The organism is Rhizobium sp. CFBP 13726 (assembly GCF_014841925.1).
In the GTDB taxonomy this organism is placed as follows: Bacteria; Pseudomonadota; Alphaproteobacteria; order Rhizobiales; family Rhizobiaceae; genus Neorhizobium; species Neorhizobium soli.
Map to the genome: position 1 here is coordinate 113,434 of NZ_JACYUU010000002.1, position 57,671 is coordinate 171,104.

Consider the following 57,671-nt stretch of genomic DNA (forward strand, 5'->3'; position numbering starts at 1 on the left):
GCTCGATCTCGACGCACCGCATGGGCGGGGGTAGGAAAGCGGGTAACTCTCACCAGTACTCCCCCTTCTCGATCTTTCCCGAAAGCTCCTGCAATCGGCGCGCTGTTGCCTGGGTGACCTCAGGCGGTAGCGCGTCGAGCGCAAAGAAGCCGCTTTCCGCAATTTCGTAATCCGCGGTGCGCGGCGCCTTCTGGTTGACGTTGACCTTGTAGAACAGCACGTGGTCGCGCTTCGATGCGTTGCGGTTCAGGTAGACGTGGAAAAGCTCCGGCACTCCCAGGACTTCCAGATTGCCCTCTTCCCGCAGTTCCTTGTGCAGCGCCTGAAGCGCGGTTTCGCCGCGTTCCATGCCGCCGCCGGGCATATACCATCCGGGAACATAGGTGTGGCGCACCAGGAAAATCCGGCCTTCGTCATCGAAACAGGCGGCCCGGACACCCATCGTCATGCCGCGGGTGACGATGAACGCCTTGTGCATCAGCCAGACGAGAATGCGGGCGCGGCCGCCGGTAACTTCGGGAATGCCCTGCTCAACCATTCAGGCGTTCCACTTCATAACTTCGGGAGCGGCGATAAATTCGGTACCAATTGCTCTCTCATGCGTTATGTCTTCGCCATGTTCAAGTTCGCGCATATTTCCGATATCCACCTGGGGCCCCTTCCGCGGCTGACGATGCGCGAGCTTCTGTCAAAACGCATCACCGGTTTCGTCAACTGGCACCGCACCCGCCGTAAGCATCTTCTCGTCAACACGCTGGATCTGCTGTTGAGCGACATGAAGGACCGGGAGCCGGACCAGTTGCTCATCACAGGCGATCTGGTCAATTTGGCGACCAAGATCGAAACCCGGCTGGCCCGCGAATGGCTCGATACGATCGGCGAACCCGCCGATACGACCGTCGTGCCGGGCAATCACGACGCCTATGTGCCGGGCGCTCACGACAAGTCGGTTGCCGCCTGGTATCCCTTCGTGAAAAGCGACGACGATCCGGGCGAATGGCCGAAGGATGACCACATCTTCCCGACCTACCGGGAGCGTGGCCCGATCGCCATCATCGGCTGCTCAACCTCCAATGCGACGCCGCCGTTTTCCGCATCCGGCTATTTCAGCCCGCGCCAGGCGCGCGAAACCGTGAACCTGCTGAAGAAAGCCGGCGAACGTGGCCTGTTCCGCGTTGTGATGATTCACCACCCGCCGATCCACGGCGCGGCGTCATCGCACAAGCGTATGATCGGCATCCGTCGATTTGCTGCGGCCATCTCGACCGGCGGCGCCGAACTGGTGTTGCACGGCCATACGCATCTCAACACCGTCTACGAACTCAAGACCCATAACCGGCCCGTGCCGGTCGTCGGTATCGCGTCCGCCTCGCAGGGTCCGGGCGGCCACAAGCCACCTGCTTCCTACAACCTGTTTTCGCTGTCGGGCGAACCCGGCAACTGGAACCTGGTTTGCGAACGCTACGGGCTGACGCAGGCAGGTGACGGCATTGCGCTGGACAGCAGCCACGTCTTTTATGGCGATCAACCATTGCCTATGCCGGAGATCCAGCCCGAGACCGTCGAAATCTTGTAGATTAATTGCGTCGCCTGTTGCAAATGCATCACATTCGATTCATAGCTTAACGAGATGGCCGTAATCATAACGCATAGCCCCGTTAAGCTTGTTTCCGCATGAACAATCCGACCCAGACCATGGACATTCGCCGTGACCTCGTAGCCTTGCTGCCGAGGCTTCGTCGTTTCGCGTTGACGCTTGCAGGCACCGCCGAGGATGCCGACAGGCTGGTGCGCGAAGTCTGTTCGCGTGCGATCCAGAAAAGCCATCACTGGAAGGGCGAAGGCCGCATCGAAAGCTGGCTGTTCAGCCTGATGCGCACCGCCTGGTCCGACGAGATCAAGAAGCGCCGCAAGACCCAGCCGTCCTCCACCCCGAAGGCACAGGGCGTCGTATCGGCTACCGAAATTTCCACGATGGCCACATCGGATCAGATCCTGCTGTCCCTGCCCTCAGGCCTCGCCAGTGTCTTCCTTCTCGTCGATGTCGAATCGTTTGCCTATGGCGAAGCGGCGGCGATCCTCGGCATTCCGGAACAGGCCTTCGCCGAACGCCTGTGTTCTGCACGGCTCAGACTGTCGGAAATCGCGCCGGAAGCATCGGAGCGCCGCGCATGAACGCCAGTGCTTCCTCGCCCGCGCTCGAACGGCGCATTTCCGCCTTCCTGGATGGCGAAGCCAACGAACACGAACGGCAGGAGATCGAAGCGCTTCTGGTCAACGAGCCTCAGGCGCGGGCCCTGCATGACAGTCTGAAGCGCGGCACGGATTTCGGTCGGCGCGTCTTCGACGATGCCATGAAGGAACCATTGCCGCTCGAACTCGTCCGCACCATCAAGAACGCACCACTGCCGCGCCGCGCGATCAGGCTGCCTGATGACAAAAAGCGTCAGGCACTCTCGTTCAAGCCAAGCAGAACGCAGGCCCTTGTCGCATGTCTTCTCAGTCTCTGCCTCGGCGGCGGCATCGGCTATGCGCTAGGCACCCAGCCGGGATCGACCCGTCTCGGCGGCTCGGAAGTGCAGCTCGACTCGCGGGACTGGCTTGACGACGTCGTCGCCCATTACCGGCTCTATACCCGCTTGCCCGATCGTCTGGTGGAAATCGGTGCCGACAGGCCCGGCGATATTCTCGCATGGCTGACCACAGGCACCGGCATCGCCTTTCGCATTCCGGACCTGTCGCAAAGCGGGCTGACCTTCGCCGGCGCGCGGCTTTTCACCGCCGACAACCGCCCCTCCGGCCTCCTCCTCTACCGCCGCGGCGATGAAGGAGAGATCATCGCGATCACCTTCTCCAAGACCCGTCCGGACACCAACAAACCGGTCGAGGACATCCGCGCCGATACAGGCCTTGTGTCCTGGAGCACGCCGCTCGCGACCTACGTCGTCGTCGGCCCCTCCTCCGCCGCCGATCTCGACGAGATCGCTGCCAAGGCCGCGGGACTGATCTGAGCCTCCGGCCTGCATCGAAGCCTATCCGCCCGATCTGATCCCAACAAAAAACCGCATCGGCTGGCGATGCGGCTTGTGTCTTCTGATACCCTACGGGACCCTATTACCGGCCGCGTTCTTCCAGCACCCGGTTAGCCGCCGACACGATCGCGTCGAGCGAGGCCGTCACGATGTTGTTGTTGATGCCGGCGCCAAACAGCTTGCCACCCGGATGCTCAACCTCGACATAGGCGATCGCCGAGGCGTTCGAGCCATGCTGCAGCGAGTGTTCCGAATACTCGTTCACCGACAACTCGATCCCGAGATAGGCCGACAGCGCATTGATGAACCCGTCGATCGGGCCCGTGCCGCGGCCTTCGATCGTCTTCGTCTCGCCACCATCGGTGATCTCGGCGGAAACGACGCGGATGCCCTTGTGCTCCATCCCGGCCGGGAAGGTCTGGTGATCGACGAATTTCAGTCGTGCTGAAGGCTGGTCCACATAGCGCTCGATAAAGCGCTCATGGATGCGCTTGGAAGCGACTTCCTTGCCTTCCTCGTCGGTAATCCGCTGGATGTCCTCGCGGAACTCCACCTGCAGATTGCGCGGCAGGTTGATGCCGTAATCCTGCTGCAGGATATAGGCGATGCCGCCCTTGCCCGATTGCGAGTTGATGCGGATGATAGCCTCGTAGGACCGGCCGACGTCGCGCGGGTCGATCGGCAGGTAAGGCACTTCCCACACCGGATGGTTGGCCGTCTTGATCGCCTTCATGCCCTTGTTGATCGCATCCTGGTGCGAGCCGGAAAACGCCGTATAGACCAGTTCGCCGACGTAAGGATGGCGCTCGGGAATGACCATTTCGTTCGAATATTCGTAGACGTCCTTGATGCGCTCGATATCGGTGCAGTCCAGCCCCGGATCGACCCCTTGCGTGTACATGTTGAGCGCCAGCGTCACCACGTCGACATTGCCGGTGCGCTCGCCATTGCCAAACAGCGTGCCTTCGACGCGGTCGGCGCCGGCCATCAGCGCCAGCTCCGTCGCCGCAATCCCGGTGCCACGGTCGTTGTGTGGATGCAGCGAGATGATAACGTTTTCTCTAGAGTCGATATTGCGGCACATCCATTCGATCTGGTCGGCATAGATGTTCGGTGTCGCCATCTCGACGGTCGAGGGCAGGTTGAGGATCAGCTTGTTGTCAGCAGTCGGCTTTACGACCTCGATGACTGCGTTGCAGATCTCCAACGCCACTTCCAGCTCGGTGCCGGTGAAGCTTTCCGGCGAATATTCGAACCGGTAATCGCCGCCGGCCTTGGCAGCCATGTCGGTGATCATCTTCGCCGCATCGACAGCGATCTGCTTGATACCGCGGACATCCTTGCCGAACACCACGCGGCGCTGCAGTTCCGATGTCGAGTTGTAGAAGTGGATGATCGGATGCTTGGCGCCTTCCAGCGATTCGAACGTGCGGGTGATCAGTTCCGGCCGGCACTGAACCAGCACCTGCATCGACACATCGTCGGGAACGCCACCCTCTTCGATGCACCAACGGGCAAAGTCGAAATCGGTCTGCGAAGCCGACGGGAAACCGATCTCGATTTCCTTGAAACCCATATCCAGGAGCAGCTTGAACATGCGGGCCTTGCGATCGTGGCCCATCGGGTTGACCAGCGACTGGTTGCCGTCACGCAGGTCCACCGAGCACCAGATCGGCGCCTTGTCGATCACCTTCGACGGCCAGGTCCGGTCGGGAATGTTGATGGCGGGATAGGCACGGTATTTCACCGCCGCGTCGGCCATACCCTTAGCCTTGTTGGCAGTAGTCACGTTGGAATTCTTGGCGTCCATGGTCTTCAAGTCCTCGTCCTATCCATCCGCCGCGCGCCGCACTTTTGGGGCCTGCTTGGTGAGGATGGCGACCTCTCAGGGTCTGTCTCAGCTATATCGGTAAATCTTGCGAGGAGCTCTTACGCCGGCGGGCTTTCGGCCGCCGGGCGCTCCTCAACGGACCCGGCAACCGAGTGTAAGGTCGAGGCTAAGAAGCGAGAGAGGCGCGAAAACCGTCGCCCCGGCAGCGAAGCTGCGGGTCGGCAAACGGTCGGACATGATCGCACCTGTCATGGTCATGGGAGAATCTATAGCGGGCGGGCAGAGAACGTGCAAGTGCACTTTCGAACGGCTTTTGATGTTGCAACGACGGCCGCGGTTCCCTCTCAAGGCAATCTTTCGCGTCTGAGAGCCTTCTGCAAACCCATCATCACGCCACCGGCCAGCAGACCCCAGAACGCCCCCGAGATCCCGGCGAAGGCGATTCCGGAAGCGGTGACCATAAAGGTGATGGCCGCAGCCTCGCGGGTAGCGGGATTGTGGTAGGCGGCGTATGCCGCGTTCGAGAACGCGCCGATCAGCCCGAGCCCGGCGACGGCCTGCAACAGGATCGGCGGCGCGAGCGATACGAAGGCGATAATGCCGCCGGCCACCAGCCCCAGCGCCGCATAGCTGAAGCCGCCGATGATCGCCGCTACGTAACGCCGGGCGGGATCCGGATGAGCGTCGGTACTGGCGCACATCGCCGCCGTGATCGCCGCCATGTTGACCGGCACGCCGCCAAAAACGCCGACAAGCGAGGACAGGGCGCCGGTTGCCACGAACATCGGTCCGGGATGCGGCTCGTATCCGTGCGCCTTGAGGATCGCGATGCCGGGAATGTTCTGCGACGCCATGGTGACGATAAACAGTGGCACCGCCACGGAAACCGCGCCGTGCCAGGTAAACACCGGCTCGACGAACACGAATTGCGGATGGATCGCAGCGCCGATCTGGCTCAGCGTATCTGCCGGCAGGTCGACGCCGAAGATCAGCACCAGCATCATCGCCGCAAGCGAGGCCGGCACGGCCAGAAGCCGCCAGCGCGACACGACGACCGCCCAGGTCAGCACGATCGGCAGTCCCAGCATCGGGTCGAACGCCACCGCCTTCACGGGAGCAAGACACAGGCCGAGCAGGATACCGGCCAGCATCGCATTGGCAAGCGGCCCCGGGATCATCCGGATCGCGCGCCCGAGCGGCTGGAACAGGCCCGACAGCATGATCAGCCCGCCACAGATGACGAAGGCGCCGACGGCTGCGGGAAATCCGCCCTCGATCATCCCGATCCCCGAGAGAAGAGCGGCACCAGGCGTCGACCATGCAATGCTGATCGGCATCTTGAGAGCGGCCGAGAAACTCACGGCAAGGATGCCGAGCGCCAGGGAAAGCGCCAGGAGCGCGGAGGCGACCTGATCGCTATTGGCGCCCATTGCCTGCAAACCCTGAATGATCACGGCAAAGGAACTGACGAAACCGACAAACGCGGTCAGCATCCCCATCGTCAGGGCGGAAAAAGAGAAGTCTTTGAACATGATGAGAACCCGACGCGGTGAAGGGTGCATGGAGCACGACCGGCCGCCGCGAGACAAGCCCAAGAGATGACCAGGCCGACTGATTTTTTCCGATTTTCAGTCATGTATAAAGGGCCGGATTTCTCAAAAATATTGGAGTGGAGACCAGTATTTCGGCTCGACTACCCGTCGGGCGCCGTTCCATCTCAGACTAAATTAAGCCTTGTCTGAAATGTTGGCGGGAGACCTGTTGGAACATTGCATGCTCTTCTCTTCCTCCATGATAAAGCCCGGCCGAAGCCGGGAACGGCGATTCTACCGGTTCGGCTGGTATCTGCCCGCCTTCATTATGGTCGCCGCGGTCATTTTCGGAATTGTCCGGGCCGATCTGGAAGAGCGCGCCCAATACATGGCGCAGCAGCGGCTCGTCGCGTCGGAACAACTGGCGCGCGTGTCCTCAAGCCTCGAAACCAATATTCGCGGCAACGTCAATCTGGTCCAGGGTCTCGTTGCCGCGATCGCTGCAAACCCATCCATCACGCAAACGCAGTTTGCGGCGCTCTCCGAGCGAGTTTTCGCTGTTCCCTCGCAGCTGAAGAACGTCGCCGTGGCACCCGATCTTGTGATCCGGTACGTCTACCCTTACGACCAGAACAAGCAGCTTGTCGGACGAGATTACACGGCCGACCCCAAACGGTCAGTGTCCGTCATGGAGGCGATCAAGCGCCGGTCCACCACGATCGCCGGACCTGTCGAACTCGCTCAGGGCGGACTGGGACTGCTGGCCCGCTACCCGGTTTTCTCGCAAGCCAACGGACATTTCTGGGGCATCGTCTCGAGCGTGATCGACGTGGAGCGCCTGTTCCGCGACATCGACCTCGATACCGCACGGCAACCCCTCAGCATCGCGATCTCCAGGCGGCCGGCACCGGTTGCGAAGGACGTCTTTACCGGTGACCCGGCGATCTTCTCCGCCGATGCGGTTCGTGCCCGCATCGAGCTCGGATACGACACCTGGTATCTCGCAGCGGTCCCGAAAGCCGGCTGGCAGACGACCCCGCCGGATATCGGTTGGCTTTATGCCTACGCGACGCTGATCGCACTCTGTATCGTCGCCCCGATGATCTGGGTGGGGATCTTGATGAGGCAGCGCAATCGCCACATCGTCGATCTGCAACACCGGGAGGAGCAGTTCGAGACCATTCACCACCGGTTGACGCTGGCACTCGAAGCGTCGCAGATCGGCGTCTGGGAATACGAGGGCGCCACAGACCGCCTTTTCTGGGACGAGCGGCTCAAGGACCTGTATTCTGCGCCTCCGGGCAAGGACATCTTCACCTACGAGGACTGGCGTTCGACCGTCCATCCCGACGATATCGAGACGGCTGAAAATCGGCTGAACGAGGTCATCGGTGCCACCGAGCCCTATATTACCCAGTTCCGGATTGTCCGACCTTCGGGCGAGATCCGTCACATCCGCGCGCACGGGAAGGCCTACAAAACATCGGGAGGCGTCGAACGCGTCGTTGGCGCCAATTGGGATGTCACTGATGACGTCAATCTGCAGATCGAACTGCGGGAAGAGCGCGCCCGCGCGGAAGAACAGAACGAGCGGTTGCGCGCAACACGCCGCACGTTGCAGCACCAGTCTTTGCACGACGCCCTGACCGGCCTTCCCAACCGGCGCTTTCTCGACCAGTTCATGGAAGCCTCGAACGCGACGACGCACAGTCACCGCCTGGCTTTTATCCATTTCGATCTCGACCGCTTCAAGGAAGTCAACGACACGCTCGGCCACGCGGCCGGCGACGAGGTCCTGCGCCAGACGACGGCCCGGCTCCTGGAACTGATCGGCCATGACGAATTCGTCTCGCGGATCGGCGGCGACGAATTCGTGGTCGTCACCAGCGGCCCAGCCCCGGAAGAGCGCGCAAAACATCTCGGCCGCTCGATCGTCAAGGCGATCGCCAAATCGATGACGATCGACGGCCAGGAATGCCATGTCGGCTGCAGCGCCGGCATCGCCATGCAGACGCTTGCGTGCGAAGAACCGCGCCAGTTGCTGATCAATGCCGACGTCGCACTGTACGAGGCCAAGAAGCGCGGCCGTAACCGCGCCGAGGTGTTTTCCGAGTCCCTGCTTCTGACGGCGATCCAGGTAAAACGCACGTCCGACGAGCTTCTCGCGGCAATCGAGAACGACCAGATCGTTCCCTTCTTCCAGCCGCAGTTCGATGCCGTCACCCTCGATATCGTCGGTGTCGAGGCGCTGGCCCGCTGGGTCCACCCGACCCGCGGCCTGCTCGCGCCCGAAGCGTTTCTCGATATCGCCGAAGGTCTTCATCGCTCCGGTGAAATCGACGCGCTCATCCTCGAAAAAGCGCTGTTCCAGGCCACCCGCTGGCGTGCCCGCGGGCTTGCCGTCCCAAGGGTCTCTGTCAATGTCTCAGCCCAGCGCCTGAAGGACGAAAACCTCTTGGAGCAGCTGTCGCACCTGTCGTTTGCGCCGGGCAGCATTGCATTCGAACTTCTGGAATCGATCTCGTTTGAAGGAAACGACCGCGGCCTGCGCAAGATCATCGGCACGCTGAAGGATTTGGGTATCGATATCGAGCTGGATGATTTCGGCTCCGGACACGCTTCTATCGTCAGTCTGCTGGAACTCGGCCCCAAGCGGCTGAAGATCGACCGGCAGCTGATTTCGCCGCTTCAGGCGTCGGGTCCCCAGCACCGGCTTGTGGCTTCGATCATCGAGATCGGCCGTTCGCAAGGGATCGAAATCGTCGCCGAGGGCGTCGAAACGGAAGCCCATATGGATATCCTGCGTGGCCTCGGTTGCCAGGTGCTGCAGGGTTATGCCTTCGCGGAGCCGATGTCGCCCGATGCGTTCATGGATTTTGCCGCCCACTGGCAGCAGGGCCGCGTCCCGGCAACCGCCGTACCCACCCGCAAGCTCGCCTGATATCGCGCGGTGGTCGAAAGGGTTCCGGTCATCCGGACCTGTCGGCCCCTACCCGCGCCTGAAACGATTGCCCTCAAACGCAAAAATCCCCCGCCGGCCTGAAGCCGACGAGGGATTTTGATTTGTCAGAACGACGTCTGGATCAGATTTCGCTCTGCGACGTCACGATCTTGGATGCGAGACCATAGGCGACGGCTTCCTGTGCCGACAGCCAGTAGTCTCGGTCCGTATCGGCTGCGATCTTTTCGATCGGCTGGCCGGTTGCTTCTGCCATGATCTTGTTCAGGCGTTCGTTCATCTTGATGATTTCACGGGCCTGGATCTCGATGTCGGAGACCATGCCGCGCGTACCGCCAGATGGTTGATGAAGCAGGAAGCGGGTGTTCGGCAGCGCGATGCGGCGTTCCTTCGGAACCGACACATAGATCAGGGCGCCTGCAGAAGCGACCCAGCCAGTGCCGATCATCCAGACCTTCGGCTTGATGAACTTGACCATGTCATGAATCGAATCACCCGACTCGACATGGCCGCCCGGGGAATTCACGTAGATGCGGATGTCTTCGTCGCTGGCTGCGGCAAGTGCCACGAGCTGCGTGTTGACCTTCTGCGCCAGTTCCTGGGTGATCGCTCCGTAGATGAAGATCGAACGCGACTTGAAAAGATTCGCCTCCGTTTCCTTACCGAGCGGCAGTTCCTTCGTCTTGTCTTCTGTGTCGTCTTCGTCGTTCAGCACGGTCAAAGTCTCCTGCATGAAATTCATATACGGGACATAATGTGTTCGCGGTCACAAAACAATGCACCCCGGCCTGAACATGGCAAGCTTCCAACGACTAAGGTGAATGACGTAGTCCGCATCGCCGGATCGTTACAATTGGCAATGGACGCGGTGACTGCTCTTGCCTATCGTTTTACGCTTCACGCATCATGTATTTCATCGGGGATCAAAATGTTGACCAGACCTTTCCAAACCGCGCTGAAGCATATTTCGCTCGCAACGGGCGCAGTCGTCGTTGCTGCGGCTCCCGCCTTTGCCCATCTCGATCCTGAAGCGCATGGCTCGTTCATGGCCGGCATTTCGCATCCGATCTTCGGCCTCGACCACGTGCTTGCCATGCTCGCCGTCGGCCTCTGGGCAGCACAGATCGGCGGCAAGGCCATCTGGTCCGTGCCTGCCGCATTCGTCGGCACCATGGCGCTCGGCTTCGTGCTCGCGGTCTCCGGTCTCGATCTGCCTTTCGTTGAACCGGCGATCCTCGCCTCGGTCATCGCACTCGGTCTTCTGGTCGCCACCGCCGTCAAGCTTCCGACAGCCGCCTGTGCTGCAATCGTCGGCGTTTTTGCGCTGTTCCACGGCCATGCCCATGGCGGCGAACTCGGCAGCGCCGGTGCGCTTCAGTTCGGCCTCGGCTTTGTCATCGCGACAGCTCTTCTTCACGCAGCCGGCATCGCGCTCGGCCTCGGTATCGCGCGCTTTGCGCCAGCTGTAACCCGCATCCTCGGCGCAGCAACCGCCGTGCTCGGCCTGACGCTCGCATTCGGCTGAGATTACAACAAGATAAGCTGCGCTGCCTGAATCATAGTGTCAGGCGGCGCATGTTCTACATGAACAAGATTTAACCCGTCAGCGGGTTTGAAATCCCGAAAATGCCGACTAACTCCTTGTCAGATGACGGCCGCTTGGGACGTCCACAAGGAGTGAGACCATGTCACCGGAAGAACGTCAGCTTCTGACCGCATTGTTCGATCGCGTAAAAACAGCCTCGACCACCCCGCGCGACCGTGACGCGGAGGCATTGATCGATGACGCGACCCGCCAGCAGCCGTATGCCGCCTATTACCTCGCCCAGGCGGTGATTGTTCAGGAGAAGGGCCTTGAGGCTGCCTCCGCCCGCATCCGCGAGCTCGAAGAACAGGTCAAGCAGCTTCAGGCCGGCGAAAGCGACATCAGGCGCGACGAACAGGGCGGCGGTTTCCTGAGCTCTATTTTCGGCTCCGGCCAGGCGCCCCGCCCTCCGGCACCGCAAATGCCGTCCCAACAGGCCGGCCAGCAGCCATCCGGCCCCTGGGGTGCGCGACCGGGATATCAGCAGCCATACCGCGGCAACGACGACGGTTATCGCGCTGCACCGGCCCCATCAGGTCCCTGGTCATCACAGATGCAGGGGGCACAAGGCTATCAGCAGGGCCAGGCACCATCTGCTGGCGGCGGTTTTCTGCGCGGCGCACTTGGCACGGCCGCCGGCGTGGCGGGCGGCATGCTGCTTGCCAACTCGCTTTCGGGCCTGTTCGGCAACCACATGTCAGGCCTCGGCTTGGGCAATCCCGCAGCCGAAGCCAATCCGTTCACAGGCGGCCCGACCGAGGAAACCGTCATCAACAACACCTATATCGGCGACGACGCAATCCGTGAGGCCTCCAATACGGACGCAGATAACGGCAACGACGCAACACCCGATCCCGGTGGCAATGACGGCGGCTGGCAACAGGCCGATTTCGGCAACGACGATCAGTCCGACTTCGGCGGCGGCGATTTCGGCGGCGACGACAACATGAATGTCTGAGGCAGAATGGCCATCTCCCCGAACGGGTTGAGTGTCGCAATTAGCCCGGTGCGTGCCGGGCTAATTGCCAATAAATCTTACCCACGTCCCCGATAGGTCGCCACGCCCTGATCCGGCAACCACACGCCCTTCGGCGCTTCTCCGGTCTGCCAGAACACGTCGATCGGAATGCCGCCGCGCGGATACCAGTAAGCGCCGATCCGCAACCATTTCGGATTGAGCAGGTCGACGATCCGCTTGCCGATATAGACCGAGCAGTCCTCGTGAAAGGCGCCGTGGTTGCGGAACGCATGCAGGAACAGCTTCAGCGACTTTGATTCGACCAGAAACCCGTCGGGAATATAGTCGATCACGATATGGGCAAAATCCGGCTGGCCGGTCATCGGGCAAAGTGAGGTGAATTCGGGTGCGGTAAAGCGCACCACGTAGTCGGTGCCCTGGTTGCCGTTCGGCACCTTCTCCAGAACCGCCGTCTCGGGGCTCGTTGGGGCCTCGACCTGATTGCCGAGCTGCGACAGTCCGCTGACATCCGTCATCGTCATTTCATATTCCCTTCAGATTCGCATGGCTTTCAATGGCGACACGCTTGCCATGCGCGTGTTCGCTTTCCGGCTCCACATGGATGGCCAGGGTGGCACCGGGAATAGCCTCCTTGATCGCATCTTCCAAGCGGTCGCAGATTTCGTGAGCTTCGCCGACCGACATTCGCGATGGCACCACCAGGTGGAAATCGATAAACGCAGCCGATCCCGCCCGTCGCGTCTTCAGATCGTGCACATCGAGAACCCCGTCGCAATGGGCGGTGATCGCCGCACGCACGGCCGCTTCCTCCTCCGGCTGCAGCGCCTTGTCCATCAGCCCGCCCAGCGAGTGGGTGATGACCTTGTAACCCTGCCAGAGAATGTTGAAGGCGACGAAGATCGCAAGCAGCGGATCGAGGATGAGGTAACCCGTCAGAACCGCGAGCACCAGACCGACGAACACGCCGGCCGACGTCACCACATCCGACATGATGTGCTGGCCGTCTGCCAGAAGCGCCGGAGACCGGTGCGACCGTCCGACCCTGATCAGCACGGTCGCCCAGACCGCATTGATTCCGCCTGCCGTAGCGTTGATGGCAAGCCCGAGCCATGGCGTTTCCGGCATGCTCGGGGCGCCCAGAGCGCCCCAGGCTTCCTGAATGATCAGGATCGCCGCCAGCACGATCAACGCGCCTTCCGCCACGGCGGATATGTATTCCGCCTTGTGATGGCCGAAGTGGTGGTCATCGTCTGCCGGCCGCTGAGCATAGCGGATGACGAAATAGGCAATGAATGCCGCCGCCACGTTGACCAGTGATTCCAGACCGTCCGACAGCAGCGCCACCGAGCCGGTTACCCACCACGCAGCAAGTTTGAGGAACAGCACGCCGATCGAGATCGGGATGCCCCACATCGCCAGTCTCTCGACCTTTTTGTCGTCCTTTGCCACTCTGTCCATATCGCCCATACCCGTCTTCACTAATCATCCTCCTGCATCTGCAAGCGATTTGCAGGAAGCTATGCCCAAAACGACGAAACCGCCGCGGCGAGAGCGTCTCGCAGCGGCGGTTTCGAATAATGGCCGGCTGTATGGCGCAAGCCTCGCGGTTTGTCAAAGCCGGTCTTGCGCGTCCAGTCGCCGGGTATGCTCGTCGTCAGACGTTATCAACAACGGGGCATCGTCGCAGGCGGGCATCGGGCGTCAGAGACCAGGCGTCAGGTAAAGATCAGCGCCATCCGCACGCTGTCCAGGTAGCATCCGTCGATCTTCAACGCATCGCGCGCCACGCCCTCCACCTGAAATCCCATCTTCCGGTAAAGCGCGATCGCCCGGTGATTGTCCGCATGCACGTCGAGTTCGACGCGATGAATGCCGGACCGGTTGGCGGCCTCGACCGCGTTAACGATCAGCCGACGGCCCAGGCCTCTATCGCGAAACCCGGGAATGATGCCCATGCCGAGCAGGCCGCGATGAGCATGCACATCGCGCTCCAGCCTTCGGATATCGCACCAGCCGACGACCTCACCGTCAGCGACCGCGACGATGTGCGGATTGCCAGCAGCCACGCTCTCGCGCACGAAATCCCGCATCTCGTCGATCGGCGGGGCACGCAGAAACACCATGTAGCGCCGCTCCCGGCAGACGATATCGAGCGCCTTGTGAAAGCCCTCGATATGCTCGTCCCGGAGCGGTTCGATGGTGACGCCGTCAGCGCCACCCACCGTGTCGGCATCGTCCATCAGGCCGCCTTTGTCGCGCGCTTTCTCGAAAGGTTTGCCACCACGTTCTCGATCATCCGCATGCCGGCATCGCCGCCCAGCGTCATGATCGATTCCGGGTGGAACTGCACCGCCGCGACCGGTTCCTTGGCGTGTTCGATGCCCATGATCGTGCCATCCTCGCTTTCGGCGGTGATGATGAAATCGGAGGGCAGCGTCGACGGATCGGCAAAGATCGAGTGATAACGCCCGACGGTGACATCCTTGGAAAGTCCCGAGAACACGATGCCCGGCTCCAGAACCCGGATGCGCGACGGCTTGCCGTGCATCGGCAGCGCCAGCTGCCGCAACTCGCCGCCATAGGCTTCGGCCAGCGCCTGCAGGCCAAGGCACACGCCGAAGATCGGCAGGTCCTTCGCCCGCGCTGCCTTGATCGTCGCCTTGCAGTCGAAATCCTTCGGATTGCCCGGCCCCGGCGACAGGACGACAAGATCCGGATCGATCCGGTTGAACACCTCTTCCGGCACCGGCGAGCGAACGGTCGAGACCGTCGCTCCCGTCTGGCGGAAGTAGTTGGCAAGCGTGTGGACGAAACTGTCCTCGTGGTCGACCAGCAGGATCTTCACCCCCTGGCCCACCTTGGCGACGTCGCGCGAAGCCTTGGCCGTGTTGCCGGCCCGCGCATCGCGGATCGCCGAAATCATCGCCGATGCCTTCAGCTCGGTCTCTGCCTCTTCCTCATGCGGATCCGAATCGTTGAGCAGCGTCGCACCGGCACGCACTTCGGCAATGCCGTCCTTGACGCGGATGGTGCGCAGCGTCAGCCCCGTATTCATGTCGCCGTTGAAGCCGACCATGCCGATCGCGCCGCCATACCAGGCGCGCGGGCTCTTTTCGTTGGCCTCGACAAACCGCATCGCCCACAGCTTTGGCGCACCGGTCACTGTCACCGCCCAGGCATGGCTCAGGAACCCGTCGAACGCATCCATATCCGGACGCAGCCGGCCCTCGATATGGTCGACTGTGTGGATAAGACGCGAATACATCTCGATCTGACGGCGGCCGATCACCTTGACCGAACCCGGCTCGCAGACGCGCGACTTGTCGTTACGGTCGACGTCGGAGCACATGGTGAGCTCCGACTCGTCCTTCTTGGAGTTGAGCAGCTTGAGGATCTGTTCCGAGTCCGAGATCGCATCCTCGCCGCGCTTGATCGTGCCCGAGATCGGGCAGGTCTCGATGCGACGGCCAGACACCCGCACGAACATTTCCGGCGATGCGCCGATCAGGTATTCCTGGTTGCCGAGGTTGATGAAGAACGAATAGGGCGACGGGTTGATCGCCTTCAGCCGGTTGGAAATCTGCGACGGATTGCTGTCGCAGCGCTCCATGAACTTCTGGCCCGGAACCACTTCGAACAGATCGCCGCGGCGAAAGCTTTCCTTGGCGCGGGTAACCAGGCTCGCATATTCGCCGGGCTTGTGGTCGCCCTTCGGCGGCGTCACCGTGGTGCGCAGGAACGGCTCGGGCGCGATATCCTGCGCCTTGCCTTCCGTCGTCACGCCGTCCTTGGCAAAGTCGTAGCGATCGACCCAGGCCTTTGCCGCATGGTGATCGACGACGAGGATCTCGTCGGGCAGATAGAGAACCATGTCGCGCTGGTCTTCAGGCCGCTGCATCGAGAGCTTGATCGCATCGAACTGGAACGCCAGATCGTAGCCGAACGCGCCGAACAGACCGATGGCCGAATCCGCATCCGAGTGGAAGAGATCGACGATGGCCCGGAGCGCGGTAAACACCGTCGGCATCTTCGAGCGCTCTTCCTCGGTAAATACGCGGGACGGCTCGTTGACCGTCAGATCCAGACGGCGGTCGGTGCGCTCGCCGAGCGTCAGGTCGGAAATCGTCGCAAGCTTGTCGGCGATAAACGACAGAAGCACTTCGCCGCGACCGTTATAGGCCTCGATCCACATCGCCCGGCCGTTGCAGGTAATGCCGAGTGGCGGATCGGCAATCGCCGTATCCCAGCGGGTATAGCGCCCCGGATATTCGTAGTTCGAGGAAAACACCGCGCCGCGGCGCTCGTCCAGCCGGTCGACATAAGACGAGATCGCGGTTGCATATTCGGCCGGCCTGCGGGCTCGGCTGACGCTTACTCCGCCCCTGGTTTCGTAGGTCTCGGACCCGTCGTCGTGAATGATCGTCGCCATGTCTGCCTCTAAAATCCCTGTTGATCTGCCCGGGTTTTGAGAAGCGGCCAACAAAAAAGCCGCCTCGGTAATCGGGCGGCTTGTTCATAGTCTTGTCGATGGACATGACTGGTCAAGGCCGCGTCAGCGTGCCCACCACCAGTTACCGTTGTTGCTCATCGAAATCATCATGGAGCGAATTGTTAGCGCGGCTCCGGCAAACGCGCAAGTGGATTTATTTGGCCACAATGCGACCAAAACAGGGTCATCCGCGTTGCGTCTCCGAAACATGGGAAAGGACGACCGAAGGATGAAGCATACTCTATGCCTTCTCGCTTTAAGCACTTCGCTGGCAATGAGCGCACCGCTGACACTGGGTGCAGCGCCTCTGCCCGCCCGCCCAGCGCCGCAAGGCTCGACGCCGAACTTTGTCGAAATCAACATCATCGACCAGTTCATGCGCGATGCCGGACGCACCCGCAAACAGTCGACGCGCAAATCCTCGTCCGGCAAAAACCAGTCGACCCGCCCCGCACAGGGTGCCCAGAACCAGAGCCGAGCCGCGATCCCCGCCGCCCCCGCCCTCGCTATCGTTCCGCTTCCCATGGCAAAGCCGGGTGGTGAACCCGTGCCCGAGGCAACGGCGGCAACGGCCGCAGCCGCTGCTACACCTGAGGTCGCCGCAAAGCCCGTCGAAGCAAAGCCCGAGAACCCGCCCGAAACCCCTGCGGAGAAGCCGGCAGAGCGCCCCGCAGAGCCACCTGTCCCGGCCCCCGAACAGACCCAGAGCCCGGAACAGACCGGTAAAGCTCCTGAAGAAACCATCCCGACCCCCACTCCCAAGCCGGAAGAACCCGCAGAACAGAAGCCCGCTGCAGCGAGCGACGACGGCAAGACTGAACCTGCCAAACCGGACGCCGCCAAGCCAGACGACAAGGCACCGCAGGACAAGGCCGCTGATGACAAAACTCCGGCCGACAAGCCTGCGGACGAAAAGCAGGAACAGGCCGAGACCCCGCCTCCTCCGCCTCTCGTCGAGGAAGACGCCGCAGAACTCAAGGCCTGCCTTGCAGACCTCGGTGCCATCGGCGCCAAGTTCGAATCCGTCAAACCGATCGACGACGGCAATGGCTGCGGCATCAAGCAGCCGATCGAGGTGGCGCAGGTTCTGCCCGGCGTCGATCTCGGCGGCGCCACCATGCGCTGCAAGACGGCACTGACCATGGCCCACTGGCTGAAGGATACGGTCCAGCCCGCGCTCAACATCGCCATGCCGGGCCGCAAGATTACCGGTCTTGTCCCGGGCTCCACCTACCAGTGCCGCCTCAGAAACAGCGCCTCGACCGGCAAGATTTCCGAGCATGGCCGCGGCAACGCCTTCGATGTCGCCGCCTTCAAGCTCGACAACGGCGAGAAGGTCGTAATGAAGCGTCGAGACGACGATCACACGCTGGAGGGTGCCTTCCAGAAGACGGCCGCCGCAGGTGCCTGCCTGCATTTCACCACGGTCCTCGCACCCGGCAGCGATGCCGCCCACGAGGATCACCTTCATCTCGACATCATCGACAGGGATGGCGGCTACCGCATCTGCGAGTAGCCGTTGAGGGCCAGGGTCAGGCCGGCGAGGAGCCGGTCAGCCGGCTTTCCTGGGTGCCGATCGTCATGGCATTGCCGCGCCATTCGAACGAGCCGGAAAGCCAGCTCCTGATCCAGATCGCCGGCAGCATCACGTCGCGCACCATCATTGCCGGCAGCGACAGGATCGACAGCCGCCAGCCCTTGGCCCGCGCAAGGGCGAGTTCCGGCAGGTAGGTTGCGGCAAACACGGTCGCGGCCACCAGACCGACATTGAGATCCAGCATGACGGCGCCGATCAACCCTAGCGCCAGAGGCGGCAGCGCTCCGAGCAGGATCTCCGGCGTGAAGAACAGCGGAAACGTCACCCGCCGCAGCCGGGCCCAGCGCGTCTGGCGCGACCAGATTTCCTCCAGCCCGCGGCGCCCGAGCGGCTGCTCGAACGGTGCCGACACAAGGTGCACTTTCTTGCCATGCCGGTTGACGAGCTTGGTCGACGCCGCGTCCTCGGCAATCTCGGCCGCCAGCGCCTGGATGCCGCCGGCAGCATCCAGAAACGGCTTGTGCCACAGCATGCTCTTGCCCTGCGCAAAGCCGAGCCCCAGCGCCTCGCCCACATATTGCCAGCGCGCCTGCAGCGTATTCAGGAAAGCGCATTCCACTTCCGCCCAGAACCCGTCCGGACGCGATCCGATCGGCGTCGAGCATACGAGCCCGGTATCGGCCCGCCAACCGGAGACGAGGTTCTGGATATAGTCCTTGGGCATCAGCACATTGGAATCGGCAAGCACCACCCATTCATGGCGCGCCGCGTGCCAGCCCTTGGCGCAGTTGTTGAGCTTGGGATTGGCGCTGATCCGGTCGTCGCCGATCAGCAGCCGCGCGGGCACTGCCGGATGCGCGGCGATCGCCGAGCGGATCTCGGCGATGATCGGATCACCCTCGTCCTGCACACAGAAGATCAGCTCGTACTCCGGCCACTTGAGCTTGAATGCATGCGCGAGCGTCAGGCTGGAATAGGCCTCGATGCCGCGCACCGGAATGACGATCGAGACACCGTCCGGCTTGATCACCGCCGGCTTGTCGCTCGCTTTGTCACGATGCGAAAGCCGCAGGCCGGCGATACCGATGCTGAAGAGATTGATCGCCAGAAGGGCAATGGCGAGTGTCGCAAGAACAAGATCCATCCTGATGTTCCCGATGGCCGGCCCCGAATCGTCGGGTCACCGCCAGTGCCTGAAGAGTAAGGACGAACAGACCATTTCGGTGTGACAGACGCATGACGTTGCCCCTCACCCGCGAAGGCGAGAGGCAAGGACGATCAGGAGAAAACCCGCTGAGAACTATAAGGCCTAGAACAACCCTTCGATCAGCCCATCGGCGTTCAGATGGATCCGCTCGGCCGAAGGCGCGCTTGGAAGGCCCGGCATGGTCATGATCTCGCCGGTGATCGCCACGATAAAGCCGGCGCCGGCAGACAGCCGCACTTCGCGCACATGCACCACATGACCTTCCGGAGCACCGCGCAGGTTGGGGTCGGTGGAGAACGAATACTGCGTCTTGGCGATGCAGACCGGCAGATGGCCGTAGCCTGCCACTTCCCAGGCCTTCAGCTGATCGCGCACCGGCTTTTCCGCCGTCACCTCGCCGGCATGATAGATCTTGGTGGCAACAGCCTCGATCTTGTCCATCAGCGGCATGTCGTCAGGATAGATCGGCTTGAAATCGGCGGCACCGCTTGTCGCCAGTTCCACCACCTTGTAGGACAGCTCCTCGATTCCGGCGGAACCTTCCGCCCAGTGACGGCAGAGGATCGCCTCGGCGCCGTGATGCGAGACGTATTCCTTGATCGCCGCCACTTCCGCATCGGTATCCGAGATGAAGTGATTGATCGCGACCACGACCGGCACACCGAACTTGCGCACGTTTGCGATGTGACGCCCAAGGTTCGAACAGCCGCGCGTCAGCGCCTCGACATTTTCGGCTCCGAGATCGTCCTTCTTCACGCCGCCATTCATCTTCAGCGCCCGGATGGTCGCGACGATCACGGCCGCATCGGGCTTCAGCCCCGCCTTGCGGCACTTGATATCGAAGAACTTTTCGGCACCCAGATCCGCTCCGAAACCCGCTTCGGTCACCACATAGTCGCCAAGCTTCAGCGCCGTCTTCGTCGCGATCACGGAGTTGCAGCCATGGGCGATGTTGGCGAACGGCCCGCCATGCACCAGCGCCGGATTGTTTTCCAGCGTCTGCACCAGGTTCGGCTGCATCGCGTCCTTCAGAAGCACCGCCATCGCCTTGTCGGCCTTGATGTCTCTGGCATAGACCGGCGAGCGGTCGAACCGGTAGCCGATGACGATATCGCCGAGCCGCTTTTCGAGGTCGGCCAGATCCTGCGCCAGACACAGGATCGCCATCACTTCGGATGCGACGGTAATGTCGAAGCCGCTTTCCCGGGCAAAGCCGTTCGAGACGCCGCCGAGCGAGGTCACGGTCTGGCGCAGCGCCCGGTCGTTCATGTCCATCACCCGCCGCCAGGTGATGCGGCGCGTGTCGATGTCGAGCGCGTTGCCCCAGTAGACATGGTTGTCGATCATCGCCGACAGGAGATTGTGCGCAGAGGTAATGGCGTGGAAGTCGCCGGTGAAGTGCAGGTTGATGTCTTCCATCGGCACGACCTGCGCATAACCGCCGCCGGCAGCCCCGCCCTTGACACCGAAACAGGGCCCGAGCGACGGCTCGCGCACGCAGATCACCGCCTTCTTGCCGATCCGGTTCAGCCCGTCGCCGAGACCGACCGTGGTCGTCGTCTTGCCCTCGCCCGCCGGCGTCGGATTGATCGCCGTCACGAGGATCAGCTTGCCATCGGGGCGGCCCTGGAGCGAGCCGATGAAATCGGCCCCGATCTTCGCCTTGTCATGGCCGTAGGGCACCAACGCCTCGGGAGAGATGCCAAGCGCCGCGCCAATGTCCGCGATCGGTTTCTTTTTTGCCGCGCGGGCGATCTCGATGTCGGATGGAACGGGGGCCATGCTTGTCTCTCGCTTGTTGGTTTGCGTGAACCATGGCCACAGCCGCTTCCCCACCACAAGCCCGGAACGGGAGCAGCGCCCTGATTATGCACACTACAACGCGCTCATCCACACACCAAAGTTGCAATTTAATTCGATACAATCTTATATATCTCTGATCCATGGGGGATCGAGGGGGAACGACCAATGAACCTTATTCTCTGCTGCGACGGCACCTGGAACACGCCCGACGATATGGATGGCGGCCAGCCTAGCCCGACCAATGTTCGCAAGATTTACAATGCAGTCGCCGACAAGGATGCCACTGGCATCAAACAGGATGCCTACTATCACCCCGGTGTCGGCACAGACGGAACCTGGTGGCGACGTGCGGTGGAAGGCGGTACCGGCAAGGGTCTCGCTGACAACATCAAGGGCGCTTACAAATGGCTTGCCAGCACCTACAAATCCGGAGATCAAATCTATCTGTTCGGCTTCAGCCGTGGCGCCTACACGGTCCGCAGCCTCGGCGGCATGATCTCCAAATGCGGCCTTCTGGATATCAAAGCCTCTAAGCTCGACGAAGAGGGAACCTGGAAGGCGATCGAGGCGATTTTCACGGAGTACCGCGCCAAGAGCGAAGCCGGCACCAAGCGCAAACAGTCCGGCAAGATCCACTTCCACAACGTCGCCCCAGGCGGCACCCGCAATGCCTCAACGCTCATCCAGTTCATCGGCGTCTGGGATACGGTCGGCGCGCTCGGCATTCCCGATGACATGGGGTTTCTCAACCTTCTCGACAATCCGGAGAACCATGAGTTTCACGATACGACACTCGGTTCCGCCGTCCTCAACGCCCGCCATGCGGTGGCGCTCGACGAGTTCCGCCAAAGTTTCATGCCGACGCTCTGGGTCAAGCCGGATGGCTGGACCGGAACGCTGAAACAGGTCTGGTTCCCAGGCGTGCATGGTGATGTCGGCGGTGGCTATGCCGCAACGGGCCTTTCGGACGGCGCTCTCCTGTGGATGATGAACGAGGCAAAAAGCTGCGGCCTCGTATTCCGCGAAGGGGCTGAAAACCAGCTGAGGCCGGATCCGCGCGGCGTGCTGCATGATTCCGCCAGTGGCATCTTCGCCAAGCTGAAAACGAGACCGCGCGCCGTACCGCACGTGACCGCAACGCCTTCAGAAGATTTGCACAGCTCCGCCTCCGAGCGGCACCGCACCCCGCCCTTGTCGCAGGGGCGCTACCGGCACGCCAACGCAGACCTGCCCGCAGAGGTCGACGTCTTCGCACGCGACCACTGGAACGACACCGGCATCTTTCTGCAAAAGGGCATTACCTACACGTTCGTCGCGAAAGGCGAGTGGACCGATGGCACGGTCCTGTGCAACGCCGATGGCCCGAAAGATGGAGGAAACTTCCAGGCCGGTGAGATTGCCCATATTGCCTCTAGCGGCCTTGGCCAGCTCGAGAAGGCGTGGAAATGGTCGACCGGAAACCAGCAGGTGGATTTCTGGTGGACCCGTCGCGAGGAGGAGCTTCCCTGGTTCAGCCTGATCGGCGTGATCGCCAACGACGTGCCGCCGCCCGCTCAGCAGCAGACGCCCAAGAACGGCATTCTCAAACTGCCCCACGAGGTGTTTCTCATCCGCAGCAAGGCGAAATTCACACCGAAGGGCGACGGCTATCTTTACTGCTTCGCCAACGATGCCTGGGGCGCCTACGGCAACAACCGCGGCAGCGTCAGGCTGACAGTCGCCTCTTCTCCGACTTCCGCAAACCCACCACCGAGCCACTGACCAACCACGCCGTGACGACGACCAACACTCGTCACGGCGTGCTCTCACCACACGCCGCGCAAAAACATGAGTATTACACTCAGATTCAAACTTGACTCATTTAGTTTAGATTTCTAAGGCTTTTTGCGGGGCTTCTGCTTCGGCGGAAATCAAACAATCCGAACGTTACCCGGACGCAGGCTATCGCCGCGCCCGATGTCTCTGCATGTCTTTTTGAGGGGAACCACCATGCCTACCCGTTCGTCGCGGCATCGCCATCTCTACGCCGGAACTGCCGCACTTCTGCTGATCACGGCCGCGCCGCCGGCATGGGCGCAAGAGACTGCCCAGACCGCCGCTGGAACGACCGCCGCTGGAACGACCGCCGCGACCCAGGTTGCCGATGGCCAGGATACGACCGCCCTGAAGCCGATCGTGTTGCGCGACGGGACTTCCGTCGGCAAGTCCGACTCGCCGCTGACCGAAACGACAGATCGTCAGGTCATCCAGGACCGGATGGTCACCGATTTCAAGGATTTCTCCCGTCGCGTCGATGCCGGCGTCACCTTCAACCGGCAGAGCCAGAGCATCAACATTCGCGGTCTGCAAAACGAGCGCGTCCTGACGACAATCGACGGGATCCGCCAGCCCTGGCTGACCGACCCGCGCGATAGCGCCCGTGGCGGCAACAACGCCTTCGATTTCGACACGCTTTCGACGATCGATATCACCAAGGGTGCCGATTCGAGCCGCGTCGGTTCCGGCGCTCTTGGCGGCGCAGTCCAGCTCTACACGATCAATCCGGAAGACCTGATCGAGGACGGCCGTAATTTCGGCGCCCTGACCAAGAGCACCTATGACAGCGCCGACCGCAGCCTCGGCAACAATGCCGCCATCGCCGCACGACACAATGACAGCTGGTTCATGCTCCAGGGCGGCTACAAGCGCGGCAACGAGACCGATAACGAGGGCGACATCGGTGGTTACGGCACCACCCGCACGGAGGCCAATCCAAGCGATTACTGGCAACGCAACCTGCTCGCCAAGTTCCACCAGTATATCGAGGGCGGCCATCGTTTCGGCCTGACCGGCGAACTCTTCAACAAGGAGATCGACAGCGACAACATGCGCGGCACGACAACGAGCTACCAGCAGGGCACGCTGAAGAGCGGCGAAGAGGTCGATCGCAAGCGGCTGTCGGCATCCTACGACTTTACCTCCCCCAGCGGCGGCGACATCGTCGATCAGGCGAGCATCATCACCTACTGGCAAAAGCAGCGACTGAACAACACGACGGACGGGTTCCGCCTCACCGACCCACGCGGCTCAATCATTCCCGGCGACCCCTTCTACTACGGCTCCCCAAGCGGTATCTACAGCCGAGACAACCAGCTGACACAGGACAGCTACGGCATCTCCGGCAGCGCCTCGAAGGAACTGACCATCGGCGGCGTCAGCCACGAATTCCGGTTCGGCGGCGAGCTCTCCTGGCAGAAGACCTATCAATACTCCTCCGGCGTCGACAATTGCCCTGATGTCGACTGGACGACCATCCCGCAACCCTTCGGTCCCCAGTCCTGCCGCATGCTCCATTCCAATTCGTCCGATATGCCTGACGTCGACGGGATGATCCTCGGCATCTATGCCGAAGACGACATCAAGTTCTTCGAGGACCGCCTGACGGTGACGCCCGGTGTGCGCTTCGACTGGTACGATTACGATCCGAAATCGACCGCAAGCTTCGAGGACAGCCCGAACTACGATCCGGCCTATCTCGAAAGCAACAACGACTTCGGCATCTCCCCGAAACTCCGTTTCGGCTGGAAGGCGACCCAGGAACTGGAACTGTTTGCCCAGTATGCCCGCGGCTTCCGCGCGCCGACCGCGACCGAGCTTTACCAGAATTACGGGGCTCCGGGCTCCTATGCCCGCATCGGTAATCCCGATCTCGAAACCGAAACCAGCAACGGCTTTGAAATCGGCGCCAAATACGACGCGGCCGACTATTCGTTCAAGGCGACCGCCTTCAACAACTACTACAAGAACTTCATCGACACGGTCACCATCGCGCCTCCAGGCGGTGAGTACCCGGTCGGCGGCATCACCGGCTACGAAAACCTCAACCACGTCCGCATCTACGGCATCGAGCTGGGCGGCGAATGGCGCTTCGATCCAAGCTGGCGCACTTGGGGCTCGTTTGCCTATTCGCACGGCAAGGATACCGATACCGGCGACTACCTGAACTCGGTCGCGCCGCTGCGCGCCATCATCGGCCTCGGCTATTCATCCGAGACCTGGGGCTCGGACGTCTCGCTGACGCTTGCGTCCTCCCGCAACAAGGTCAGCGGCACCGGCTTCGAAGCACCCGGTTACGGTCTCGTCGATACGACCGTGTGGTGGGCACCCGAAAAGGTTGGTACCGTCGATCTCTCGGGCCTCAAGGTTCAGGCCGGCGTCTTCAACGTGTTCGACAAGAAGTACTTTGACGCGGTCAGCGTCCCGGACGGCGTTTCGGCTTCGGCGCAGGACTTCTACAGCGAGCCCGGCCGCAGCTTCAAACTGTCGGTGACCAAGAAGTTCTGATCCCTCCCCGACGATCGCCCTTTGATCCTGGACGCCGCATTCCCCGTAGGGGGTGCGGCGTTTTCGTCAGGACAGGCATCTTGCACCGGTTTTCGGCCCGGCTTATGGGAATCTCCAGCGCCTGCAACGGAGAACGGCCCCCATGAAATCGCTGGAACTGCTTGTCGAGAAGATCATCCTCTCCAGTCGCTGGCTCCTCGTCGTCTTCTATCTGGGCCTGGTTGCCGCACTCGCCGTCTACGCGCTGTCTTTCATGTTCAAGTTCTGGAAAGTCGCCAAGGAAGTCTTCACGCTGAGTGAAGCCGAAATGATCCTCGCCATGCTGGGTCTCATTGATGCGGCACTCGTTGCGAGCCTGATCGTGATGGTGATGATCTCTGGTTACGAGAACTTCGTTAGTCGCTTCGACGAAACGGAAGCCGACGTTTCGTTCCTCGGCAAACTGGATGCCGGAAGCCTCAAGATCAAGGTCGCCTCCTCCATCGTTGCCATCTCGTCGATCCATCTCCTGCAGATCTTCCTCAACGCCAACCAGTACTCGGATACCACGCTGATGTGGTACACGATCATCCACCTCACCTTTGTGGTCTCGGCCGTCATGCTCGGCTGGCTGGAGAAGATCATGGCGACGACAAAGGCCCACAAACACGAAACCAAGCTTTGACCGACTCAGCGTCTAAATCACCCCGGATCAGGCCGGACCGGTGATTGACGAACCGCAAAAGTGCTTGCGAATGAGCCCATCTCGGCGATACATGAGACAAATATAACAGTATCTCGGAAAATTACTCCGCACGGGGGCTTTTGCTCACTTTTCCGCTGGATTTACAAAGCGATTAGTATATTTGTTGCGCTTAACATAATAACCATTCACTTTTTTCGAAGCTAATATGATCACGCTGGAGCGGCAATCGATCCTCAACGGCGAAATTTCTGCAGCCTACTCCCGTGCGGAGATTTCGACGGTCTTTGAACGGGCCACACGCGAATTCGGCTTGCGCCATTTCGCTCTGGTCAAGCTTCCGCCTGCAAGCGAGACGCTTCTGTCCCGCATCATCGTCGAGACCAATCTTCCCAAGGACTATATCCGCGAATTCGATCGACTGCGGCTGCTGCCACGCACCCGGATGGCGGATGCCACGAGCGGCTGGTCGCTCCCGGACTGTTGCTGTCTCGATGATCGCAACTCGCCTGGCCAGCTCCCGCCGGACCTGATCGCCCTGCGCCGTCAGTACGGCATGATCACCAGCGTGGCCATGGCGCTTCATTCGGTCGATGGTACCGGCTTCCGCATCCGCATGTCGGGAGATCGTCCGCGCCTGACCCAGGCGGAACTGAACGAAATCGGCATGGTTATTTTGCACGCCTTCGCGGTGTTCGATCGCATCCGCCGATCGGAGCAGGCATCGACCTTCGGGCCGCTGACCACGCGGGAACTTGAAGTCGTACGCTGGACGGCACAGGGCAAGACCTCGTCCGAAATCGGCAAGATCCTGTCCCTCTCCGATCACACGGTCAACGCCTACATGACCAATGCCATCAAGAAGCTCGATTGCGTCAACCGCACCCAGCTTGTGGCAAAAGCGCTGAGACTGCGGCTGATCAGCTAGCGCTGCCGCAGCCGCACCGTCTTACCGATCCAGTACGCCGCGCACTTCAACGAGGTTGGAGCGCACCATCAGCGTATGGAAGCCCATCACCGACAGATGGCTCGGCATGATCATCCCATCTTCCGCCCCATTGGACACGATCGACGGCTGGATGCGAAGTGCTGCGCGGAAACGCGACAGCGTCTCGTTCCAAAGCTGCGTCAGGTTGCGCTCGCGAATGACCTGCGAGAAGTCGGCACCAGCTGCGGAAAGCACGGCGTAATAGCCGTAGAGCTGGCCATAGGCGAACCAGAAACGGTCGTCGGCACGGGTATCGAACCAGCCGGCCGCATGGTTTTCCGACCGGTCGCGCAGGATCGCAGCCGTCGCACCAAGATCATTGGCGATCCGGTCGACGAACTGCACGAGATTGTCGGAGCGGCTGTCGAAGGTCGCGTTGCAGGCGGTGAGATCGGCGTTGAAGGCCCGCAGCTTTTCGATCGCGGTGCGATAGTAGCTCGGCGTCGGCGTTTTGAAGCCGAACGGATCGACACCGAAATACCAGGAATACTCATCAAACTGCAGGTTGCCACGGGCATCCTGTAGGTTGGTGTTGACACCCGACGTGCCACGCACGCGGCCGAGCGTATCGACAAGTTCGCTGGACGTGCGCCGTACCGCCTGGTTCACGCCGCGCTGGAACGAAGCCTTGTTGTCGAGAAACGGCGTGTTGTCCCAGCTGATGCCGAAGAAGCCGAGCCGGTAGAGCAGCATGGACGAGATCCACGCATTCTGGTTCACGTTGGCGTCGGTCAGATCCGCCGCCGCATCGACGATCGCCGACGACTGGCACTGGCGGGCAGCCACAACAGGCGCGGCGGGCATCGGAGAAGACGCGGCCGTCCCGTTCAATGTTTCGGCAGCAGCCGCCGCCACGGGCGCCGTCGCAGGAAGGTCCTGGCCGGCCGGCACGGTGCGCTCATTCCAGCGATAGGCATCGACAAAGCTCGGGTTGAACCCGGTCCAGATCTGGGTCTGCACGAAGAAATAGCCGTAAAGACCAAACAGAATAAGGAGGAATGCCAGGATCGGCGCCTTCACCATCAGGTGCCGCTCGCCATACCAGCCGTGAGCGGCGCGAAACGGCCAGACGATCCCGGCGACGAGCAGTCCGATGCCCCTTGCGATCGCCTTGCCCAGGGTCTGAAGTGAGGCCTTGAGCCGATCGAGCATCCTGTTCTCCTGTCTGTGGGGCCGATAGGTCCGCCCGGTTGTTCCAACAGATATGGTTCCGCAAGCAGGCAAACAACCGCGCTGCACAAAAATCGGCAGCGGAGCACGGGTTTACGATCGCAGATAGCCGCCAAACGGCCAGTGCGGCATCCTCCAACGCCCGTCACTGGCGCTCGTCACAGCCGTCACCTCTCCAGGCTCGCTCCCATCGGTCACGGACACCGGATCGGTCTCCGCCTTCGGCAGGAACCGGTCGGCAAAGGCCTGTTGCGCCGCCCGCTTTGCTTGCCCGGCACCGGAGGCCCGCCAGGCACTTTCGGCAAATACCCCTGCTACCGGAACACTGTAGGGGAGAAGACCCTGCAGCGGTGGATCGCGCTGCCAGAGCGCTTGATGAACCGCCAGCAGGTCGCCGGTGTCGAAAAGCACCTTGTGGCGCAAGATATTGAGCGTCATCACGCTGGCATTCATCCGGTCGGTTATACCGTTCATCAGCCGGAAAAGGCCTTCCGTCCGGCCCACCGCGTCGGGTTTGGACAGATCCTCGCCCATCAACCCGCGCACCAGCTCCCTGCGGTGGTCGGCAAGGTCGAGAAGCCCCCTCTCGAACCGGTAGCGTCCCATCATCAGCGCGACACGTTCCTTGTCGAGCAGCGTGTAGAACGCATTTCCGACATCGAGGAGCTGCTTCACGGGCTCGATGCCCGTCCTGTTTTGCCCCGAACGTTGACCGGACCATTTCGTGGTCCAGCCGAGTATGCGCTTCAAACTGGTGGGCTCGACAGGATCGTCGAAGGTCTGCCGCAGCCTCGTCACCGCATCGCCGAACGCGCCGACCGCTTTGGCGAGATCTGCCTCCAGGCCGTCGCCCATCATCGTCACCCGTGCCTGCCGCTCGGCCTCGGCTTCGAGGTCTGCGACATCTGGAACGTGTCTGTCCTTCACCCCTCGCGAAAGCATCGCTTCGGATGTGGCGAGCTCGTCCCACATTGCCTGAAACGCCGTCGCGATCCGGGATATTTCCTCGTGAAATCGCCTGTAATCTCCCATGCCCTGCCCTCCCCAAAGCACTCCCGGGGCCATGCCACCGTCCGGGAGAATTTCAAGGTATCACAGGCTGGAAAAATCGCTACGGCGTTTCAACGCAAACGGGAACAGTGACAGTCTTCGCGTCGCCGCTTACCAGCAGCGCATCTTTTCTTCCCAGTGCCGACGGCAAAGCGAGACGTAGCGGTCGTTACCGCCCACTTCAACCTGTGCGCCTTCGCGAAGCGCCTCGCCATCGGCATCCACACGCACGACCATCGTTGCCTTGCGCCCGCAATGGCAGATCGTGCGGACTTCACGCAGTTCGTCGGCAATCGCCAGCAACTCCTGCGACCCCGGAAACAGCTTTCCGCGGAAATCGGTCCGCAGACCATAGGCCATGACCGGAATGCCGACGCGGTCGGTGATGCGGGCAAGCTGCCACACCTGCTCGGAGGTCAGGAACTGCGCCTCGTCGATAAAGACGCAGGTCAGCGGCTCCTGCGCATGCAAGGTTGAGATTTCGGCATAGAGATCGTCCGCCGGGCTGAACGGGATTGCCTCGGACGACAACCCGATCCGCGATGCAACGCGCCCCTGGCCGCCCCGGTGGTCGAAGTCGGCGATGAAGATTGCCGTGCGCATGCCGCGTTCGCGGTAGTTGTAAGATGCCTGCAGCAGCATGGTCGATTTGCCGGCATTCATCGTCGCGTAATGGAAGTAAAGCTTGGCCATGCGGCTTTGTGATGCCGATCGGCATCGAAGAAAAGCGCCGCAACGCAAAACCCACAAAAAATACGCGAACGACCCATCAATCGGCGCCTTGTCGCAAATGGTGGCTTCAGACGCCGTGATGCACAAGCTTGCCTGTTTCGGAGAGATATTGATAAGGTTGGGCATGATTTTAATGGGGAGCGTAAATATGACCATGACCGTTTCGACCAAGACCATTCTGGCCGCCGCCGTCTCCATGATGGCGCTGAGCGGAGCTGCTTCGGCCGCCGAGCCGGCAAGCTGCGGCACCGTCCGTTTCTCCGATGTCGGCTGGACCGACATCACCGCCACGACCGCCACCGCCTCCGTCCTTTTGAAGGCGCTGGGCTATGAGACGGATGTGAAGGTGCTTTCGGTGCCGGTCACCTATTCGTCGCTGAAGAACAAGGATATCGACGTCTTCCTCGGCAACTGGATGCCGACCCAGGAAGCCGACGTCCGGCCCTTCCTCACCGACAAGTCGGTCGAATCCATCGGCCCCAATCTCGTCGGCGCCAAGTACACGCTGGCAACCAATGCCAAGGGCGCCGAACTCGGCATCAAGGACTTCAAGGATATCGCAGCCAAGTCCGATGCTTTGGGCGGCAAGATCTATGGCATCGAACCCGGCAATGACGGCAACCGCCTGATCCTCGGCATGATCGAGAAGGACACATTCGGCCTCAAGAAGCTGGAAGTGGTGGAATCTTCTGAACAGGGCATGCTGGCCCAGGTCGCCCGCGCAGACAAGGCCGGCGAACCCGTCGTCTTCCTCGGCTGGGAACCGCATCCGATGAACGCCAACTTCAAGCTGACCTACCTTACCGGCGGCGATGACGTGTTCGGCGCGAATTTCGGCGGCGCCGAAGTCTATACCAACGTCCGCGCCGGCTACACGCAGGAATGCCCCAATGTCGGCACCTTCATCAAGAACCTGAAGTTCTCGCTGCCGATGGAAAACCAGATCATGGGCGGCATCCTCAACGACGGTGAAGAGCCGGAAGCAGCGGCGACCACGTGGCTGAAGGCCAATGGCGCTGCGATCACCCCGTGGCTTGCCGGCGTCACCACCAAGGACGGCAAGCCCGCCGAGGCAGCGGTCAAGGCCGAACTCGGCCTGTAAGACGCGTCGCAAACCGGCGAATGCCGGCGATAAGGCGTGATCCTCGGGCCCGTCCCGAGGATCCGCTGACGTTGGTAGACCCTTGGGGGCGCCCTCAAGGGTAACGCTTTCGCTCCTTGTATCACCCTTCCAGACGAGGCAGGCACGCGACGTGAACTGGCTAACCAACTCGCTCCCGAACTGGCTTGTGGATTCCACCGGCAAGATCCGCCTTGGAAACTGGGCGAAAGATGCGGTCGACTGGCTGACCACCAATGCCGACTGGTTCTTCAACTGGCTCGCCACCGTGCTGTCGGCGGTCATCGATGCGATCCTGTACGTGCTGCAGGGGCCGAACCCCTTCGTGCTGATCGCCATCGTAACGGCGCTCGCCTTCTGGCTGAGACGATCCGTCTCGATATCAGCCTTCACCGCAATCGGTCTGTTGCTGATCTATAACCAGGGCTACTGGAAGGAGACGACGGAGACGCTGGCGCTGGTGCTTGCAGCCACCGCCGTCTGCATGGCGGTCGGCATTCCGATCGGAATCGCTGCCGCCCGTCGCCCCTGGCTCTACGAGATCCTGCGGCCGATCCTCGACCTGATGCAGACCATTCCCACCTTCGTCTATCTCATCCCGGCGCTCATTCTGTTCGGCCTCGGCATGGTGCCGGGCCTCATCGCAACCGTCATCTTCGCTATCCCCGCCCCGGTCCGCCTCACCCGCCTCGGCATCATCTCGACGCCCGGATCTCTGACCGAAGCAGCCGTCGCCTTCGGCGCGACGCCGTCGCAGGTCCTGCGCAAGATCGAGCTCCCTTACGCAATGCCGCAGATCATGGCAGGCCTTACCCAGACAATCATGCTGTCTTTGTCGATGGTGGTAATCGCAGCGCTTGTCGGTGCCCCCGGTCTCGGCGTACCGGTCGTGCGCGCGCTCAACACCGTCAACATCGCCCGCGGCTTTGATGCCGGCTTCTGCATCGTCATCCTGGCGATCATTCTCGACCGCATGTTCAGAACGGCAGAACCGGGAGGCAAGTCATGACCGACGCGATGAACCGGACAGCGCCTGCCGCCGTCACCTTCTCGAAGGTCGATATCATCTTCGGCAACAACCCGGAACGGGCTGTCAAACTGCTCGACCAGGGCATGACGCGCGACCAGATCTCGGAAGAAACCGGGATCGTGCTCGGTGTCGCCGATGCCACGCTGTCGGTGCGCGAAGGCGAAATCCTCGTGCTGATGGGCCTGTCCGGCTCGGGCAAGTCGACGCTCCTGCGCGCCGTCAACGGTCTGGCGCCGGTCGTGCGCGGCGCGGTCAGCGTCGCCACCCCGTCCGGCCCGGTCGATCCCTACAAGGCCGGCACCCGCACCTTGCGCGATCTTCGGATGCACACGGTTTCGATGGTCTTCCAGCAGTTCGCGCTGCTGCCGTGGCGTACCGTCGCCGACAATGTCGGCTTCGGGCTTGAACTTGCCGGCGTCGCCGAACCGGAGCGGCGCAAGCGCGTCGACGAGCAGCTGGAACTCGTCAACCTCAGCCAGTGGGCGGATCGCAAGGTGGGTGAACTCTCCGGCGGCATGCAGCAGCGTGTCGGCCTTGCCCGCGCCTTTGCCACCGGCGCGCCGATCCTGCTGATGGACGAACCGTTTTCGGCGCTCGATCCGTTGATCCGCACCCGCCTTCAGGACGAGCTGCTGGAATTCCAGCGCCGCCTGAAAAAGACCATCCTGTTCGTCAGCCACGACCTCGACGAGGCTTTCCGCATCGGCAACCGCATCGCCATCATGGAAGGCGGCCGTATCGTCCAGTGCGGCACCCCGCAGCAGATCGTCCAGGCACCCGCAAACCAGTATGTCGCCGATTTCGTCCAGCACATGAACCCGATCAGCCTGCTCACCGCGGGCGACGTGATGCGGCAAGGCGTAACCGCCGATGCCGGGGCGCCGCCGGTGTCGGCAACAGCGAGGAGCACCACGCCACTGGTCGACATCATGGATGCGCTGGCCCGACAGAGGGGATCGATCGCGGTCGTCGATAACGGCGCCGTCGTCGGCGCGATTACGGCTGACGACGTGATTGCAGGTCTGACACGCCACCGACGCCGGACTTGATGCAAATCAAGGCGGACTGACACTCGTTTGTTAATGATCTGCTGTTATAGAGATTTGAAATTTAGAACTGGTGAATATTTTGGCCGACGAGCTGCAGGGCGCAATGACGGTGAGACAGGCTCTTCCACCGACCTCTGCGCAGGAACCTTCGAAAGATCAAAGCGTGTTGCGCGACACGGATGAGGAGGCACGCCACCTTGCGCGGATGCTGGTGCGCGGCGCCCGTCACATGGCGCTTGCGGTGCTTGATCCCACAAGCGGTTTTCCCTCCGCAAGCCGCGTGCTGACCGGAACCGATCTTGATGGCGTGCCGGTGATTCTCGTATCGGCGCTGTCGGGTCATACGAAGGGATTGGCAGGCGATCCCCGCTGTTCTGTCCTCGCCGGCGAGACCGGCAAGGGCGATCCGCTCGCCCACCCGCGAATCACCGTTCAGTGCATTGCGGAAAAAGTGGAAAGAGATAGTCCCGTCCATCTGCGCATCCGCCAGCGGTTTCTGGACCGTCATCCGAAAGCAAAACTCTATATCGATTTTCCGGATTTCTACTTTTTTCGCCTTGTTCCGCAGTCGGCCTCGCTCAACGGCGGCTTTGGCAGGGCCTATGTCTTGGATGGCAGCGACCTTGTCATCGCGAACCCTGGAAGCGGCGAGGAATGGAGTAATTTCTCGCGCGATATCAGAGAGTTGACGGACGAAGCGAACAGCCTTGCCGCACGGCTCGGCGCAAAGAATGCTGGTCAATGGCGGTTCGTCGGTGCAGATAGCGCCGGGCTAGATCTGATCGCCGGAGACACATTGCTGAGACATGAGTTCAGGACGTTGCAATCGTCCCCCGAGCACGCGTCCCAGTATATTTTCAATATGTCTAAAACAGTGTAGTCGACTACCCAAAATCTAGGGATATACAACTTTGATGTCTGCTGGTTTAGTCAGTTCCAGGGACTACGGCATTACCGGAGCACGGCATGCTCAGGAAGAGGGGATAGAGATATGATGGAAACGATGCCACTTTCAGACCACTCGAATGCAGCAGCGAATTTGCTGTCTGCGATGGCAAATCCAAAGCGGCTGATGATTTTGTGCTGCCTGGTCAAGGGCGAAGTAGCTGTGGGGGCACTGGCTACTCAAGTTGGCCTGAGCCAGTCTGCACTGTCACAGCACTTGTCCAAGCTGCGCGCGCAGAAATTGGTGAAGACGCGCCGCGATGCGCAGACGATCTATTATTCGAGTTCCGCGGACTCGGTTCTCAAGGTCCTGTCGACGCTTGAAAACATCTACTGCATCCCGGCTGAGACGAAATCTGCAGCCGCCTGAAATCTTGTCCGCTGCATGACGCGGCGGGTCAGAACGCATCCACACAGCGTTGCCGGCATGGCTGGTAGCATTTTTTCTTTTTGAAATTTGCTTTGTAAGATTTTTTGAAACCGATGAAATCTCTGGAAATGGCTCGTCTCGCGACGAGCCATTTCTGTTTTGACTATGCCTTGAAGAAGGCCAGGAGATCCGCGTTGATGACGTCGGCATGCGTCGTCGCCATGCCATGCGGCAGACCTTCGTAGACCTTGAGCGTGCCGTTCTTCAAAAGCTTGGATGACAGCATCGCCGAATCGGCGATCGGCACGATCTGGTCGTCGTCGCCATGCATGACGAGAACCGGCAGGTCGATCGCCTTGAGGTCTTCCGTGAAGTCGGTTTCGGAAAACGCCTTGATGCAATCGTAATGCGACTTTGTGCCGCCCATCATGCCCTGACGCCACCAGTTGCGGATGACGCCCTCGGAAACCTCAGCACCGTCGCGGTTGTAGCCGTAGAACGGTCCGGTCGGGATATCGAGGAAGAACTGCGCCCGGTTGGCCGCCTGTGCGGTGCGAAATCCGTCGAACACAGACAGCGGCAGGCCGCCCGGATTGCTGTCGCTCTGCACCATGACAGGCGGCACCGCACCGATCAGCACGGCCTTGGCAACGCGACCCTGCGGCTGGCCGAATTTCGCGACATAGCGCGTGACCTCGCCGCCACCCGTCGAGTGACCTACATGGATGGCTTCCTTGAGGTCCAGATGCGCCGCCAGTTCGGCAACGTCTGCCGCATAGGTATCCATCTCGTTGCCGGTATCGGTCTGGCTGGAGCGGCCGTGCCCGCGACGGTCATGCGCGATCACGCGGTAACCCTGGTCGAGGAAGAACAGCATCTGGGCGTCCCAATCGTCGGACGAAAGCGGCCATCCGTGATGGAAGACAATCGGCTGGGCGTCCTTGCTGCCCCAATCCTTGTAATAGATCTGCGTGCCGTCGCTGGTGGTGATGTAGCTGCTGCTCATGGCTGACCTCGGTTGATGACAAGTGAGAGAGAACGTCTGCAAATGGCTGCCCCTGCATCCGCTCCGCGCCTGCAGAATATGATTCCGCCTCGCTTTTGCAACTCCTGATAAAAGCCAAATCTCGACATTCAACAAAACGGTTGACAATGCCTGCAGGACGCATATGTTAAACCATATGGTTGAATTTAGCGAACATCAGATCGACACGGTTTTCCAGGCCCTCAGCGACGCCACGCGCCGGCAGATGCTGATGACGCTGGCTGCCAGCGAGCAGACAGTCGGGCAACTGGCAGCGCCCTACGCCATGTCGCTCGCCGCCGCTTCGAAACACATCAAGGTTCTGGAAACCGCTGGCCTCGTCCGCCGCGAAATCCAGGGCCGTACGCATCTCTGCCGCCTATCGCCAGGCCCGCTCGCCGCCGCCCACGAATGGCTGGCCTTCTACGAACGCTTCTGGACCGCCCGCCTCGACACGCTCGACCGGCTGTTGCGCGAGGACGATGCGATCAAGACCACCGGCCCGCAAGGCGAGGCCACCACCAAAGCCGAAGGAAAACCGCACAGCAAACCGGGAGACGATCAATGACCGACATGACATCGTTGAGCAGGCACGCCTTCATGACAGAACCCCTCGCCCTGACGATCCAGCGCAAGCTACCAGGGCCGATCGAACGCATCTGGGACTATGTCACCGACAGCGATCTGCGCCGCCAGTGGCTTGCGTCCGGCACGATGCCGAGCCAGCCGGGCGGCACGTTCGAGCTCGTCTGGCGCAATGATGAACTCAGCGATGATTCCGCCGGCCGCCCGGAAGGCTTTCCCGAAGAACAGCGCATGCAGAGCGAGATGATCGCCTTCGAAGCACCCCACCGGGTGGTTTTCTCCTGGCCACCTTCAGGCGAGGTCTCGATCGAACTGCAGGCCGTCGGCAAGGATGTTCTTCTGACCCTCACCCACCGCCGCATTTCCGACCGTCGAAACATGGTCATGGTCGGCGCCGGCTGGCATGCCCACCTCGACATCCTCGAGGTCAAGGCAGCGGGCAAAAATCCTGCCGCCTTCTGGCCCGCATGGCTTCGCCTGCGCGAGGAATACGAAGCCATCGTTCCCGCCTGAGATCCTCTAGCGACCACACCCCGCCCCGGCGCGAGCCTCAGGCACCGGCAACCAGAAATGGAGCAGCGTCCATGCATGAACCCTTTACCGGCGGCTGCACCTGCGGCGCCGTCCGTTACACCGTCACCGGCGAACCCGTCGCCATGGTCGATTGTCAATGCCGTCAGTGCCAGCGCGAAAGCGGCACCGGCCACACTTCCAATCTCGTCTTCGTCGGAGCGACGGTGACGATCGAGGGCCAGCCGAGTCACTGGGAAGCAACAGGCGATGGCGGCACCGTGAAAAGACGCGCCTTTTGCCCAACCTGCGGCGCGCCCGTCTCCATGACCTTTCCGGCCATGCCGGACATGTTTGTCATCCGCGCAGCAAGCCTCGACGCACCGGACCAATATCGGCCGCAGATCATCACGTGGACCGACGCGGCCCAGCCATGGGACCACCTCGACCCGGCCCTCGCGCGCTTTGCGAAGATGCCGCCTGCAGCCTGACGCGAGGCAAACGGGACCGTCTCTGTCTCTGTCAAAAGGGCCGCCAAACCGCGACCCTTTCGACATTCTTGCCCCTCGGGTCTTGAAGATGACAGCCGCCTGAGGCAATAGGCGCCATACGCTTTCCCAGGACCGTCACGAGGCCGACCGCACGATATGCTCCAGACACCCTACTACCTCATCGACAAGTCGAAACTTCTCCGCAACATGGAGAGGATCGCTGCTGTCCGCGAGACGTCGGGCGCCAAGGCATTGCTGGCGCTGAAATGCTTTGCCACATGGTCGGTATTCGATTTCATGCGCGACTATATGGACGGCACCACGTCCTCGTCGCTCAACGAAGTCCGCCTTGGCCACGAGCGCTTCGGCAAGGAAACCCACGCCTATTCAGTGGCCTATGCGGATTACGAGATCGACGAGGTCGTTTCGCATGCCGACAAGATCATCTTCAACTCGATCGGCCAGTTGCAGCGTTTCGAGAGCCAGTCGTCGGGCATTACCCGCGGCCTGCGCCTCAACCCCGGCGTCTCCTCGTCCACCTTCGATCTCGCCGATCCCGCCCGCCCTTTCTCGCGGCTGGGCGAATGGGACCAGAAACAGGTCGAGCCGGTCATGGACCTGATCTCCGGCTTCATGATCCACAACAACTGCGAAAACGGCGACTTCTCGCTGTTTGATCGCATGCTCGGCGAAATCGAGCAGAAGTTCGGCCCCCTGCTGAAGAAGGCCGAATGGGTCAGCCTCGGCGGCGGCATCCATTTCACCGGCGACGATTACCCGGTCGACCTGTTTGCCGAGCGCCTCAAGCGCTTCTCCGGCGAATACGGCGTCCAGGTCTATCTCGAACCCGGCGAAGCCTCGATCACCCGCTCGACGACGCTGGAAACCACCGTCCTCGATACCCTTTACAACGGCAAGAACCTTGTCGTGGTGGATAGCTCCATCGAAGCGCACCTGCTGGATCTCCTGATCTACCGTGAAAACGCAAAGGTTCATCCAAACCAGGGGCCTTATCGTGCCATGGTCTGCGGCAAGTCCTGTCTTGCCGGGGATATTTTCGGCGAGTTCGATTTTCCGAATGAACTGAAAGTTGGCGACCGCATTTCCTTCCAGGATGCCGCCGGCTACACGATGGTCAAGAAAAACTGGTTTAACGGCGTGCAAATGCCGGCAATCGCCATCCGTGAACTGGATGGCAGCCTCAGGACGGTCCGCGAGTTCGGCTACGCGGACTACGAACAAAGCCTATCCTGAGCACAAAGCTCAGCGGCTTCTGACGATTGGACTTGAAGGAACTCGTCCCCACCATGAAAAAGAACGTACTCATCATCGGCGCCGGTGGCGTCGCCCAGGTCGTGGCGCACAAATGCGCCCAGAACAACGACGTGCTCGGCGATATCCATATCGCCTCCCGCACCAAGTCGAAATGTGACGCCATCATCGCCTCGGTCCACGACAAGAAGGCGATGAAGGTAGAAGGCAAGCTCGAAGCCCACGCCCTCGACGCCCTCGACATCGAAGCCACCAAAGCCCTCATCAAGGCGACCGGCAGCCAGATCGTCATCAACGTCGGCACCGCCTTCCTCAACATGTCGGTGCTGCGCGCCTGCATGGATACCGGCGTCGCCTATATCGACACCGCCATCCACGAAGAGCCGAACAAGATCTGCGAAACCCCGCCGTGGTACGGAAACTACGAGTGGAAGCGTGCGCAGGAATGCGAGGAAAAGGGCATCACCGCCATCCTCGGCGCAGGCTTTGATCCGGGCGTCGTCAACGCCTATGCCCGCCTTGCCAAGGATGACTATCTCGACAAGGTCACCGATGTCGACATCGTCGACATCAATGCCGGCAGCCACGGCAAGTATTTCGCCACCAACTTCGATCCGGAAATCAACTTCCGCGAATTCACCGGTGTCGTCTACGCCTGGCAGGGCGGCGAATGGACCGTCAACAAGATGTTCGAAATCGGCAAGGACTACGACCTGCCGGTCGTCGGCACCCGCCGCGCCTATCTCTGCGGCCATGACGAAGTGCATTCGCTGGCAAAGAACATGGATGGCGCCGACGTGCGCTTCTGGATGGGCTTTGGCGATCACTACATCAACGTCTTCACCGTCCTGAAGTCGATCGGCCTTCTCTCGGAGCAGCCGGTCAAGCTTGCCGACGGTTCCGAAGTCGTGCCGCTCAAGGTCGTCAAGGCCTGCCTGCCCGACCCGTCGTCGCTCGCGCCGGAATACGAAGGCAAGACCTGCATCGGCGATTTCGTGAAGGGCATCAAGGACGGCAAGGAACGCACGGTGTTCATCTACAACGTCGCCGACCACAAGGAAGCCTATAACGAAGTGGGCTCCCAGGGCATCAGCTATACCGCGGGCGTTCCCCCGGTCGCCGCCGCCATGCTGGTGGCATCAGGTGAATGGGATGTGAAGAAGATGGCAAACGTCGAAGAACTGGCGCCAAAGCCTTTCCTCAACATCTTGAACAAGATCGGCCTGCAGACCTGCATCCGCGACGAAAACGGCGAACGCGAGCTGCATTTCGACTGAGATCGGAACATCAGCCCTTCAAGCATCAAAAAAGCCCGCGAGCGATCGCGGGCTTTTTTCTTTGTAACGATGTGAAAACGAGGCTGCCCTCACCATCCAGGCAAAGTCAGGCCCGTCCACTCAGCGCCAGGACGTCCCGTCGGCGCTCACGCAGCCATAGGGCGGCGGCACCTCGCCGAACGTCGCATGCAGCTTGTCGCAGCCCCATTTGTTCAACGGTCCCGGCAGACGGCTGTTGATCTCGATACCGACCTCGTCATACGCCGAACTCGTGTTCGACACGTAGCTGTACCAGCGCTGCCCGATAAACCCGGTTGCTGCGATGAGAACAACCAAAACGACCAAAATAATTCTGCTCATGAAAATCCCTTACTTTTGCCCCGGTCGTAGATAGTCTGGATTAAGACCTTAAGGGTAACCGTCTGTTTTTCCGGAGGAACCTGTGCGCAGACGATCCAAGGAAGGGAACAACGGCGTCGGCGGACTTCGCGAACATCTACGCCCAGCGCACACTTGATGGCGTCCGGTATCAGCCCGGGCCATCGTCTGACTCTATGCTTTCGGCCCGCGTCCCCGGCCCTGTCGCGGCTCCTTCGGCGGAGCCGCATACCCCGGAGGTTTTGTTTTCACCCAGGCAACGAATGTCCGTATCGCCGGGTCTTCAAGGATAGCCTCGATCGTCGAGAACTTCTTGGCGAGCTGGGCATCCGTCAAATTCACATGGATCTGGTCGTGACAGATCCGGTGCAGGCAAACCGTTTCCTTGCCGCCCTTGCTCTTGGGGACAAGATAATGCTTTTCCTGCTGATCCTCCGGGATCACCCGCTCGCACATCGGACAATACACGGGCTCCGGCGCAGCCTCGTCCCACGAAGCCGGTTCGTCTCTGTTCTTGCGGGCCATCGGTCCATCACCTGTTGAGCGCTGCCGGCCCTGCATCTCCATCTGGCTGGATCGATGCAAAGCCCTTGCCCCAGCAGATATCGCGTCCCGCAACCCGGAGCAATGCCGTTCGAAACAGACCTTGGACGTGGCATCGCCCAAATCCCGCTTCCCACGCGGACCCGCCATCACCCTCACCCCGCCCGAAAACCGTTTTCCCTTTCGTCCGCCTGCCCTACATGATGCATCGACGGATGCGCTGTGACGCACCCGGTCGATCACCCCTGCAGCGAATGACGCCACCCCCATGACCTTTTTCGAAAGCCTGCTCATCCTGATGCTGGTCGCGATCGTGCTGTTGCAGGTGTCGCGGCGGCTCTCCGTGCCCTATCCGTCGATGCTGGCGCTGGCAGGCGTCGCGGTGGCGCTGGTGCCGGGCGCGCCTTACTTCGCGCTCGATCCGGAGATCGCGCTGGCGCTGTTTATCGCGCCGGCCTTGCTCGATGCCGCCTTCGATTTCCCGCTGAATACCGCCAGGCGCTTCTGGTTGCCGCTTGTGGTCTTTGCGCTGGGCGGCGTCGTCGTCACCACGGCGACGGTCGCGGTCGCCGGCTATGTGATGGCCGGCCTGCCGATTGCGGCCGCCATCGTGCTCGGCGCCATCGTCGCGCCGCCGGACGCCGCCGCCTCCACCGCCGTCCTCTCCACCATGTCGGTGCCGCGCACCACCGATGCCATCCTGCGCGGCGAAAGCCTGTCAACGATGCGGCAGCACTTCTGATCTTTGGAGCAGCCCTTGCGGTCCAGTCGGCCGGCGGGCTTGATCGCGAAGTAACGACCCATCTCGTTCTTGCCGTTCCCGGCGGCATCCTGCTCGGCTGGGTCGCGGCGCTGGTGATCCGCCGCCTGTCGGCCTACGTCACAGGCACGCTTGGTGGCAATCTCCTGCAATTCGTCCAGACCTTCCTTCTGTGGATCCTCGCCGAACATCTGGAACTGTCTGCGGTGCTCGCCATCGTCACCTTCGCCATGACGATCGCCAGCACCAGCGAAAGCCTGTCGTCGGCGCGCATGCGGGTGCAGTCCTATGCGGTCTGGACGGTCGTCGTCTTCGTCCTCAACGTCGTCGCCTTCCTGCTGATGGGCATGCAGGTGCGCGACATCTATGCGGACATGGAGGTCGGCCATTTCGCCGAAGCTCTGTTGTTTTCCGCCGTGATCGTCGCCATCGTCATCGCCACCCGCTTCGCGCTCTGCCTTGCCTATAACCGCATCGAAGCCTGGCGAGCCCGTCGCGACGGACGCGAGGAACCGGCATCGACCAGGCAGGCGATTCTCGCCTCCTGGTGCGGCATGCGCGGCCTCCTCTCCCTTGCCACGGCCTACGCGCTTCCCGCCGATTTCCCGGAACGCGACATGGTCGTGCTGACCGCCTTCGCCGTCGTCATCGCCACGCTCGTCCTGCAGGGCCTGACGCTGTCACCGCTGATCCGCTGGCTCGGCCTCGACTGGCGCCATACCAGCGCGCAGGAACTGTCTGAGATGCGCCGCCGCGTCGTCAAGGCAGGCATCGGCCGCCTCGACGGCGAGACGGGAACAGAAGCCGAAAAACTGCGCGCGAAGCTCACGATGGAACACCAGGCCTTCGACGACCCGGACCGTGCTGCCTCGATGGACACCTACCGCCGGCTGGTGCTTCTCTTCATCGCCGGACAACGCACCGAACTCGAAAACCTCCGCGCTTCCTACGAGTTGAACGTCGACGAATACAATCTCCTGCTCGAGGAAATCGACTGGCGCGAACTCTCGATCCTCCCCGAAGACGACCGACGGATCGAGGAGATCTGATCAGGGAAAGCGGTGCGGGATCAACGGGCGTTGAACCACCCAAGACGTCTTGCTCCCCGCACCAATCAACAGGCACCGGCGCCGATAGTTTTGCGCCAACAGTCCCCTACGCTCCCTCATTCCTGTGCTCGTCACAGGAACCCAGCCAGCCCAAGTCCTTGGGCTGAAAGAACCGTCGTCGCCCTACCGACGCGTCGGCAAAATTCCTGTGGCAATCACAGGAAAGAGGGGAAGATTGCCTCCCCCTCCCATCCCACTCACACCTACGCCATCACACCCGCGCGCAGAACACATCCAGCGCATCGAGCTTCACGGCACCCGCTTCCAGCTTCGACACAAACCCCGGAAGATCGACCGGCATCACGTCGCCCATCCGCTTGGGCAGCACGAAGTTTTGCGGCTCGCGGGTCAGGTTGAACACGAACAGCAGCTTCTCACCGCCCTTTTCGCGAACGAAGGCGAGCAGGTCCTGGTTGGTCTCGATAAACGTCATGTCGCCGTCGATCAGCGCATGGTGGTTTTTGCGGAAGGCGAAGGTTTCGCGGTAGTGCTGCAGCACCGAATCCGGCATTGCCTCCTGCGCATCCACCGAACGGCTGGCGTGATCGGCCGGAATGGGCAGCCAGGTCTTGGCGCCCTCGCTGAAGCCCGCATGGGCCTCGCCCGCTTCCCACACCATCGGCGTGCGGCATCCGTCGCGGCCCTTGAAGGCCGGCCAGAAGCGGATGCCGTAGGGGTCGCGCAGATCCTCGTAAGTCAGTTCCGCTTCGCTCAAGCCCAGCTCCTCGCCCTGGTAGAGGCAGATCGAACCGCGCAGCACCGAAATCAACGTTGCGGACAATTTGGCGACGCGGTCCTGCTCGGACGGATCCTCGGTAAAGCGGGTCACGTGACGCACCACGTCGTGGTTGGAAAACGCCCAGCACACCCAGCCGTTCACCACCGTATCAAGCACGGTCTGCATCACCTTGCGGATATAGGCGGCAGAAAACGCCGGGCCCAGCAGGTCGAACGTGTAGCACATGTGCAGCTTGTCGTCGCCGGTCGTATAGAGCGCGAGCGTGTTCAGCGAACGCGGCCCGTCGCCCACTTCGCCCACCGAGGCGCGATTGTCGTAGCTGTCGAGCAGCGCCCGCAGCCGCTTCAGAAAGCCGATATTTTCCGGCTGCGTCTTGTCGTAGAGATGGTTCTGCATCGAATACGGATTGGTATCCGTCTCCATGCCGGCGCCGTCGGTGTCGTAGACCATCGGCGGGTTGCTGCGCAGTTGCTTGTCGTGGAAATAGTAGTTGACGGTATCGAGCCTGAAGCCGTCGACGCCGCGGTCGAGCCAGAAGCGCACCGTATCCAGCATCGCGTCCTGCACATCGGGATTGTGGAAGTTGAGGTCCGGCTGCGAGATCAGGAAGTTGTGCATGTAGTACTGCTTGCGCACACCGTCCCATTCCCAGCCCGGTCCGCCGAAGATCGACAGCCAGTTGGTCGGAGCCGTGCCGTCGGGCTTGGGGTCGGCCCAGACATACCAGTCGGCCTTGGGATTGGTGCGGCTGGAGCGGCTTTCGATAAACCACGGATGCCGGTCGGATGTATGCGAAATGACCTGGTCGATGATCACCTTGAGGCCGAGGCGATGGGCCTCTGTCATCATCTCGTCGAAATCGGCAAGCGTGCCGAACATTGGGTCGACATTGCAGTAATCGGAAACGTCATAGCCCATGTCGGCCATCGGCGAGGTGAAAAACGGCGACAGCCAGATCGCATCGACGCCGAGCGAAGCTACATGCGGCAGGCGCTGGGTAATCCCCTTGATATCGCCCAGTCCGTCGCCGGTCGTGTCCTGGAAGGACCGCGGATAGATCTGGTAGATCACCGCACCGCGCCACCAGTTGCCGTCAACCTTGCGAGTGGTGTCCCTCGTGGTCTCCAATACCATTCCACAATGCTCCTTCTTGAAAATCGCTCATCCCAACCTTGGTCCCAAACTAGAGCCATGCCACCAAAAGACAACGCGGAAACGAAGCGCGACACGCTCTTGTCATGGCGGACGCTTCAGCTTATTCGAGCGTCAAACCCATGGGAGGGATGACACTTGGGCGGAAAGCTTCTTTCGATCGGCGAATGCATGGTGGAACTGTCGCAGGCGGGTGAAGGCCTGCTGCGCAAGGGCTTCGCCGGCGATACGTTCAACACGGCCTGGTATGCCCGCGCCTGCCTCTCCAAAGACTGGTCGGTGGACTATCTGACCGCAGTCGGCGACGATCCGATGTCGTCGGATATGCTTGGGATGATGGAGAAAGCCGGCATCGGCACCAGCCTCATCCGCCGCATCCCCGGCAAGACGCCCGGCCTCTACCTGATCACCCTCAAGGATGGCGAGCGCACCTTCAGCTACTGGCGCGACAGCGCTGCCGCGCGCAAGCTCGCAGACGACGCCGAGCACCTGCGCTCGGCAATCGAAACCGCCGACATCATCTATTTCTCCGGCATCACGCTCGGCATCCTGGCACCGGAAGCGGTCGAGACGCTTTTATCGGAACTGCGCCGCGCCAAGGCCGCCGGCAAGACGGTCGCCTTCGATCCGAACCTTCGCCCGCGCCTGTGGGTGAGCCGGGACATCATGCTGAAGACGATCGAGGATGGCGCAGGAGCCGCCACCATCGTTCTCCCAAGCTTCGACGATGAAGCGACCTATTTCGGCGATGCCACGGTGGCCGATACGATCGCCCGCTACCATGGTCTCGGCGTCACGGATGTCGTGGTCAAGAACGGCGCAGAAGGCGCAACCTTCAGCCTGTCGGGCGTGACCGGTCATGCACCGGCCGTCACCACCGGCCAGGTGGTCGACACGACCAGCGCCGGCGACAGTTTCAACGCCGGCTTCCTGTCGAAGTACTTAAGCGGCGCCACACCGCACGAAGCCGCAGCCTACGGCGCCGCAGTCGCCGCCACCGTCATCGGCCATCACGGCGCGCTGATCAGTCCGGAGCTTCTGCCCGGCTGAACCACCGCGACCGGATGTGTCGGCTTGAGCTGGCAGATCCCTTTCGGCTCGCCCACCTTCACGCCAGCCTCGCAACCGTGTTGCGCGGCATCCGTCAGCGCGTCGTAGAGATCGAGCGTCTTACCGAGATGGATCGACCCCAGATGCGAAAAATGCTCGTCGTCGAGGAACAGCGAAACGCCGTCATCCACCACCCGGCAGCTTTTCTCGTCGCAGAGATAATCTTCGAGCGACACGACCGGGAACCGCTTCGAAACGTCCGCCATCAGCCGCTCCACGAGGGCATCATGGGCGCGCTGTTCGTCCCGCTCCATCATGCAGGGCGTGTCTGCAACATCCAGCATGGCGCTTCGCACGACACAGCGGCCGATATCGCGACCATCGCGCGGCGGCGGCGCCATGAACACCGGCCTCAGACCGACCGAGCGCAGCCAGTCGGCGGTCGCCTCGACCTCGGCAAGCATCCGGCCGTAATCCGTCCGCATCGCCTGGCCTTGCGCCGTCATCACCCGGCGGTCAGATCTGAGATAGGTCAGGTACTGCGATCCGAGCACGACGGTGCGCAGCGAGGGTGTTTTTGCAAGATAGGCCTTTACCGCCTCGTTGTGACGAATGCAGTCGAGCGGCCATGACGCGGAATCGTTGAGCGGGATGGGCGCGATTCCGGTTGGAAACGCGCAGCTGTTCTTGTGAAGCTGCACCAGTCCCTCGCCCTGATCGGACGGCGTATCGTGCATGGACGCCGCCAGCCCGTCGACCAGATGCATCGCCAGCGAATCGCCCCAGACCGCCATTTCCGGGCCCTGACCGATCGTGCAGACATCCGGCCGCACTTCGCCGTTGCAGATCTTGCCGATGCCGAGGCTCGGCTCCCCCATGGCTGTAAGCACGGGATCGCGGCCCGGAAAGCCCTGCGCGTTGGTGGTCACGATGCCGAGCACCACCAGCACCGCCGCTAAGGACCCGCTGAGGGAAAACACCAAGCGACGGCCGACCTGCGGCTTCCGGAACGGCTGTTCCACCAGAAAATAGCTTGCGATTGCCAGCGCAAACACGAGCGCCACCAGCAGCCCGTAGGACCAGCCCGGCAGCATGTCCATCGAGCGCAGACGGGCAAAGGCGAACACCGGCTGATGCCAGAGATAGAGGCTGTAGCTGATCAGCCCGATCGCCACCAGCGGCCGAAGCGAAAGCAGCCGTCCGGCAAGATTGCCCGGACCGGCAAAGGCGATCACGAGAAGCGTGCCGACCACCGGCGCCAGCGTCACCGGTCCCGGCCATTTCAGCTCGGATGTCAGGAACAGGCAACTGCCGACGATCAGGATAAGGCCAGCAAGCCCCAGGGCCGATCGGGTCCGCTCAGAGTAACGGGTCGGTATGCCGCCGATCGCCAGAAGCGCGCCTGCGGCAAGTTCCCAGAACCGGGTAAAGGGGAGATAGAAATTCGCGACCGGATCGACCCTTGAAACCGGCCATGCCAGAAACAGGCTGATCAGCGCCAAAACCGCCACGATGCGGAAGATCACCTGCCGCGTCTGCTTGCGAACCATCCACAGAAGCACCGGAAACACCAGATAGAACTGCTCTTCCACCGATAGAGACCACGTATGCAGCAGCGGCTTCAGTTCGGTACTGGGCGAAAAATATCCCGTATTGTCCCAGAGCTCGAAGTTGGAAACCATCAGCAGCGAGTGGAACAGGTCCTTGCCGAAATCGTCCAGTTCCGATGGCAGCATCCACAGTGCCGCAAAGGGCAGACAGGCAATGCACACCACAAGCAGCGCCGGCGCGATGCGCCGCACCCGCCGCTCGTAGAAATTGACGATGCTGAAACGGTCTTTCGCCAGGTCGTTGAGAATGATCGCGGTGATCAGGTAGCCGCTGATGACGAAGAACACGTCGACGCCGACAAAGCCACCCGGCATTAACCCGAGACCGGTGTGGAAGAGGATGACGGGAACGACGGCGATCGCGCGCAGCCCATCGATTTCTGGTCTGTACTGCATGCCGGGGCTCTACCAATCCCGGCCGCGGAAGTCCATTGCTGAGGGGTGCTGCGAGCAGCGTTCGGCTTCGACAATCAAACGTTGAGAGCGCGTCTTCATCGCCCTGTTACAATATTTTCCGATGAAGGAACGGAAAACATGGTCGGCAGCCGCGAGTCGGTTCCGGCATGGCAACGGGGCCGGGTCAAACCATGACAAGGATTACCATTGTAACCGACGCCTGGTATCCGCAGGTCAATGGCGTCGTACGTTCGATCGAAAATACCAACCGCGAACTGGCAGGCATGGGCATCAATGTCTCGATGGTGACGCCCTTGGATTTCTCGAGCATCCCCTGCCCGACCTATCCGGAAATCCGCCTTTCGGTCGCAAGCTTCCGCAGCGTTGCCGCGGCCATCGAAGGAACTCAGCCATCCGCCGTGCATATTGCAACGGAAGGACCGCTCGGACTTGCTGCCCGCCGCTGGTGCCTGAAGAACGGCATGCCGTTCTCCACCAGTTATCACACGCGTTTTCCGGAATATGTGGCCGCCCGCTTTCCGGTGCCGATCCGGCTGCTCAACGGCTTCGTCCGCTGGTTCCACAATGCCGGCAACGGCTGCATGGTGGCAACCGCGAGCCTGGAGCGGGAACTGCACAAGCTCGGCGTGAAAAATCTTCTGCGCTGGAGCCGCGGTATCGATCAGACGGTGTTTCACCCGCTGGCACTCGAGGCAAATCCTTTCGACCTGCCTCGCCCGATCTTCATGACGGTCGGCAGAGTCGCCGTGGAGAAAAACCTGCCCGCCTTTCTCGATCTCGATCTGCCGGGCTCCAAGGTGGTGATCGGCGACGGCCCCGCCCGCGCCGACCTTCAACGGCGCTACCCACATGTGCTTTTCACGGGAATGAAAACAGGGGAGGACCTGGCACGCGCCTACGCCCAGGCCGACGTGTTCGTCTTCCCGTCCAGAACCGATACGTTCGGCAACACCATTCTCGAGGCGCTGGCAAGCGGCGTCCCGGTCGCGGCCTATCCGGTCATGGGTCCGATCGATATCATCGAACAGGGCTCAGGCGCCGGTGCCCTCAACGAAGACCTGCGTCTTGCCTGCCTGGAAGCACTGACGTGTCGCCGCGAGGACGCAAGTCGCCTTGCCCGCCGTTACACCTGGGAAGCCGCCTCGAAACAGTTTCTCGGCAACGTGCTCAAGGTACAGGGCGTCAAGGCGCTGACTGCGCGATAACCGAATATTGCTGCTGTGGCCGGGGTTCTATGCGCTAGCCTGCATGTCGAACCGGCACGTCCCGCTGATGCCTATCCGCGCCAGATGAAATAGCCGATACCACCAGCACCAAGACCCACGGCAGTCAGCAGACCGAGTACGATCATGAAAAACCTCCCAAAAGGCCGCCCAACGCCCTCCACAGCACCGGGTCGACAAGAAGGAGTGGATCATAAAGACGAACCGAATGCAAGCAGAGCGCGAAACGCCTTAGCGGTCGCTGCGTTCAGCCCACGTTCTGGCTTATATTTCAACCATTTGGCGAAATCGCTCGTGCTGCTGATGATCGACGCTCTGCACTAAACGCGATCATCGAGCAGGTTTATCGCTTCTTGCGGCGGTTTTCGAACGGGTTCTCGCCCGCCTTGAAGTGAATGCGGATCGGCACGCCCGGGATCTGGAAATCGGCGCGCAAGCCGTTGGTCAGATAGCGGATGTAGCTTTCCGGCAGGGCATCGGGACGCGTGCAGGAAATCATGAAGGCCGGCGGGCGGGCCTTGACCTGCGTCATGTATTTGAGCTTCAGGCGACGGCCCGAAACGGCCGGTGGCGGATGCTGAACCTGCGTGCCTTCCAGCCAGCGATTGAGCTTGGCCGTCGAGATGCGCTTGTTCCACACCATGTCGGTGTCGATGATGCTCTGCATCAGCTTGTCGAGCGAATAACCGGTCTGGCCGGAAATCGGCACGGCGCGGATGCCGCGCGCCTGCGGCAGCAGCCGCTCGGTCTTTTCGCGCAGCTCGGCCAGCACCGCCTGCGGTTCTTCGACGAGGTCCCACTTGTTGAAGGCGAGCACGGCGGCGCGTCCTTCGCGCAGCACCAGATCGACCAGCTGCAGGTCCTGCTTTTCAAACGGAATGGTCGCATCGAAAACGATCACGACAGTCTCGGCAAAGCGGATCGACCGCAGCGCGTCGGCGACGGACAGCTTTTCGAGCTTCTCCTGGACGCGGGCCTTTTTGCGCATGCCGGCCGTGTCGAACATCTTGATCGTGCGGCCGCGCCACTCCCAGTCGACGGAAATGCTGTCGCGGGTAATGCCCGCTTCCGGGCCGGTCAGCAGCCTGTCTTCACCCAGAAAGCGATTGATCAGCGTCGACTTGCCGGCATTCGGACGGCCGATAATGGCTACCCGCAGCGGCTTCGTATCGTCATAGGCAGGCTCGAACTCGTCGTCGGCCTCTTCGCCCAGCACGCTGTCGCGCACGTCGATATCCGTCTCGGCCTCGTCGTCATCGCCTTCCGGAAACGCGCGGTCTTCGCCGATTGCCTCGACGATCGCGTCGCGCAGGTCGATCATGCCCTGGCCGTGTTCGGCAGAAATCGGCACCGGCTCGCCGAGACCCAGCGTATAGGCATCGTAGAAGCCGCCGTCGGAGCCCTTGGCTTCGGATTTGTTGGCCACCAGCACGACCGGCTTGCCGCTGCGGCGCAACAGTTCGCCGAACGTCTTGTCGAGCGGTGTCAGACCGAATTTCGCATCGACCACGAACAGCGTCAGGTCGGCATCCTCGATGGCGAGCTCGGTCTGGGCCCGCATGCGGCCCTCGAGCGTATCGGGACCGACCTCTTCGAGACCGGCCGTATCGATGATGATGAACCGGAGGTCGATCAGCTTGGCATCGCCCGGGCGGCGGTCACGGGTAACGCCCGGCGTATCGTCGACGAGCGCGAGCTTCTTGCCGACCAGCCGGTTGAAGAGCGTGGACTTGCCGACATTCGGGCGTCCTACGATGGCGACGGTGAAGCTCATAGTCGTTCCTTGCTGCCCTGTGGCGAAAAATCAGGGCGCCTTGCCGGATGCGGCGATGTTGTCGAGCATGATCTGGGCGCGGTTGGCAACGTTGCGCGGCGCACTGGCATCCTCGGCGATCCGCTGGAACCAGGTCTTGGCTTCCGCCATGTTGCCGGCCTTGTAGGCGGCAAGACCCAATGCTTCGCGGGCGGAATTGGCAAGCGTCTGGCCCTGGTTGGCCATGGCCTGCGCCTGTGCAGACACCTGATCGTAGGTGCCGGCGTCGATCAGCAGCCATGCGGCGCGCAGTTTTGCGAGATCGCGGATTGCGGCCGGCGCTGAAGTGTCGCCGCCGATCGCTGTAAAGGTGGAGATGGCTGCCCCGGTATCGCCCTTGGCGGCCTGAACCGAGCCTGCACGCATCTTGGCGAGAACCGGATAGGCGCCGGAGCCATCCTTTTCGATCGCAGACAGCGCTGCCAGCGCTTCGTCGTTCTTGCCTTTCGAGGCCAGATCGAGCGCCGCGATGAACCGGTCACCCGACTGCGACGAACCGTGGTTTTCCCAGTATTCGTACCCGCGCCAGGCGGCCGTGCCGACGACGACGAGAACGGCAATGCCGATCAGGATACGGCTGTAGCGCTTCCACACATACTGCAACTGGTCGGAACGAAGTTCTTCGTTGACCTCACGGAAAAAGCTGTCGTCGTTCTGCGCCATGATCACTCCGGCCTTGCTGGGGCCCCATCCATCTAAAGAGCGCCTAATAGCTTATTTTGCTAAGGATGTAAGGCCCCTCACGCAATTCTCAAACAAGCTTGTTGATGCAAGGAGCCTTGGTCCCTTCTATCATATCCCAATTCAAAGCTTCGCCTTAATCCGGGCGCAGGGAAATTCGCCTCGATTCTCCCCTTTGGACACAGTACCGGGTTGCCATGCGTTTGCTCTTTTCCTCCACCGCCCTTTGCCTCTGCCTGGCCTCCCCGGCGTTGAGCGCAAACGAGCGGCCGAAACAGTTGCTGATCGTCTCCTTCGATGGCGCCGGTCCCAACCACCTGTGGCAGCGCAGCCGCGAGTTTGCGAAGAACAACAACGCCCACTTCACCTACTTCCTGTCCTGCACGCTGCTGATCCCCCGCGCCGAGCGGTCGACCTATCAGGGACCGGGCCAGAAAACCGGCCGCTCCAATATCGGCTTTGCACAGACGAAAGACGAAGCGCGCGAACGGCTCTCCCACATCTGGCAGGCGCATCAGGAAGGTCACGACATTTCCAGCCATACCTGCGGCCATTTCGACGGCAAGGACTGGTCGGCCGCCGACTGGAGCGCCGAGATGGCGACCTTCTCGCGCGTGCTCGGCAATGCCTGGACGGCGGTCGGGGCAGCAGACAGCGAACCCGATGGCTGGAAGGATTTTGTTCGCAACGACATAAGCGGCTTTCGCGCCCCCTATTTCTCCACCAGCGCCGGCATGACTGTCGCCGAGAAAAAGGCGGGCTTTACCTATGATGCGAGCCTTGTCACCAAGGGGCCGATGATGCCGGAAGAGGAGGACGGGCTGATCCGCTTCGGCCTGCCACTCATTCCCGAAGGCCCGTCGCAGCGACCGATCATCGCCATGGACTACAACCTGTTCATCCGCCATTCCGGCGGCATCGACAATCCCAGCCAGTCGTCCACGTTCGAGGAGCGCGCCTATTCCGCATTCCGCGCCGCCTTCGACCGCGAATACGACGGTGACCGCATTCCTGTTCAGCTCGGCTTTCATTTCGTCGAGATGAACGGCGGCGCCTATTGGCGGGCGATGGAACGGCTGGTCTCGGAAGTCTGCAATAGGGACGATGTCGCCTGCGTCAGCTACAAGCAGGCCATCCCCATGATCGCAGAACGTCGCAAGGCCAAGGCAACGTCCGGCCTGTAGCCGTCTGCTGGACGCCGTTAACCGCGGGCACCGATTCGATTTTCGCAATGCAGCACAATTCGGTATGACACCCTGATGACAAACCGCCTTCTCGCAAATCCGCTCAGAACCCTGGCCTGGCTGGCGCTCGCCGCGATCGTCTTCGTGACGATCTCGCCGATCGACCTGCGGCCGCACGACCTCCTGCCCGTGGATGTCGACCGGGCGGCGGCCTTCGCCGTGATGGCCTTGCTCTTCGTCGTCGCCTATCCGCGCCAGTGGATATTCTGCGCGGTTCTGCTGCTGATCGGTGCTGGCGGCATTGAGATGTTGCAGCTCCTGTCGCCCTCGCGCCATGCCCATATGGATGATGCACTGGTCAAGGCCGCAGGCGCCGCCATCGGCTGCCTGGCCGGCTGGACGCTGAACCAGATGCGGTTCCGCCGCAAAGCTGTCGCCTAAGGCGTACAAAAAATCCGCTAATGCACGTTATCTCCGTTTGAAACCAACGGATTATCGTTTTTCTGAGAACCGCTCGTCCTCACGCAATCGTGCCGGGCGATAATGCCTGCGTCATCGGGCGGGAAACCGGGTTCGCGAACCGGCATCACCAACAGGTTCGAAAGAACCCGTTCCGATGATGGCCGTGACGCTTTTCGGGCAGGCTATACCCCGAAAATCATCGGAAATGGTCCCGGCAGGCGGAAGCCTGAACTACAAAATACCCTTATTGCGCCGCCTGCCCTTCCCCTGAACGAGAAACCGCGCCGGACTAGTCACCCGGCGCGGCCAAAACTGCTGTCCAATATCTGGAAGCCTCGAGCCGATCAGGTCGGCTTGTTCGCCGCCATCTCCCCGCCTTCCGCTTCACGCACCAGATAGTTCCGGTCGATCTCCGGCAGCGGGGCATTGTAAATTACGGCCTCGAAAGCTTTGAGACGCTTATAAATCGACATCAGCTCGACGATAGTCGTCCACGAGTTGATTAAGTACTGGAAGGAACCCCTTACCTGTTCGAATACGTTTCCGATCTGGGTAAAGAGACCTAGCGTGACCTTGCCTGCTGCAATCGATGGAATGAGGACGACGAGGCCGTAGAGATTGTCGGCCTGCAGGTAGAAAATCCGCGCGACGTTGAAATAGAGGTAGTGAAAATAAAGTCGGAAATAATTCTTTCTGACATTCGCAAAGAGCTCGGCCACAGTTGCTGGCTGGGCTCTATCCTCGTTGTCCTCGCCATAAACCAGCTCCTTGCGATATGCCGCCTCAACGCGCTGATTTCGAAACTCAAGCCCCGGAAGCTTGATGCCGACGAGAGCGAGGAGACCGGTGCCAAACAGCGACCAGAGAACTGCTGCCCAGACCAAAGCATGCGGAACCTCGCCGATGATTGGCAACTCGGTAATCGTCTCGGAGAATGTAAACAACACAGGCAAGAATGCGATGAGTGTCATGATAGCGCGAACGAAACCGACACCAAGACCTTCAACGGTTGATGAAAACCGCATCGTGTCTTCCTGTACACGTTGCGACGCACCTTCGATATGTCTCAGCTTCTCCCAGTTAGCCATATAAAACTGATTCATCGCAGTCCGCCATCGGAAAATGTAATGGCTGACAAAGAAAAGGTTGAGCACGCCAACCGTGACGGCAAGAAATAAGATTCCGACAACCCCAAGAAGCCCGGTGTAGAGTTGCTCGGTAGTGACCGGCGCCGTCTTGGCCAGTGCTTGTTGAATAAGGTCGTAATAGGGCCCGTACCAGGCATTCAGAGCCACGCTCACCTGCACTGAGAAATAGGTGGCGAATATGATCAAAGCACTACCGAGGATCGACCACATTTGCCAGGGATGTGGTTCGAACCAGAACCAAAAAGCTGCAAAAATCGCCGCTGCTATGCCATAGTAAACATAAAACCAGAGGAATGGCGCAGACAAGAATAGCCCTATCCCTATTGGCGCAGCGTTCCCTTCGGGCTCAGTCAAACCGAGACTAGCGCCGAGTTGCGAACCACCCGCATACCACAGGACAACCATGATCATGGACCAGATGAATGCAGAGATGAAGAACAGTTTTGGTCGGGGAAAGAAGGAGTGGAACACGGAGCGCGCGCTTTCCTGAGTTCGATTCTAGGATGATGTCGGGGTGGACGATGTGGCCGGAAACTAAGGCAGTTCCAAGGGAGCGGCAATGGCTCCCCACCATTGTTACATAAATGTAAGCATCAGCCCTCAGGCGTCCCGTCGAGGCACATACCGGATCAGTAGAAAGCTAGCTTATCATCCCCCTGTTACTCAGGGTAAAAACCATCGATACCTGGTTATGAAAACCCTCGATTCATTTTTGCAAAAGAATTCAATTCGATAAGGTTTCGCTGATCCGACACAGCAATGGTTTGTCAGACACCCTATGTCTAGCGAGGCGGTGCTATCACCGATACCTGCAAACGCACTTCAGCCTGCACCAAACTTCGTCGAGAACAGCGTGACCTCGGTCCGACTATTGTGCGCTCAATCTGGCAGCCCATCTTGAGTGACCGGGCCGCAGTCCACTGCCGACTCGCGATCTACGCGGAGCGATACACCGCTGCCCGTCGTGGCTCCACGGCATGGTCGAACCCCCTCGGGTTTCGACCGATACGCCTGAGCGGACAGACAGCCCCACCTGCCCTCTTGACCGCCCGATTTCTCGATCCAGGCAGCGTTCACTTGGTGGAGCTATCACCTTCATGAGTTTCAGATCGGCGGCTTGAGGTTTGGCGACGTGGACCTTTTGACGGATGACCACTTCGACAATGGGTCGCGTGTTTTCGATTTCGGGGAAGTCAATCTTCGCGACTTCTGGATGGGATCGTCGTTCAGATACCTCTACGACTCCGGTGACGGGTGGCTACATACGATAATGATCGAGGCGTTTGCCACTGAAGATAAGGTGCCCAAATTTGGTAGATGCTTGGACGGAGCGCGAGCCCGTCCACCTGAAGATGTCGGGGGGACCTCGGGCTACGAACGCTTCTTGTAAATCATCGCAGATGAATCAGACCCGGAGCATGAGGAAACGCTGCGATGGTGTGGCGGTCATTTCGATCCGGAATGGTTTGACTTGGAAATTGTGAACAAGGATTTGCGCACCGCTTTACGAGCGAACGCCAAGCGCCGCCTCTACCAGCCGAAGGCCCCAGTTGTCAAAGCACCCTTGACATAGCACGACGAAAAACCACGACGGTGCGTGACCATGATTTGATGCGATAGCTGCACGCTAAGGCTCTTGGGATCTCCCTTCCCTGTCTTGTAGCTCAGCCTGCTGGCTACGAGCGGTTTCGGCATGAAAAACCGAGCCCGACATGGATGCATCGATCGAAGCTGTATTCATGTCAGCTGTGATGCGGCCTCCCACGGCCAATGATTGCGTCGTGTCACCGCCACACTTCCCGCGTCTTCCAGTCCATGGGAAATCCGAGCGAACTAAGGGTGACGTGCGGGCAGGCCGGGACCAATCTATCCAAACTCATTGCCCAATCGTTGCTGCGAAGCGATCCAAATTCGTCGATGAAAACGCCCCTTGCGCCTCTCAACGATGCGAACCAGGGGGGGCTTATTTGTGCCGTCAAAGATGGCTCAAGTTCCAGCTAGAGCAGCACTAAGGCCCCGGATCAAACTTGAACCGGCGTCGTGTCCTGGACGTCATAGATGAGGGTTGAGAACCCAGATTTGAGCCTGTGATCGAGCAGTGCCTTCATGATCTGAGCGCACGTCTCCGGGGTCGCTACGATCTTTCCTTGAGGATCGAACTGAATCTCGAAGCCATACTCAGCCTGATTGTCACGCAGCCGCTGCATAAACAACGGGTCCTTGTAATGTCCCTTATCGCGGATCGCGAAGGCACGCCGGAGTTGGATCTTGTTGTCGCCGACATATGCAACAAGCGGTGCCACATCCAAGAAAATATCAAGAAATTCTGGTTCTGCCTGGAGCCCGACGAACTCCTGACGCTGGTCACTTTTGTAGCGTAGGAATGACTCAAACGCATTTTTGGTTTTTACCAGAATCTCGCCGCCGAATATGAAAAAATCAAAGTTCTTGCTAAGTTGAAAATGGGGGCGATCATCTAGCGCTAGTTGCTGATCCGCAAAATAGAGGTCCCTTACGTTCAATGCCCGTTTGGTTTTCCATCCATCCTCGGTTTTCCGAACGGCATAAATTACCTGCGTCCCTATAATGAACTTCGCGACATAAAACTTGGCGTTGAGGAGGTGTTTTACCGCTGATGCCTTCTTCTGCGGCAATTCAGCTGCAATTTCATCGAGGAGCTGGTCAGCGTGGGTCTCATCGAACCCTATCGTGAGCGCACTTGCTTCGTTGTTTTGCGCGAGTAGCCCGTACTCCAGGACTTCTTCCGTCTTAGCGAGATCCGCTATGAGGATTTCCTTGAGGACGTCGTCTACCTGGTCAGTGGTATCTATCCACCTCCCGGAGTATTTCGGGGTGTCGGCGGCGGGGCCGGTCGGGCCTTTTACGGTCCACAATGTGACCTGCGCTTGTGCAAGGTCCAACGCCTTCAAATCTTCGAGAGCCGCCATCAGCCGGAAACCTTTATCGTACGTGCCTTGATAATCATAATGTCTTGCACGGTTGCCACGTCCGTGCGCGTGTTTGGCTCGATATTGTCCTTCGACAGAGCCCAACCGGTGCGAGTTTGGTCGTTTCCGGGATAGAGATACGTAACCTCATAGAGGCGCCACCCAAATACGATTAGCAGTGGGTTCAATACCAGTTGCCCCGATCGATGCGTGATGACGAACATCCATCCGAGAAAGATGACGAGGCCAACGAGTTTGCCGGTGTCTTGATATTCAAGGCTCATAAACGAAACAACGTACGGTAGCGTATATGCCATAAACTCCGAGGGAACGTATTTCACCTCCTGGATATCAACAGGCACCTTCGGCTTGATAGTCGTCAGTCCCAATAGCGACAGCAACAGACAGGCAAGACAAACCCCGAATAGAATAAGCGGGAGAGTGCCGTTCTTGAACGGAAAGACGCACTTCGCCGCATCGATCGGCCAGCAAAATGGAGCGATAGCCAACTCGTAGCGATAATCCTGAGCAAGCAAAATTAGGCTCAGCGGGAAATACGAGCCAAGGAATACGATCAACGATGCGATAAACCTAAACTGCAAGCACCCTCTCCTGCCGCCAGTCGAGCATGTACACAAAATGCCAACTACGTCTGAAAGGGCTTGCGAGTGAACAACTCATCGGAAGGACAATTGCCGCTTGTTGCCTACACACCCCAACGGACGCCATCTCAAGCCCTCGAATCAATCCATGATGGCAAGCATAGTCTGACGGTCGCACAAAACGCGAGTAGTTGTTTCAGTAGAAATCGCCAGGTTCGGGCCTGGCAAGGTTAAATTTGGGATCAGAGAACTGTAAGTCTTAATAATTTTCGATTTGGCT

At 60.8% G+C, this 57,671-nt stretch carries 50 protein-coding genes and 1 pseudogene (1 of these 51 running past the window's edge); 28 read left to right on the plus strand and 23 right to left on the minus strand.

Going from position 1 to position 57,671, the window contains the following annotated elements; translation table 11 throughout:
• On the plus strand, window positions 1-34 hold the 3' portion of the coding sequence (locus tag IFT66_RS07590; protein WP_192077224.1) for a glutathione S-transferase family protein. It extends 938 nt beyond the left edge of the window; 34 of the gene's 972 nt are visible here — the last part of the coding sequence; its start codon lies off the left edge, out of view; the stop codon is at window positions 32-34.
• A gap of 15 nt (window positions 35-49) precedes the next feature.
• Here IFT66_RS07590 and IFT66_RS07595 read toward each other — a convergent pair whose 3' ends face one another.
• Window positions 50-538, minus strand: coding sequence for an NUDIX domain-containing protein (locus IFT66_RS07595; RefSeq protein ID WP_062455673.1), 489 nt, complete (start codon window positions 536-538; stop codon window positions 50-52).
• Between the two features lie 78 nt (window positions 539-616).
• On the opposite strand from IFT66_RS07595, the gene IFT66_RS07600 reads away from it, so the two are divergent.
• From IFT66_RS07600 to IFT66_RS07610, 3 genes are all read left to right on the plus strand, one after another.
• The gene (locus IFT66_RS07600) at window positions 617-1,576 is read left to right on the plus strand and encodes a metallophosphoesterase family protein (RefSeq protein WP_192077921.1); all 960 of its coding nucleotides are present in this window, start codon (window positions 617-619) and stop codon (window positions 1,574-1,576) included.
• A gap of 98 nt (window positions 1,577-1,674) precedes the next feature.
• On the plus strand, window positions 1,675-2,175 hold the full coding sequence (locus IFT66_RS07605) for an RNA polymerase sigma factor (RefSeq protein ID WP_192077225.1): 501 nt from the start codon (window positions 1,675-1,677) through the stop codon (window positions 2,173-2,175).
• Window positions 2,172-3,011, plus strand: a complete 840-nt coding sequence (locus IFT66_RS07610) for an anti-sigma factor family protein (RefSeq protein ID WP_192077226.1) — start codon at window positions 2,172-2,174, stop codon at window positions 3,009-3,011. The genes IFT66_RS07605 and IFT66_RS07610 overlap by 4 nt, the downstream gene beginning before the upstream one ends.
• A gap of 103 nt (window positions 3,012-3,114) precedes the next feature.
• Here the strand turns inward: IFT66_RS07610 and leuA are convergent, their stop codons facing one another.
• Together leuA and IFT66_RS07620 are read right to left on the minus strand one after the other, a co-directional pair.
• Entirely contained in the window at window positions 3,115-4,842 is a 1,728-nt protein-coding gene (gene leuA / locus IFT66_RS07615) for a 2-isopropylmalate synthase (protein ID WP_062582892.1), read from the minus strand.
• Between the two features lie 365 nt (window positions 4,843-5,207).
• A complete protein-coding gene (locus tag IFT66_RS07620) occupies window positions 5,208-6,395 on the minus strand; it encodes a benzoate/H(+) symporter BenE family transporter (RefSeq protein WP_192077227.1) in 1,188 nt (395 codons plus the stop codon).
• 241 nt (window positions 6,396-6,636) lie between these two features.
• On the opposite strand from IFT66_RS07620, the gene IFT66_RS07625 reads away from it, so the two are divergent.
• On the plus strand, window positions 6,637-9,336 hold the full coding sequence (locus tag IFT66_RS07625) for a bifunctional diguanylate cyclase/phosphodiesterase (RefSeq protein ID WP_192077228.1): 2,700 nt from the start codon (window positions 6,637-6,639) through the stop codon (window positions 9,334-9,336).
• 142 nt (window positions 9,337-9,478) lie between these two features.
• Here the strand turns inward: IFT66_RS07625 and IFT66_RS07630 are convergent, their stop codons facing one another.
• Complete coding sequence (locus IFT66_RS07630) at window positions 9,479-10,066, minus strand: ATP-dependent Clp protease proteolytic subunit (protein WP_062457904.1); 588 nt, start codon at window positions 10,064-10,066, stop codon at window positions 9,479-9,481.
• Between the two features lie 216 nt (window positions 10,067-10,282).
• On the opposite strand from IFT66_RS07630, the gene IFT66_RS07635 reads away from it, so the two are divergent.
• On the plus strand, window positions 10,283-10,879 hold the full coding sequence (locus tag IFT66_RS07635; RefSeq protein ID WP_062455661.1) for a HupE/UreJ family protein: 597 nt from the start codon (window positions 10,283-10,285) through the stop codon (window positions 10,877-10,879).
• Between the two features lie 160 nt (window positions 10,880-11,039).
• A complete protein-coding gene (locus IFT66_RS07640) occupies window positions 11,040-11,897 on the plus strand; it encodes a DUF2076 domain-containing protein (RefSeq protein ID WP_192077229.1) in 858 nt (285 codons plus the stop codon).
• A 77-nt stretch (window positions 11,898-11,974) separates the two neighbouring features.
• Here the strand turns inward: IFT66_RS07640 and queF are convergent, their stop codons facing one another.
• From queF to IFT66_RS07660, 4 genes are all read right to left on the minus strand, one after another.
• Window positions 11,975-12,439: a preQ(1) synthase gene (queF, locus tag IFT66_RS07645; RefSeq protein WP_062455655.1), complete on the minus strand. Its 465-nt coding sequence runs from the start codon at window positions 12,437-12,439 to the stop codon at window positions 11,975-11,977.
• A gap of 1 nt (window position 12,440) precedes the next feature.
• Window positions 12,441-13,376 carry a cation diffusion facilitator family transporter gene (locus IFT66_RS07650; RefSeq protein WP_062457901.1) on the minus strand — a complete coding sequence of 312 codons (936 nt, stop codon included), beginning with the start codon at window positions 13,374-13,376 and terminating at the stop codon, window positions 12,441-12,443.
• Between the two features lie 257 nt (window positions 13,377-13,633).
• Window positions 13,634-14,158, minus strand: a complete 525-nt coding sequence (locus IFT66_RS07655) for a GNAT family N-acetyltransferase (protein WP_192077230.1) — start codon at window positions 14,156-14,158, stop codon at window positions 13,634-13,636.
• Window positions 14,158-16,347, minus strand: a complete 2,190-nt coding sequence (locus IFT66_RS07660; protein ID WP_192077231.1) for an anthranilate synthase — start codon at window positions 16,345-16,347, stop codon at window positions 14,158-14,160. The genes IFT66_RS07655 and IFT66_RS07660 overlap by 1 nt, the downstream gene beginning before the upstream one ends.
• Before the next feature lie 334 nt (window positions 16,348-16,681).
• Between IFT66_RS07660 and IFT66_RS07665 the strand changes: the two genes are divergently transcribed.
• A complete protein-coding gene (locus IFT66_RS07665) occupies window positions 16,682-17,923 on the plus strand; it encodes an extensin family protein (RefSeq protein ID WP_192077232.1) in 1,242 nt (413 codons plus the stop codon).
• A 16-nt stretch (window positions 17,924-17,939) separates the two neighbouring features.
• Here IFT66_RS07665 and IFT66_RS07670 read toward each other — a convergent pair whose 3' ends face one another.
• The gene (locus tag IFT66_RS07670) at window positions 17,940-19,088 is read right to left on the minus strand and encodes a ceramide glucosyltransferase (RefSeq protein WP_192077233.1); all 1,149 of its coding nucleotides are present in this window, start codon (window positions 19,086-19,088) and stop codon (window positions 17,940-17,942) included.
• Between the two features lie 165 nt (window positions 19,089-19,253).
• Window positions 19,254-20,933 carry a formate--tetrahydrofolate ligase gene (locus IFT66_RS07675; RefSeq protein ID WP_092660302.1) on the minus strand — a complete coding sequence of 560 codons (1,680 nt, stop codon included), beginning with the start codon at window positions 20,931-20,933 and terminating at the stop codon, window positions 19,254-19,256.
• 186 nt (window positions 20,934-21,119) lie between these two features.
• Between IFT66_RS07675 and IFT66_RS07680 the strand changes: the two genes are divergently transcribed.
• From IFT66_RS07680 to IFT66_RS07695, 4 genes are all read left to right on the plus strand, one after another.
• Window positions 21,120-22,715, plus strand: a complete 1,596-nt coding sequence (locus IFT66_RS07680) for a DUF2235 domain-containing protein (RefSeq protein WP_192077234.1) — start codon at window positions 21,120-21,122, stop codon at window positions 22,713-22,715.
• Between the two features lie 228 nt (window positions 22,716-22,943).
• Window positions 22,944-25,277: a TonB-dependent hemoglobin/transferrin/lactoferrin family receptor gene (locus IFT66_RS07685; RefSeq protein ID WP_192077235.1), complete on the plus strand. Its 2,334-nt coding sequence runs from the start codon at window positions 22,944-22,946 to the stop codon at window positions 25,275-25,277.
• 142 nt (window positions 25,278-25,419) lie between these two features.
• A complete protein-coding gene (locus IFT66_RS07690) occupies window positions 25,420-25,941 on the plus strand; it encodes a TIGR00645 family protein (protein WP_082472017.1) in 522 nt (173 codons plus the stop codon).
• A 226-nt stretch (window positions 25,942-26,167) separates the two neighbouring features.
• Entirely contained in the window at window positions 26,168-26,887 is a 720-nt protein-coding gene (locus tag IFT66_RS07695; protein WP_062455631.1) for a helix-turn-helix transcriptional regulator, read from the plus strand.
• A 21-nt stretch (window positions 26,888-26,908) separates the two neighbouring features.
• Here the strand turns inward: IFT66_RS07695 and IFT66_RS07700 are convergent, their stop codons facing one another.
• The 3 genes from IFT66_RS07700 to IFT66_RS07710 form a co-directional block, all read right to left on the minus strand.
• Entirely contained in the window at window positions 26,909-28,099 is a 1,191-nt protein-coding gene (locus IFT66_RS07700) for a DUF2333 family protein (RefSeq protein WP_192077236.1), read from the minus strand.
• 111 nt (window positions 28,100-28,210) lie between these two features.
• On the minus strand, window positions 28,211-29,182 hold the full coding sequence (locus tag IFT66_RS07705; RefSeq protein ID WP_192077237.1) for a hypothetical protein: 972 nt from the start codon (window positions 29,180-29,182) through the stop codon (window positions 28,211-28,213).
• A gap of 96 nt (window positions 29,183-29,278) precedes the next feature.
• Window positions 29,279-29,860 carry a thymidine kinase gene (locus tag IFT66_RS07710; RefSeq protein WP_062455623.1) on the minus strand — a complete coding sequence of 194 codons (582 nt, stop codon included), beginning with the start codon at window positions 29,858-29,860 and terminating at the stop codon, window positions 29,279-29,281.
• Between the two features lie 193 nt (window positions 29,861-30,053).
• Here IFT66_RS07710 and IFT66_RS07715 point away from each other — a divergent pair, with 193 nt between their 5' ends.
• The 5 genes from IFT66_RS07715 to IFT66_RS07735 all read left to right on the plus strand — a co-directional run bounded on the left by IFT66_RS07715 (window position 30,054) and on the right by IFT66_RS07735 (window position 34,413).
• Window positions 30,054-31,001 (plus strand): choline ABC transporter substrate-binding protein, encoded by a 948-nt coding sequence (locus IFT66_RS07715; RefSeq protein ID WP_425503187.1) that lies wholly within the window; start codon window positions 30,054-30,056, stop codon window positions 30,999-31,001.
• Between the two features lie 151 nt (window positions 31,002-31,152).
• A complete protein-coding gene (gene choW, locus IFT66_RS07720; RefSeq protein ID WP_062455618.1) occupies window positions 31,153-32,028 on the plus strand; it encodes a choline ABC transporter permease subunit in 876 nt (291 codons plus the stop codon).
• Window positions 32,025-33,098, plus strand: coding sequence for a choline ABC transporter ATP-binding protein (choV, locus tag IFT66_RS07725; RefSeq protein WP_249406394.1), 1,074 nt, complete (start codon window positions 32,025-32,027; stop codon window positions 33,096-33,098). The genes choW and choV overlap by 4 nt, the downstream gene beginning before the upstream one ends.
• Window positions 33,099-33,201: 103 nt before the next feature.
• Entirely contained in the window at window positions 33,202-33,978 is a 777-nt protein-coding gene (locus IFT66_RS07730) for a HugZ family pyridoxamine 5'-phosphate oxidase (protein WP_184653903.1), read from the plus strand.
• Window positions 33,979-34,092: 114 nt separating this feature from the next.
• Complete coding sequence (locus IFT66_RS07735; RefSeq protein ID WP_062457893.1) at window positions 34,093-34,413, plus strand: ArsR/SmtB family transcription factor; 321 nt, start codon at window positions 34,093-34,095, stop codon at window positions 34,411-34,413.
• Window positions 34,414-34,576: 163 nt separating this feature from the next.
• On the opposite strand, the gene IFT66_RS07740 is transcribed toward IFT66_RS07735, so the two are convergent.
• The gene (locus IFT66_RS07740; protein ID WP_192077238.1) at window positions 34,577-35,419 is read right to left on the minus strand and encodes an alpha/beta fold hydrolase; all 843 of its coding nucleotides are present in this window, start codon (window positions 35,417-35,419) and stop codon (window positions 34,577-34,579) included.
• A gap of 175 nt (window positions 35,420-35,594) precedes the next feature.
• Here IFT66_RS07740 and IFT66_RS07745 point away from each other — a divergent pair, with 175 nt between their 5' ends.
• The 5 genes from IFT66_RS07745 (at window position 35,595) to IFT66_RS07765 (ending at window position 39,572) form a co-directional block, all read left to right on the plus strand.
• Window positions 35,595-36,005: an ArsR/SmtB family transcription factor gene (locus tag IFT66_RS07745; protein ID WP_113110773.1), complete on the plus strand. Its 411-nt coding sequence runs from the start codon at window positions 35,595-35,597 to the stop codon at window positions 36,003-36,005.
• Entirely contained in the window at window positions 36,002-36,535 is a 534-nt protein-coding gene (locus IFT66_RS07750; protein WP_062455606.1) for an SRPBCC family protein, read from the plus strand. The genes IFT66_RS07745 and IFT66_RS07750 overlap by 4 nt, the downstream gene beginning before the upstream one ends.
• Window positions 36,536-36,606: 71 nt before the next feature.
• Window positions 36,607-37,023 (plus strand): GFA family protein, encoded by a 417-nt coding sequence (locus tag IFT66_RS07755; RefSeq protein WP_062455604.1) that lies wholly within the window; start codon window positions 36,607-36,609, stop codon window positions 37,021-37,023.
• 156 nt (window positions 37,024-37,179) lie between these two features.
• A complete protein-coding gene (locus IFT66_RS07760; RefSeq protein WP_062455601.1) occupies window positions 37,180-38,277 on the plus strand; it encodes a carboxynorspermidine decarboxylase in 1,098 nt (365 codons plus the stop codon).
• Between the two features lie 53 nt (window positions 38,278-38,330).
• Window positions 38,331-39,572 carry a saccharopine dehydrogenase family protein gene (locus IFT66_RS07765; protein ID WP_113110775.1) on the plus strand — a complete coding sequence of 414 codons (1,242 nt, stop codon included), beginning with the start codon at window positions 38,331-38,333 and terminating at the stop codon, window positions 39,570-39,572.
• 120 nt (window positions 39,573-39,692) lie between these two features.
• Here IFT66_RS07765 and IFT66_RS07770 read toward each other — a convergent pair whose 3' ends face one another.
• Together IFT66_RS07770 and IFT66_RS07775 are read right to left on the minus strand one after the other, a co-directional pair.
• Window positions 39,693-39,932 (minus strand): hypothetical protein, encoded by a 240-nt coding sequence (locus tag IFT66_RS07770; protein ID WP_192077239.1) that lies wholly within the window; start codon window positions 39,930-39,932, stop codon window positions 39,693-39,695.
• A gap of 192 nt (window positions 39,933-40,124) precedes the next feature.
• Window positions 40,125-40,475, minus strand: a complete 351-nt coding sequence (locus tag IFT66_RS07775) for a restriction endonuclease (protein ID WP_092661059.1) — start codon at window positions 40,473-40,475, stop codon at window positions 40,125-40,127.
• 376 nt (window positions 40,476-40,851) lie between these two features.
• On the opposite strand from IFT66_RS07775, the pseudogene IFT66_RS07780 reads away from it, so the two are divergent.
• Window positions 40,852-42,302, plus strand: a pseudogene (locus IFT66_RS07780) (cation:proton antiporter).
• A 271-nt stretch (window positions 42,303-42,573) separates the two neighbouring features.
• Here the strand turns inward: IFT66_RS07780 and bglA are convergent.
• The gene (gene bglA, locus IFT66_RS07785; RefSeq protein WP_174196391.1) at window positions 42,574-44,235 is read right to left on the minus strand and encodes a beta-galactosidase BglA; all 1,662 of its coding nucleotides are present in this window, start codon (window positions 44,233-44,235) and stop codon (window positions 42,574-42,576) included.
• A gap of 156 nt (window positions 44,236-44,391) precedes the next feature.
• On the opposite strand from bglA, the gene IFT66_RS07790 reads away from it, so the two are divergent.
• A complete protein-coding gene (locus tag IFT66_RS07790; protein ID WP_192077240.1) occupies window positions 44,392-45,303 on the plus strand; it encodes a sugar kinase in 912 nt (303 codons plus the stop codon).
• Here IFT66_RS07790 and IFT66_RS07795 read toward each other — a convergent pair.
• Window positions 45,264-47,309, minus strand: coding sequence for an acyltransferase family protein (locus IFT66_RS07795; RefSeq protein WP_192077241.1), 2,046 nt, complete (start codon window positions 47,307-47,309; stop codon window positions 45,264-45,266). The genes IFT66_RS07790 and IFT66_RS07795 overlap by 40 nt on opposite strands.
• A gap of 191 nt (window positions 47,310-47,500) precedes the next feature.
• Between IFT66_RS07795 and IFT66_RS07800 the strand changes: the two genes are divergently transcribed.
• Complete coding sequence (locus tag IFT66_RS07800) at window positions 47,501-48,535, plus strand: glycosyltransferase family 4 protein (RefSeq protein WP_192077242.1); 1,035 nt, start codon at window positions 47,501-47,503, stop codon at window positions 48,533-48,535.
• Between the two features lie 361 nt (window positions 48,536-48,896).
• Here the strand turns inward: IFT66_RS07800 and der are convergent, their stop codons facing one another.
• Entirely contained in the window at window positions 48,897-50,327 is a 1,431-nt protein-coding gene (gene der / locus IFT66_RS07805; RefSeq protein ID WP_062455575.1) for a ribosome biogenesis GTPase Der, read from the minus strand.
• 30 nt (window positions 50,328-50,357) lie between these two features.
• On the minus strand, window positions 50,358-51,029 hold the full coding sequence (locus IFT66_RS07810) for a tetratricopeptide repeat protein (RefSeq protein ID WP_192077243.1): 672 nt from the start codon (window positions 51,027-51,029) through the stop codon (window positions 50,358-50,360).
• Window positions 51,030-51,244: 215 nt separating this feature from the next.
• Between IFT66_RS07810 and IFT66_RS07815 the strand changes: the two genes are divergently transcribed.
• Window positions 51,245-52,231 carry a polysaccharide deacetylase gene (locus tag IFT66_RS07815; RefSeq protein WP_192077244.1) on the plus strand — a complete coding sequence of 329 codons (987 nt, stop codon included), beginning with the start codon at window positions 51,245-51,247 and terminating at the stop codon, window positions 52,229-52,231.
• 75 nt (window positions 52,232-52,306) lie between these two features.
• Window positions 52,307-52,672 (plus strand): VanZ family protein, encoded by a 366-nt coding sequence (locus IFT66_RS07820; protein ID WP_192077245.1) that lies wholly within the window; start codon window positions 52,307-52,309, stop codon window positions 52,670-52,672.
• A gap of 365 nt (window positions 52,673-53,037) precedes the next feature.
• Here the strand turns inward: IFT66_RS07820 and sbmA are convergent, their stop codons facing one another.
• Complete coding sequence (gene sbmA / locus IFT66_RS07825) at window positions 53,038-54,312, minus strand: peptide antibiotic transporter SbmA (RefSeq protein ID WP_192077246.1); 1,275 nt, start codon at window positions 54,310-54,312, stop codon at window positions 53,038-53,040.
• 589 nt (window positions 54,313-54,901) lie between these two features.
• Between sbmA and IFT66_RS23830 the strand changes: the two genes are divergently transcribed.
• On the plus strand, window positions 54,902-55,231 hold the full coding sequence (locus IFT66_RS23830; RefSeq protein ID WP_342344771.1) for a plasmid pRiA4b ORF-3 family protein: 330 nt from the start codon (window positions 54,902-54,904) through the stop codon (window positions 55,229-55,231).
• A gap of 631 nt (window positions 55,232-55,862) precedes the next feature.
• Here the strand turns inward: IFT66_RS23830 and IFT66_RS07835 are convergent.
• A complete protein-coding gene (locus IFT66_RS07835) occupies window positions 55,863-56,789 on the minus strand; it encodes a Kiwa anti-phage protein KwaB-like domain-containing protein (RefSeq protein WP_192077247.1) in 927 nt (308 codons plus the stop codon).
• A complete protein-coding gene (locus IFT66_RS07840; RefSeq protein ID WP_192077248.1) occupies window positions 56,789-57,391 on the minus strand; it encodes a hypothetical protein in 603 nt (200 codons plus the stop codon). The genes IFT66_RS07835 and IFT66_RS07840 overlap by 1 nt, the downstream gene beginning before the upstream one ends.
• Window positions 57,392-57,671: the final 280 nt, after the last annotated feature.

What these genes read in the sequence shown, in the direction of transcription:
- IFT66_RS07815 (WP_192077244.1), top strand. Translation starts at nt 51,245, where the DNA reads ATGCGTTTGCTCTTTTCCTCCACCGCCCTTTGCCTCTGCCTGGCCTCC.
- IFT66_RS07640 (WP_192077229.1), top strand. Translation starts at nt 11,040, where the DNA reads ATGTCACCGGAAGAACGTCAGCTTCTGACCGCATTGTTCGATCGCGTA.
- IFT66_RS07760 (WP_062455601.1), top strand. Translation starts at nt 37,180, where the DNA reads ATGCTCCAGACACCCTACTACCTCATCGACAAGTCGAAACTTCTCCGC.
- IFT66_RS07740 (WP_192077238.1), bottom strand. Translation starts at nt 35,419, where the DNA reads ATGAGCAGCAGCTACATCACCACCAGCGACGGCACGCAGATCTATTAC.
- queF (WP_062455655.1), bottom strand. Translation starts at nt 12,439, where the DNA reads ATGACGATGACGGATGTCAGCGGACTGTCGCAGCTCGGCAATCAGGTC.
- IFT66_RS07660 (WP_192077231.1), bottom strand. Translation starts at nt 16,347, where the DNA reads ATGGCGACGATCATTCACGACGACGGGTCCGAGACCTACGAAACCAGG.
- IFT66_RS07745 (WP_113110773.1), top strand. Translation starts at nt 35,595, where the DNA reads ATGGTTGAATTTAGCGAACATCAGATCGACACGGTTTTCCAGGCCCTC.
- IFT66_RS07810 (WP_192077243.1), bottom strand. Translation starts at nt 51,029, where the DNA reads ATGGCGCAGAACGACGACAGCTTTTTCCGTGAGGTCAACGAAGAACTT.
- IFT66_RS07730 (WP_184653903.1), top strand. Translation starts at nt 33,202, where the DNA reads ATGACGGTGAGACAGGCTCTTCCACCGACCTCTGCGCAGGAACCTTCG.
- IFT66_RS07705 (WP_192077237.1), bottom strand. Translation starts at nt 29,182, where the DNA reads ATGGCCCCGGGAGTGCTTTGGGGAGGGCAGGGCATGGGAGATTACAGG.
- IFT66_RS07795 (WP_192077241.1), bottom strand. Translation starts at nt 47,309, where the DNA reads ATGCAGTACAGACCAGAAATCGATGGGCTGCGCGCGATCGCCGTCGTT.
- IFT66_RS07700 (WP_192077236.1), bottom strand. Translation starts at nt 28,099, where the DNA reads ATGCTCGATCGGCTCAAGGCCTCACTTCAGACCCTGGGCAAGGCGATC.
- choV (WP_249406394.1), top strand. Translation starts at nt 32,025, where the DNA reads ATGACCGACGCGATGAACCGGACAGCGCCTGCCGCCGTCACCTTCTCG.
- IFT66_RS07595 (WP_062455673.1), bottom strand. Translation starts at nt 538, where the DNA reads ATGGTTGAGCAGGGCATTCCCGAAGTTACCGGCGGCCGCGCCCGCATT.
- IFT66_RS07800 (WP_192077242.1), top strand. Translation starts at nt 47,501, where the DNA reads ATGACAAGGATTACCATTGTAACCGACGCCTGGTATCCGCAGGTCAAT.
- IFT66_RS07735 (WP_062457893.1), top strand. Translation starts at nt 34,093, where the DNA reads ATGGAAACGATGCCACTTTCAGACCACTCGAATGCAGCAGCGAATTTG.
- bglA (WP_174196391.1), bottom strand. Translation starts at nt 44,235, where the DNA reads ATGGTATTGGAGACCACGAGGGACACCACTCGCAAGGTTGACGGCAAC.
- IFT66_RS07600 (WP_192077921.1), top strand. Translation starts at nt 617, where the DNA reads ATGTTCAAGTTCGCGCATATTTCCGATATCCACCTGGGGCCCCTTCCG.
- IFT66_RS07835 (WP_192077247.1), bottom strand. Translation starts at nt 56,789, where the DNA reads ATGGCGGCTCTCGAAGATTTGAAGGCGTTGGACCTTGCACAAGCGCAG.
- IFT66_RS07655 (WP_192077230.1), bottom strand. Translation starts at nt 14,158, where the DNA reads ATGGACGATGCCGACACGGTGGGTGGCGCTGACGGCGTCACCATCGAA.
- IFT66_RS07665 (WP_192077232.1), top strand. Translation starts at nt 16,682, where the DNA reads ATGAGCGCACCGCTGACACTGGGTGCAGCGCCTCTGCCCGCCCGCCCA.
- IFT66_RS07620 (WP_192077227.1), bottom strand. Translation starts at nt 6,395, where the DNA reads ATGTTCAAAGACTTCTCTTTTTCCGCCCTGACGATGGGGATGCTGACC.
- IFT66_RS07675 (WP_092660302.1), bottom strand. Translation starts at nt 20,933, where the DNA reads ATGGCCCCCGTTCCATCCGACATCGAGATCGCCCGCGCGGCAAAAAAG.
- IFT66_RS07650 (WP_062457901.1), bottom strand. Translation starts at nt 13,376, where the DNA reads ATGGACAGAGTGGCAAAGGACGACAAAAAGGTCGAGAGACTGGCGATG.
- IFT66_RS07685 (WP_192077235.1), top strand. Translation starts at nt 22,944, where the DNA reads ATGCCTACCCGTTCGTCGCGGCATCGCCATCTCTACGCCGGAACTGCC.
- IFT66_RS07710 (WP_062455623.1), bottom strand. Translation starts at nt 29,860, where the DNA reads ATGGCCAAGCTTTACTTCCATTACGCGACGATGAATGCCGGCAAATCG.
- IFT66_RS07635 (WP_062455661.1), top strand. Translation starts at nt 10,283, where the DNA reads ATGTTGACCAGACCTTTCCAAACCGCGCTGAAGCATATTTCGCTCGCA.
- IFT66_RS07690 (WP_082472017.1), top strand. Translation starts at nt 25,420, where the DNA reads ATGAAATCGCTGGAACTGCTTGTCGAGAAGATCATCCTCTCCAGTCGC.
- IFT66_RS07625 (WP_192077228.1), top strand. Translation starts at nt 6,637, where the DNA reads ATGCTCTTCTCTTCCTCCATGATAAAGCCCGGCCGAAGCCGGGAACGG.
- IFT66_RS07605 (WP_192077225.1), top strand. Translation starts at nt 1,675, where the DNA reads ATGAACAATCCGACCCAGACCATGGACATTCGCCGTGACCTCGTAGCC.
- IFT66_RS07750 (WP_062455606.1), top strand. Translation starts at nt 36,002, where the DNA reads ATGACCGACATGACATCGTTGAGCAGGCACGCCTTCATGACAGAACCC.
- IFT66_RS07695 (WP_062455631.1), top strand. Translation starts at nt 26,168, where the DNA reads ATGATCACGCTGGAGCGGCAATCGATCCTCAACGGCGAAATTTCTGCA.
- IFT66_RS07775 (WP_092661059.1), bottom strand. Translation starts at nt 40,475, where the DNA reads ATGGCCCGCAAGAACAGAGACGAACCGGCTTCGTGGGACGAGGCTGCG.
- IFT66_RS07765 (WP_113110775.1), top strand. Translation starts at nt 38,331, where the DNA reads ATGAAAAAGAACGTACTCATCATCGGCGCCGGTGGCGTCGCCCAGGTC.
- IFT66_RS07670 (WP_192077233.1), bottom strand. Translation starts at nt 19,088, where the DNA reads ATGGATCTTGTTCTTGCGACACTCGCCATTGCCCTTCTGGCGATCAAT.
- IFT66_RS07820 (WP_192077245.1), top strand. Translation starts at nt 52,307, where the DNA reads ATGACAAACCGCCTTCTCGCAAATCCGCTCAGAACCCTGGCCTGGCTG.
- IFT66_RS07755 (WP_062455604.1), top strand. Translation starts at nt 36,607, where the DNA reads ATGCATGAACCCTTTACCGGCGGCTGCACCTGCGGCGCCGTCCGTTAC.
- leuA (WP_062582892.1), bottom strand. Translation starts at nt 4,842, where the DNA reads ATGGACGCCAAGAATTCCAACGTGACTACTGCCAACAAGGCTAAGGGT.
- IFT66_RS07770 (WP_192077239.1), bottom strand. Translation starts at nt 39,932, where the DNA reads ATGAGCAGAATTATTTTGGTCGTTTTGGTTGTTCTCATCGCAGCAACC.
- IFT66_RS07715 (WP_425503187.1), top strand. Translation starts at nt 30,054, where the DNA reads ATGACCGTTTCGACCAAGACCATTCTGGCCGCCGCCGTCTCCATGATG.
- IFT66_RS07610 (WP_192077226.1), top strand. Translation starts at nt 2,172, where the DNA reads ATGAACGCCAGTGCTTCCTCGCCCGCGCTCGAACGGCGCATTTCCGCC.
- IFT66_RS07680 (WP_192077234.1), top strand. Translation starts at nt 21,120, where the DNA reads ATGAACCTTATTCTCTGCTGCGACGGCACCTGGAACACGCCCGACGAT.
- der (WP_062455575.1), bottom strand. Translation starts at nt 50,327, where the DNA reads ATGAGCTTCACCGTCGCCATCGTAGGACGCCCGAATGTCGGCAAGTCC.